This window comes from Pseudoalteromonas sp. SG41-2 (assembly GCF_014164535.1).
Taxonomy (GTDB): Bacteria; Pseudomonadota; Gammaproteobacteria; order Enterobacterales; family Alteromonadaceae; genus Pseudoalteromonas; species Pseudoalteromonas rhizosphaerae.
This window is the reverse complement of the sequence record NZ_JACJFK010000028.1, coordinates 1-57671: the sequence shown is the minus strand read 5'-3', so window position 1 is coordinate 57671 and position 57671 is coordinate 1. Positions and strand designations below refer to the sequence as shown.

At 41.0% G+C, this 57671-nt stretch carries 50 protein-coding genes and 1 pseudogene (1 of these 51 running past the window's edge); 30 read left to right on the top strand and 21 right to left on the bottom strand.

Annotated elements, in window-relative coordinates; genetic code table 11:
• Both H5186_RS18865 and H5186_RS23120 read left to right on the top strand, forming a co-directional pair.
• A protein-coding gene (locus H5186_RS18865; protein WP_182794782.1) for an HD domain-containing phosphohydrolase crosses the window boundary here: on the top strand, positions 1–590 show its 3' portion. Its footprint begins 475 nt before the window's first position; the window shows 590 of its 1065 coding nt (coding positions 476–1065); its start codon lies beyond the left edge, outside the window; its stop codon occupies positions 588–590.
• Between the two features lie 29 nt (positions 591–619).
• Positions 620–712 (top strand): annotated as a pseudogene (locus H5186_RS23120) (chloramphenicol acetyltransferase); the annotation flags it as partial.
• Between the two features lie 97 nt (positions 713–809).
• Here the strand turns inward: H5186_RS23120 and H5186_RS18860 are convergent.
• On the bottom strand, positions 810–1244 hold the full coding sequence (locus H5186_RS18860; RefSeq protein WP_145233300.1) for an AAA family ATPase: 435 nt from the start codon (positions 1242–1244) through the stop codon (positions 810–812).
• 287 nt (positions 1245–1531) lie between these two features.
• Here H5186_RS18860 and asnS point away from each other — a divergent pair, with 287 nt between their 5' ends.
• From asnS to H5186_RS18835, 5 genes are all read left to right on the top strand, one after another.
• Complete coding sequence (asnS, locus tag H5186_RS18855) at positions 1532–2929, top strand: asparagine--tRNA ligase (RefSeq protein WP_064666209.1); 1398 nt, start codon at positions 1532–1534, stop codon at positions 2927–2929.
• 159 nt (positions 2930–3088) lie between these two features.
• Complete coding sequence (locus H5186_RS18850; RefSeq protein ID WP_182794781.1) at positions 3089–4630, top strand: methyl-accepting chemotaxis protein; 1542 nt, start codon at positions 3089–3091, stop codon at positions 4628–4630.
• Between the two features lie 232 nt (positions 4631–4862).
• Positions 4863–5621 (top strand): BRO family protein, encoded by a 759-nt coding sequence (locus H5186_RS18845; RefSeq protein ID WP_182794780.1) that lies wholly within the window; start codon positions 4863–4865, stop codon positions 5619–5621.
• Positions 5622–5992: 371 nt separating this feature from the next.
• Positions 5993–6283: a hypothetical protein gene (locus H5186_RS18840; RefSeq protein ID WP_182794779.1), complete on the top strand. Its 291-nt coding sequence runs from the start codon at positions 5993–5995 to the stop codon at positions 6281–6283.
• A 313-nt stretch (positions 6284–6596) separates the two neighbouring features.
• The gene (locus tag H5186_RS18835) at positions 6597–6779 is read left to right on the top strand and encodes a hypothetical protein (RefSeq protein WP_259400375.1); all 183 of its coding nucleotides are present in this window, start codon (positions 6597–6599) and stop codon (positions 6777–6779) included.
• A 390-nt stretch (positions 6780–7169) separates the two neighbouring features.
• Here H5186_RS18835 and H5186_RS18830 read toward each other — a convergent pair whose 3' ends face one another.
• The 8 genes from H5186_RS18830 to H5186_RS18795 form a co-directional block, all read right to left on the bottom strand.
• The gene (locus H5186_RS18830) at positions 7170–8021 is read right to left on the bottom strand and encodes an HDOD domain-containing protein (RefSeq protein ID WP_182794778.1); all 852 of its coding nucleotides are present in this window, start codon (positions 8019–8021) and stop codon (positions 7170–7172) included.
• A gap of 256 nt (positions 8022–8277) precedes the next feature.
• On the bottom strand, positions 8278–9039 hold the full coding sequence (locus H5186_RS18825; RefSeq protein WP_145233291.1) for an SDR family oxidoreductase: 762 nt from the start codon (positions 9037–9039) through the stop codon (positions 8278–8280).
• Positions 9040–9042: 3 nt separating this feature from the next.
• Positions 9043–9933, bottom strand: coding sequence for a 3-hydroxyisobutyrate dehydrogenase (gene mmsB, locus H5186_RS18820; RefSeq protein ID WP_182735613.1), 891 nt, complete (start codon positions 9931–9933; stop codon positions 9043–9045).
• Positions 9934–9937: 4 nt separating this feature from the next.
• Positions 9938–11083, bottom strand: coding sequence for an enoyl-CoA hydratase/isomerase family protein (locus H5186_RS18815; protein ID WP_182740122.1), 1146 nt, complete (start codon positions 11081–11083; stop codon positions 9938–9940).
• Positions 11083–11862 (bottom strand): enoyl-CoA hydratase, encoded by a 780-nt coding sequence (locus H5186_RS18810; protein WP_182794777.1) that lies wholly within the window; start codon positions 11860–11862, stop codon positions 11083–11085. Before H5186_RS18810 ends, H5186_RS18815 begins: the two co-directional genes overlap by 1 nt.
• Before the next feature lie 10 nt (positions 11863–11872).
• Positions 11873–13030, bottom strand: coding sequence for an acyl-CoA dehydrogenase family protein (locus H5186_RS18805; RefSeq protein WP_182718997.1), 1158 nt, complete (start codon positions 13028–13030; stop codon positions 11873–11875).
• 124 nt (positions 13031–13154) lie between these two features.
• A complete protein-coding gene (locus H5186_RS18800) occupies positions 13155–14645 on the bottom strand; it encodes a CoA-acylating methylmalonate-semialdehyde dehydrogenase (protein ID WP_145233279.1) in 1491 nt (496 codons plus the stop codon).
• An 89-nt stretch (positions 14646–14734) separates the two neighbouring features.
• Entirely contained in the window at positions 14735–15916 is a 1182-nt protein-coding gene (locus H5186_RS18795; protein ID WP_182740123.1) for an acetyl-CoA C-acyltransferase, read from the bottom strand.
• Positions 15917–16245: 329 nt separating this feature from the next.
• Here H5186_RS18795 and H5186_RS18790 point away from each other — a divergent pair, with 329 nt between their 5' ends.
• From H5186_RS18790 to H5186_RS18750, 9 genes are all read left to right on the top strand, one after another.
• Entirely contained in the window at positions 16246–16680 is a 435-nt protein-coding gene (locus H5186_RS18790) for a MerR family DNA-binding transcriptional regulator (protein WP_145233276.1), read from the top strand.
• 63 nt (positions 16681–16743) lie between these two features.
• Positions 16744–17919 (top strand): isovaleryl-CoA dehydrogenase, encoded by a 1176-nt coding sequence (locus tag H5186_RS18785; RefSeq protein ID WP_145233275.1) that lies wholly within the window; start codon positions 16744–16746, stop codon positions 17917–17919.
• A gap of 11 nt (positions 17920–17930) precedes the next feature.
• Positions 17931–19538: a carboxyl transferase domain-containing protein gene (locus H5186_RS18780; RefSeq protein ID WP_149982463.1), complete on the top strand. Its 1608-nt coding sequence runs from the start codon at positions 17931–17933 to the stop codon at positions 19536–19538.
• Positions 19539–19548: 10 nt separating this feature from the next.
• The gene (locus tag H5186_RS18775; RefSeq protein ID WP_182794776.1) at positions 19549–20319 is read left to right on the top strand and encodes an enoyl-CoA hydratase/isomerase family protein; all 771 of its coding nucleotides are present in this window, start codon (positions 19549–19551) and stop codon (positions 20317–20319) included.
• Between the two features lie 8 nt (positions 20320–20327).
• Positions 20328–22304 (top strand): acetyl/propionyl/methylcrotonyl-CoA carboxylase subunit alpha, encoded by a 1977-nt coding sequence (locus tag H5186_RS18770; RefSeq protein WP_182794775.1) that lies wholly within the window; start codon positions 20328–20330, stop codon positions 22302–22304.
• Positions 22297–23208 (top strand): hydroxymethylglutaryl-CoA lyase, encoded by a 912-nt coding sequence (locus tag H5186_RS18765; protein WP_182783603.1) that lies wholly within the window; start codon positions 22297–22299, stop codon positions 23206–23208. Before H5186_RS18770 ends, H5186_RS18765 begins: the two co-directional genes overlap by 8 nt.
• A gap of 54 nt (positions 23209–23262) precedes the next feature.
• On the top strand, positions 23263–23961 hold the full coding sequence (locus H5186_RS18760) for a CoA transferase subunit A (RefSeq protein WP_145233270.1): 699 nt from the start codon (positions 23263–23265) through the stop codon (positions 23959–23961).
• A 12-nt stretch (positions 23962–23973) separates the two neighbouring features.
• Positions 23974–24630, top strand: coding sequence for a 3-oxoacid CoA-transferase subunit B (locus tag H5186_RS18755; protein ID WP_145233269.1), 657 nt, complete (start codon positions 23974–23976; stop codon positions 24628–24630).
• 359 nt (positions 24631–24989) lie between these two features.
• Positions 24990–25868: a LysR family transcriptional regulator gene (locus tag H5186_RS18750; RefSeq protein WP_145233266.1), complete on the top strand. Its 879-nt coding sequence runs from the start codon at positions 24990–24992 to the stop codon at positions 25866–25868.
• Between the two features lie 153 nt (positions 25869–26021).
• Here the strand turns inward: H5186_RS18750 and msrA are convergent, their stop codons facing one another.
• Positions 26022–27314, bottom strand: a complete 1293-nt coding sequence (gene msrA / locus H5186_RS18745; protein WP_182794774.1) for a peptide-methionine (S)-S-oxide reductase MsrA — start codon at positions 27312–27314, stop codon at positions 26022–26024.
• 167 nt (positions 27315–27481) lie between these two features.
• Between msrA and H5186_RS18740 the strand changes: the two genes are divergently transcribed.
• The 8 genes from H5186_RS18740 to H5186_RS18705 all read left to right on the top strand — a co-directional run bounded on the left by H5186_RS18740 (position 27482) and on the right by H5186_RS18705 (position 36013).
• A complete protein-coding gene (locus tag H5186_RS18740; protein ID WP_182719002.1) occupies positions 27482–28999 on the top strand; it encodes a leucyl aminopeptidase in 1518 nt (505 codons plus the stop codon).
• A gap of 297 nt (positions 29000–29296) precedes the next feature.
• Complete coding sequence (gene pxpB, locus H5186_RS18735) at positions 29297–29965, top strand: 5-oxoprolinase subunit PxpB (protein WP_182794773.1); 669 nt, start codon at positions 29297–29299, stop codon at positions 29963–29965.
• Complete coding sequence (locus H5186_RS18730; RefSeq protein WP_182794772.1) at positions 29962–30897, top strand: biotin-dependent carboxyltransferase family protein; 936 nt, start codon at positions 29962–29964, stop codon at positions 30895–30897. The genes pxpB and H5186_RS18730 overlap by 4 nt, the downstream gene beginning before the upstream one ends.
• Positions 30898–30962: 65 nt before the next feature.
• A complete protein-coding gene (locus H5186_RS18725) occupies positions 30963–31667 on the top strand; it encodes a DUF969 domain-containing protein (protein WP_145233413.1) in 705 nt (234 codons plus the stop codon).
• Positions 31667–32692, top strand: a complete 1026-nt coding sequence (locus H5186_RS18720; protein ID WP_182767437.1) for a DUF979 domain-containing protein — start codon at positions 31667–31669, stop codon at positions 32690–32692. The genes H5186_RS18725 and H5186_RS18720 overlap by 1 nt, the downstream gene beginning before the upstream one ends.
• Positions 32685–33353, top strand: coding sequence for a pyroglutamyl-peptidase I (gene pcp, locus H5186_RS18715; RefSeq protein ID WP_220496398.1), 669 nt, complete (start codon positions 32685–32687; stop codon positions 33351–33353). Before H5186_RS18720 ends, pcp begins: the two co-directional genes overlap by 8 nt.
• 154 nt (positions 33354–33507) lie before the next feature.
• Complete coding sequence (asnB, locus tag H5186_RS18710) at positions 33508–35181, top strand: asparagine synthase B (RefSeq protein ID WP_182719005.1); 1674 nt, start codon at positions 33508–33510, stop codon at positions 35179–35181.
• Positions 35165–36013 (top strand): PhzF family phenazine biosynthesis protein, encoded by an 849-nt coding sequence (locus H5186_RS18705; RefSeq protein WP_182719006.1) that lies wholly within the window; start codon positions 35165–35167, stop codon positions 36011–36013. Before asnB ends, H5186_RS18705 begins: the two co-directional genes overlap by 17 nt.
• On the opposite strand, the gene H5186_RS18700 is transcribed toward H5186_RS18705, so the two are convergent.
• From H5186_RS18700 to egtB, 3 genes are all read right to left on the bottom strand, one after another.
• Positions 35984–36772, bottom strand: a complete 789-nt coding sequence (locus H5186_RS18700) for a 2-keto-4-pentenoate hydratase (protein WP_220496226.1) — start codon at positions 36770–36772, stop codon at positions 35984–35986. The two genes, H5186_RS18705 and H5186_RS18700, sit on opposite strands and share 30 nt — an antisense overlap.
• 142 nt (positions 36773–36914) lie before the next feature.
• The gene (gene egtD / locus H5186_RS18695; RefSeq protein ID WP_182735625.1) at positions 36915–37886 is read right to left on the bottom strand and encodes an L-histidine N(alpha)-methyltransferase; all 972 of its coding nucleotides are present in this window, start codon (positions 37884–37886) and stop codon (positions 36915–36917) included.
• A 2-nt stretch (positions 37887–37888) separates the two neighbouring features.
• Entirely contained in the window at positions 37889–39118 is a 1230-nt protein-coding gene (gene egtB / locus H5186_RS18690; RefSeq protein WP_182767436.1) for an ergothioneine biosynthesis protein EgtB, read from the bottom strand.
• A 506-nt stretch (positions 39119–39624) separates the two neighbouring features.
• Between egtB and H5186_RS18685 the strand changes: the two genes are divergently transcribed.
• Positions 39625–41205: a BCCT family transporter gene (locus H5186_RS18685; RefSeq protein WP_145233245.1), complete on the top strand. Its 1581-nt coding sequence runs from the start codon at positions 39625–39627 to the stop codon at positions 41203–41205.
• Between the two features lie 83 nt (positions 41206–41288).
• Here H5186_RS18685 and H5186_RS18680 read toward each other — a convergent pair whose 3' ends face one another.
• From H5186_RS18680 to H5186_RS18665, 4 genes are all read right to left on the bottom strand, one after another.
• Positions 41289–41999 (bottom strand): 3'-5' exonuclease, encoded by a 711-nt coding sequence (locus H5186_RS18680; RefSeq protein WP_182794771.1) that lies wholly within the window; start codon positions 41997–41999, stop codon positions 41289–41291.
• Positions 42000–42002: 3 nt separating this feature from the next.
• Positions 42003–43898 carry a DUF294 nucleotidyltransferase-like domain-containing protein gene (locus H5186_RS18675; protein ID WP_182794770.1) on the bottom strand — a complete coding sequence of 632 codons (1896 nt, stop codon included), beginning with the start codon at positions 43896–43898 and terminating at the stop codon, positions 42003–42005.
• Between the two features lie 94 nt (positions 43899–43992).
• The gene (locus H5186_RS18670; protein ID WP_182719009.1) at positions 43993–47073 is read right to left on the bottom strand and encodes an efflux RND transporter permease subunit; all 3081 of its coding nucleotides are present in this window, start codon (positions 47071–47073) and stop codon (positions 43993–43995) included.
• Positions 47074–47075: 2 nt separating this feature from the next.
• Positions 47076–48092 carry an efflux RND transporter periplasmic adaptor subunit gene (locus H5186_RS18665; RefSeq protein ID WP_182794769.1) on the bottom strand — a complete coding sequence of 339 codons (1017 nt, stop codon included), beginning with the start codon at positions 48090–48092 and terminating at the stop codon, positions 47076–47078.
• A 410-nt stretch (positions 48093–48502) separates the two neighbouring features.
• Here H5186_RS18665 and H5186_RS18660 point away from each other — a divergent pair, with 410 nt between their 5' ends.
• Positions 48503–48844 carry a hypothetical protein gene (locus tag H5186_RS18660; RefSeq protein WP_149982479.1) on the top strand — a complete coding sequence of 114 codons (342 nt, stop codon included), beginning with the start codon at positions 48503–48505 and terminating at the stop codon, positions 48842–48844.
• 320 nt (positions 48845–49164) lie between these two features.
• Here the strand turns inward: H5186_RS18660 and aroQ are convergent, their stop codons facing one another.
• Both aroQ and H5186_RS18650 read right to left on the bottom strand, forming a co-directional pair.
• The gene (aroQ, locus tag H5186_RS18655) at positions 49165–49695 is read right to left on the bottom strand and encodes a gamma subclass chorismate mutase AroQ (protein WP_149982480.1); all 531 of its coding nucleotides are present in this window, start codon (positions 49693–49695) and stop codon (positions 49165–49167) included.
• A 136-nt stretch (positions 49696–49831) separates the two neighbouring features.
• On the bottom strand, positions 49832–50839 hold the full coding sequence (locus tag H5186_RS18650) for a rhodanese-related sulfurtransferase (protein WP_182761865.1): 1008 nt from the start codon (positions 50837–50839) through the stop codon (positions 49832–49834).
• A 215-nt stretch (positions 50840–51054) separates the two neighbouring features.
• Between H5186_RS18650 and H5186_RS18645 the strand changes: the two genes are divergently transcribed.
• The 4 genes from H5186_RS18645 (at position 51055) to H5186_RS18630 (ending at position 56069) form a co-directional block, all read left to right on the top strand.
• Entirely contained in the window at positions 51055–52383 is a 1329-nt protein-coding gene (locus H5186_RS18645; RefSeq protein WP_145233234.1) for a DEAD/DEAH box helicase, read from the top strand.
• A 2-nt stretch (positions 52384–52385) separates the two neighbouring features.
• The gene (locus H5186_RS18640) at positions 52386–53216 is read left to right on the top strand and encodes a S1 RNA-binding domain-containing protein (protein WP_182794768.1); all 831 of its coding nucleotides are present in this window, start codon (positions 52386–52388) and stop codon (positions 53214–53216) included.
• A 571-nt stretch (positions 53217–53787) separates the two neighbouring features.
• On the top strand, positions 53788–55380 hold the full coding sequence (locus H5186_RS18635) for a TIR domain-containing anti-phage reverse transcriptase (RefSeq protein ID WP_182794767.1): 1593 nt from the start codon (positions 53788–53790) through the stop codon (positions 55378–55380).
• Positions 55381–55559: 179 nt separating this feature from the next.
• Positions 55560–56069, top strand: coding sequence for a hypothetical protein (locus tag H5186_RS18630; RefSeq protein WP_182794766.1), 510 nt, complete (start codon positions 55560–55562; stop codon positions 56067–56069).
• Between the two features lie 480 nt (positions 56070–56549).
• Here the strand turns inward: H5186_RS18630 and H5186_RS23110 are convergent, their stop codons facing one another.
• Together H5186_RS23110 and H5186_RS18625 are read right to left on the bottom strand one after the other, a co-directional pair.
• Complete coding sequence (locus tag H5186_RS23110) at positions 56550–56861, bottom strand: transposase (RefSeq protein ID WP_310737092.1); 312 nt, start codon at positions 56859–56861, stop codon at positions 56550–56552.
• Between the two features lie 12 nt (positions 56862–56873).
• Positions 56874–57587: a transposase gene (locus tag H5186_RS18625; RefSeq protein WP_259400374.1), complete on the bottom strand. Its 714-nt coding sequence runs from the start codon at positions 57585–57587 to the stop codon at positions 56874–56876.
• Positions 57588–57671 lie beyond the last annotated feature (84 nt).

Below are 57671 nucleotides of genomic sequence, written 5' to 3'. Positions count from 1 at the left end.
CATCACTAGAAACAATTAATAGACTAACCAAAGCTGCTGAATACAAAGATGAAGAAACGGGTGCACACATTCAACGCATGAGCTTATATTCCGAAGCCGTTGCACGCAGTGTTGGATTAGATGAGGTAACAGTTGAAAATATTTTATTTTCAGCGTCAATGCACGATCTCGGAAAGATTTCTACACCTGACCATATTTTGCTAAAAGCAGGACAACTAGATGCTGCAGAATGGGAAATAATGAAACAGCATACCGTTGTAGGCGCCAGTATACTTTCGGGTTCTGATTCTGAAGTTATTAAGTTAGGCGAAGTTATTGCCCGCTCACACCATGAAAAATGGGACGGATCTGGTTATCCTGATGGCTTAAAAGGTAATGAAATTCCAATTGCAGCACGCGTAGTTGCTATTGCTGATGTATTTGATGCCCTGTCGTCAAAGCGTCCTTATAAAAAATCATTTTCTGAAGAAAAAACATTTGCCATTATTGCAGAAGGCAGTGGGAATCACTTTGACCCCAAAGTAGTAGATGCTTTTTTTGCAGTTAAAGAAGAGATTTTAGCGATTAAACAAAAGTATGCTGAAAAGTAACACGCCCATAATCAATTAGATGAAACGCCATTAACGGACCTAGTACCAATAATCCTTCACCAATGGAAGGCTTTCCTCAAGTAGGGTTTTTAAAGAATTTTATCACTTCTGCCAATATTGAATGGGATAGCAGCAATGATAAAATCACTACTCACTTAGATGTGAATACACAATGCGATATAAAGGCATTAGCTAAACTCTAGTTGATACTTAAAATACCTACCACTCAAACATGTAAGCCATTTTGCTGATCATTTTCAGTGGAATATTATGACTATTACGTTTGGCATATAAGTGTTGCATTGATTTGTCTTTTACTTCACCCACAATCACTTCTTTAACTTGGTAGCCTAGTGCAACAGCGGCTTGGCTATAAGCAATAAATTCCCATTTCTTGATGTTAGTATTATCAACAATAATAAGTGGGATTTCTTGCGCTAACGCATTTATAAAACGAGCTAAATTTAAATTGTGGTATTGCGACAGTTTGAACTTATCAAACTGATACTCCCCTTGCTCATTATAAAAATAATCATCGGTCGAACAGATTAAGTATTGGCTTTGATCGCCCGCTACCATTTCATCGGCTAGGTTTTGCGCATAATAAGACTTACCACACCCTGGTAAACCACGTAAAATAAAGACTTGTTTCATAATACCTATATGTTTAGCAAGTTAGTTTAAATATCGTAATTGCATATAATGCCACAAAACCCGTTTTTATCGCAGTGAAAATCGCCTTTAAATTTTGATCTAAGTTGTTTCTTATCACAAAAAATTAAAGTTCTAGGTTTTAAACGACAAAAAACCACAAAAATGCAAAAGAATAAGCAAAGAGTTACTTTTGAATGTTTTTTTATTTTACATTCAAAGGTAAGATACACCGTTCAAGTGCAATAGCGCACATATTAATGTAGGCAACTTATATCATTGGAGTGAAGATGAGCCACTTAGCGATTTCAGAGCTATTAAAAGGCAAGGTTGCGGTAGACAGCCAAGTAACAATTAAAGGCTGGATCCGTACACGCCGCGATTCAAAAGCAGGAATTTCATTTTTAGCCGTTCATGACGGTTCGTGTTTTGATCCTATTCAAGCGGTAGTACCTAATTCACTAAATAATTATGATGAAGTTACTAGCCTAACAGCCGGTTGCTCTGTGTCAGTTACTGGTGTTTTAGTACAATCAGCAGGCCAAGGTCAATCTTTCGAAATTCAAGCAAATAGCGTACAGGTACTTGGTTGGGTAGAAAACCCAGACTCATACCCAATGTCGGCAAAACGCCACAGCATTGAGTATTTACGTGAGCACGCTCACCTTCGCCCACGTACCAATATGATTGGTGCGGTAACACGTGTACGTAACTGTTTAGCGCAAGCTATTCACCGTTTCTACCATGAGCAGGGTTATTACTGGATCAGCACCCCTATCATCACCGCAAGTGACTGTGAAGGTGCAGGCGAAATGTTCCGCGTATCAACGCTTGATATGCAAAACTTGCCACGTACAGATAAAGGCGATGTTGATTACAGCGAAGACTTCTTCGGTAAAGAAGCATTCCTTACGGTATCAGGTCAGTTAAATGGTGAGACTTACGCCTCAGCGATGTCAAAAATTTATACTTTTGGCCCGACTTTCCGTGCAGAGAATTCAAATACTTCTCGCCACTTGGCAGAGTTTTGGATGGTCGAGCCAGAAGTTGCGTTTGCTGATTTAGAAGATATCGCCAAACTTGCTGAAAACATGCTTAAGTATGTGTTCAAGGCGGTGCTTGAAGAACGTCGTGATGATATGGAGTTTTTTGCTCAACGTGTTGAGAAAACTGCTATCACGCGCCTAGAAGAATTTGTTGAAAAAGATTTTGCACAAGTTGATTACACTGATGCAGTAGAAATTCTTAAAAGCTGTGGTAAGAAATTTGAATACGCCGTTGAATGGGGTGTTGACTTACAATCTGAGCACGAGCGTTACTTAGCAGAAGAGCACTTTAAAGCACCGGTAGTTATTAAAAACTACCCACGTGATATTAAAGCATTCTACATGCGCCAAAATGAAGACGGCAAAACCGTTGCTGCAATGGACGTTGTAGCACCAGGTATTGGCGAGATCATTGGTGGTTCACAACGTGAAGAACGTCTTGATGTACTTGATGCACGTTTAGAAGAAATGGGCTTAAACAAAGAAGACTACAGCTGGTATCGCGACCTACGTAAATACGGCACTGTACCACACTCAGGTTTTGGCCTAGGTTTTGAACGTTTAGTTGCCTATGTAACGGGTATGGGCAACGTACGTGACGTAATCGCCTTCCCACGTACCAAAGGCAGTGCAACTTACTAAAATGAGTTGATGCTCATTACTGCAATAGATTACTGCAAAAGCCAACCTTAGGGTTGGCTTTTTTAATGGTAAATTTGTGCCCATATAAGACCTTTTAATAATTGATTTAGTTTGTTTTATATTCAAAACTAAAAATTACAATAAAAAAAGGCCAATGGCATGAATTTAAACTCACTGTTTTATACATTATTCTATTTCGTTATTGCTGTACTGTACTTTTTTGCACAGCTGACTCTAGTTAGCGCGCTGCTGTTATCTGCATTTAGCGCACTGATGTTTTTTAGGGAGAAAGTTTTTGCTAAAAAAGCTCAAGTTAAGCCTGAACCTGATCAACATGTAGTTATTACTAAGGTTGCTGATAATATCACTAAGGCAACGTCTAAAAATGCTATTGGTGCAGCAGAAGTTGCATTTTATATTGATAGTTTAGCCAAAGAAATTGATGGCTGTTATAGCGAAAGTGAAGCCGTTAGCCAAGCAACCCAAGCGCTATTCCACAATAGTAGCGAGCTGACTAATGATATAACCACCGTTAGCCAAGCAATGATGCAAACAACAAAGGCATCTAGTTCTGCTGATCAGCGCCTGCAACTGGCCACAGAACAAATAGACTCGTTATCTGGCTCCATTGATAAAGTATCTAAGCAACTAGATCTACTTCTAAAAAGTGCCACAGATATTCAAAGTATTACCCAAGTTATTCAAACCATTGCCGAGCAAACCAACCTACTCGCATTAAACGCAGCGATTGAAGCGGCTCGTGCTGGCGAGCAAGGCAGAGGCTTTGCTGTGGTTGCCGATGAAGTACGAAACCTTGCCAATAAAACCAATCAAGCCACTAAACAAATTGCAGATATGCTCACCGAAATTAATGCCAATAGCATGCAAACAAATGACGACATGAAGCAAGTATCAACACGCAGTGATTCTGTGAAACAACAATTAGAAAACGTTACCCAATCATTTTTAGCAATTAACCACGATATTAGTGAGTCATCATCAACACTTGAAAACATGCAGCAAGCAGTCAGTGCGTTTCAAAATGCAACCACACAAATTAATACCTCGGTAGGTAGTATTAGCCACCTACTCGCTGAAGTATCCACAAAAAGTACTTCAATCTCTGATCAAGCATCTAATTTATCACTGGGATCTGAAACAATTTTTAGAGAGCTTAATAAAGTAGAACATAACGCATTCTTTAAACCTATTTTAGAAGCTGCACTTCAAGCAAGCTCAGCCATATCAACTAAATTTACTGAGCTACTGGCAACATCACAGCTGAGCGAAAAGCAGTTGTTTTCTCATGATTATAGAGAGATACCCAATAGTAACCCAACTAAGTACAGCACCGACTACGACAGCTTAACCGATAAAGTTTTACCACCAATTCAAGAACCCATTCTTGAAAATAAACAAATCCTATTTGCCGGAGCGGTCGACAAAAAAGGTTACTTCCCTACCCACAATAAGCGCTACAGCCAGCCACTAACTGGCAATTACCAACAAGATTTAGTAAACAACCGCACTAAACGTATTTTCAACGATGCCACCGGCAGCCGCTGTGGCAGCCACACTGAGAGCTTTTTATTACAAACCTACAAACGAGATACCGGTGAGATTTTACATGACCTATCAGTACCCATTTATGTAAATGGCAAACACTGGGGCGGCTTTAGAATTGGGTTTAAAAGTAGTTGAAAAGAAGCTGTAAGCCGTCAGCTATCAGCTATCAGCTATCAGCTATCAGCTATCAGCTATCAGACATTATTAACCGCCGTTTTGGTGCAAAATAACAACCCTTGAATTTTGCTATTTTAATTACTTGTTTACAAAAGTAATTATTGGTGGAATTATCAACATATGTAATACATGCCGTTTTGGTGTATAAACTGTTAGTCTATTCATTCGATTAGGAGTCAATATTTAGTTTATGGATAATAATTTAGTAAAAGTTTGTTATAACGGTGAAACTGGTTCTAGCGATATAAGAACATTTCATAAAGAAGAAATTCTTTATATCTCGTTGAAAGATGTACTTATTACATTAAACAAAGAAAACCGTAAAATTAATGAGAATCATATCGCAAAATCTATGCTGAATGTGATCAAAGGGCAGATTAATGCCCTCGACTCTGATGAGTATATAATGATGCCTGTTTTAGATGGCAAGTACGCTGAAGATGAAGAGGTTTTTGTAACTCAGCCTGGATTATATCGAGTTTTATCTAGCGATAGATCTAGCGCTGGGAAACATTTTCAAAGGTGGCTATTTCATGAAGTCGTTCCATCGTTAACAAAGTATGGCGAGTATCCGCCACCTTTAGTTTCACAGGATTCAGATGTAATGAGGCTTGCTAAGACTCTTCTGATGGAAATAGAGCAACGAGAGGAGCTAGAGCGTAAAACTCAAGCGAAGTTTAGTAAACATGAAAAAATGCTAAATCATTTAGGAAGTAAATTACAAAGTATAGAATCCAACAATCAGCAAATTGATTTCATGTCAGTAGCAGATTTTTGTAATTTAAATGAAATTGAGAAAACAGAGACGCAGCTTATTTTTGGTTGGTGCATTAAAATTTGTGCAGAAAAAGGTGAACCATCTAGAAAAGTAATCGTCAATTCTGAGGAAGCAGTACAATTCCCAATTCATGTTCTAATTGCAGCAGTTAATGCGTTAAAAACAACCTAATCCAGTGAAGCTGGAGGCCTCCTCCAGCCCCCACACCACGCATCATGTGCTACTTAATAACAAACAGTGCAATAGGCGATTCATCTCCCGTAATGAATATTGATCCAAATATCTCTCAATGAAGCTAAGTTGTCATTGTTTAGCGAAATGTTTATTTTTTAGCCTTTCCCACTCGGGTAAGCAGTTTAATCACCGTTGCTCCTTAGCAAAACGCCAATTAAAGCAACAGCAAATCCTTTTTAATATTTTACGAACAATCAAAGTAACTAATTGAATCAAAATAGGAACTCCGCTATGGTTAATGTATCAAGAAAAATAGATTAAAGACGAGTTACTCTACAGACTCGTTTGGCCTATAGGAGTTACTAGTTATGGATAACACTAAGTTATTAGCTTTTGGAGTACTCATTGTTGTATTGCACACTTTGGTGAATGTGCATATATCTAGAGAAATTCATCAATGGGTACCTTCATTGCAAAAACGTTTAGTATTGTTACTTTGTGTTTGGTTTATACCTTTTCTTGGGGTCGCTATTGCTTACAAAACGCTTAATTTGGATTGGTTCAAACAAGAGAGCAAAAATTCTTCACCAGGGCAAAGTACAATGGGTGGTGCTTTTCTCGAGGTAGATGCTATTTTCAATCCTGGGAAAAACATATGATTGAGGCACAACAAAAAGAAACTATCGAAAAAAGAGAAGACGGAGACATGTATAAAAAAGACAACCCATACTTAAATAAATTCAAATGATATATATAAAAAGTATATAAAAAGGACAGGCATGTTTTATATTTTGCCTAACGTAAAATCATCTTTGGAATTACTAATCCCCAGCATTTATGCATTATCAAATTCACCATTTGATGATTATTTAAAGTTTTACATTCTTGGATAGTAAGCGTCTAGCAAAATGCACCTGCCAGTCACTCGTCAAAATGATTAAGCTATTTCCGAATTTCAATGAGGAGATAGCCATGAGAAAAACACGCAGCCTTGAACAATGGCGCAGTATTATTGAAGAACAACAAGCCAGCGATTTAACTATCACTGACTATCGCCAGCTACATGCTTTATCAAAAACAAGCTTCTATGCCGCACGAAGTAAGTGCCTGATAAAAGGACAGGCACATATTTTGTCAAATAATTTAACGAACTAAAAGGACAGGCATGCTTTAATTATTGCCTAACATCAAAAATCGTCTTTGGAATTACTAATCCCCCAGCATTTATGCACTATCAAATTTACCATTTGATGATTATTAAAAGTTTTACATTCTTGGATAGGATATTAAGCTGCAGAGCAAGGCTTGGCTAAATACGGTTACTTTTTTGATGAAGTTGTTTTTTCAATTAATTGACGAACTTAGTGCTAACCTACCCCTTTGTACCATTTGACATCGTTGGTTGCCGCATGCAGCTTTAATCGTTGTTTACTGCCTGCAAAATTTGAATATTGATGCCTAAATCGCTTTAATGACATTGGCACAAAACGATGACTGAGGCGAAAGCCAAGAACCTTAAGTAACCATCAATAATGCTTAATATAGTCATGATACATTGTTTAAAAAATCAATAACGTCCTCTTGTAAGTCACAATACTCATCATCGTTCAAATGCAGTACATCTAAGACTTTTGATTCTATAATACCCCATTGTGGTATAGGCGAGCCTCGTCTGACCATAGTCACTAAGTTTTCAGACATTTTCAAAATAGCAAAGCAGATTTGCTCATCTGTATCTGTCACCTCAGCAAGAATAGCTGCATTGTGGTGGTTGAGGATTAACTGACATATCTCTTTTGGTAAATGCCAACTATTAGCAAAATAATAGCCAACAACTGCATGGTTTGTTTTATATAAACGCTCTTCAATCTCAATAATAGTTTCTTTGTCTGTTTGATTAGCGCAGTGCAAAGCGGTTAAATAATTATCATATTTTATTGCCATAGGAGGCACACCACAATCATGAAAAAGCCCAAGCGTATACAAGGGCTCTATGGCTATCTGTTTTTTAAGACGCTGACCTATCATCATGTTTACATTAGCAATCTCTGTTGAAGTATCCCAAAATCTTTCTAAGCTAATACAGCTGTTATCGGTTGCAAACATTTCTTTTAATTTCAAGCCCTGTGCAAGCACATTGACTCCGTCCCAACCAAGAAACATCACGGCTTGTTTTATATCAGACACAGTACGAGATAAGCCATAAGCAGGAGAATTTATTATTTTTAGTATTGCTGATGAAATTGCTAAATCTTTTACCACTACCTTAGCGGCATCAGCAATAGGCGCATCGCCAGTTGCTATTAAATTTTGTAACTCAGTTAATATTTCAGGTTTAGGAGGAATAATAAAATTTCTATTTATATCTTTCAGTATCTGTTCGTTTATCTCAATCATGTATGTTTGATCCCTGAAGGTGCTTATCATTATAAGAACAAATAGATAATTAATAGTAGAAGTTCATCGCAACTATGACAACTAAAATAGGAAGCGCTAAATGAATTACAGCCCAATTCGTTAAGCTATTACTGACAAATAAAAAACTGTATATACATACAGTGCCACTTAAAATGCTACTTTATTAACCAATTAAGTTATAAACAAAAACAGCAAGCCGAGGCTTGCCGTTTTATTACACTTAAAAAAGGTTTACTTACAAACGAATACCGCCGTCAATCTCAACCACGCGACCGGTGAAGAAGTCGTTTTCGATAATATACTGTGCTGTATGTGCAATTTCATCCGCTTCACCAAAGCGCCCTACGGGTGTTACTGCTAGCATGCGCTGCTTGGCTTCTGGTTTCATAGCGTCGGTCATATTAGTACGAATAACGCCCGGTGCAATGGCACCTACACGAATACCAAAACGGCCAAGCTCTTTTGCCCAACCTGTGGTCATCGCTACCACACCGGCTTTCGATGCAGCGTAGTTAGTTTGACCAATATTACCCGCACGAGCAACACTCGACATATTAACGATCACGCCGCCTTTACCCGATTCAATCATATGGCACGCAGCTTCACGCCCCGCTAAAAACACGCCGGTTAAGTTTACATCAATCACTGACTTAAATTGATCAAGCGCCATTTTTGCAACCACTTTGCCTTCTTTGGCTTTGATAAACATACCATCGCGTAAAATACCGGCATTATTTATCAATACACCAATATGACCAAAATCTGTATTGATGGTATTAAATGTATTTACCACCGCATCTTCATCAGTCACATTGGCAACATAGGCTTTTACAGTTACACCATGTTGGCTAAGCTCAGCAACTGCATCATCTAACAACGCTTGTTGCATATCAATTAACGCAATATTAGCACCAAGCGACGCAAGTTTATGCGCCATTGCAAATCCTAAGCCTTGTGCGCCACCGGTGATCACCACGGTATTATTTTTAATTTCCACCTGTTACTCCTTCGAGAATAATTTAAATATGGCGCTAAAGTCTTCGCTGCCCGCACCTTGGTGTTGCAACATGGTATAAAGGTTTTTAGCCATTGACCCCATCGGGGTTACTGAATTACTTTGCTGCGCGGCTTCCATCGCAAGACCTAGGTCTTTAGCCATTAAATCAACCATAAAGCCTGGTTTATAATCATTACTAGCAGGGGCTGTGTCCATCACACCTGGGCAAGGATTGTAAAGCTCAAGAGTCCAGTTACGACCAGAGCTGGCGGTCATAATGTCGCTCAGCACTTTTGCGTCAAGGCCATTATTTATACCCATTTGAATTGCTTCACTGGTTCCCGCCATTAAAATACTCAATAGCATGTTATTACAAATTTTTGCGACTTGTCCTGCGCCAATATCACCTGCATGAAAGATATTTTTACCCATATCAGCAAGCACCGGTTGGGCCTTAGCAAATTGCTCATCGCCACCACCGACGATAAAGGTCAGTGTACCTGCCGTTGCACCGGCAACACCACCGGATACCGGCGCGTCAACAAAGTCGATACCATGTTCACTAAGCTCAGCGCCTACGTCGCGTGCTGATGCTGCATCAATCGTTGAACAATCAATTACTAACGTTGACTTTGCTAAAATATGTACAAGTCCGGTATCACCTAAATAAAGTGACTTAACGTGCTTACTGGCCGGTAGCATGCTGATCAATACATCAACATCCGTTGCACAATGTTTAGCATCATCAGCGGCGATCGCGCCATTTTCAGCAAGTAGATTTACGACCGTTCGGTTTAAATCAAACACCTTAACCTGATGACCCGCTTTAACTAAGTTGGCAGCCATTGGGCCACCCATGTTACCTAAACCAATAAAACCAATAGAAAGTGACATAACATTATCCTTGTGTAAGTTGTTTTAGTGGATGTGAGTCGTGATCCCAACGTTGAACAAAAAAACTCTCGACTAATTCATCAGGGATCTGTTCAATCGTTTTAAACTGCCAATTAGGCGCGCCGTCTTTATCAATCAGTAACGCACGAATACCTTCTTGAAACTCGCCGACTTCACCACAGCGAACTGACATACCCAGTTCCATTTGAAAACATTCGCCTAAACTTTTACCTTTTGAACTAGCAAGTTGACGCTCAACTAAGGCGCAACTGAGCGGGCAACCATGCTTTAATGCTTTTTGCGCTCGGGTAAGCCACGTATCGTCAGTTTCTAGATTTAAGATATAATTTACTTTATCGCGTAGATCAGTAAGCTCACCCAATTTTTGAATGGTGGCTAAATGCGCCTTTACATTGCCTTTTGGCATACGCCCAGAAACATTATCAAGTTCGGTAAGTAAACTGGTCAGCTTCTCGTGATTCAATGAAGCCGTTTTACCCCACTTAATGCTGCACAATTGCTCAATCAGAGTGTCGTATTTATCCGCTTTGAGGTAGTGATCAGCTAATGCCACATACATTGCATCGTCACAATTAATAGACGCTGCAGTTAACCCCAAAAATAAGCCGACATGTTCAGGCATTTTATGTAGAAAATAACTGCCGCCTACATCTGGGTATAAACCAATTGTTAGCTCAGGCATAGCTATACGTGAGTTCTCAGTTACCACACGATGACTTGCACCGGCCATTAAGCCTAAACCGCCGCCCATCACAATACCATTACCCCAAACAAGGATCGGTTTATCATAACAATGAATGAGGTGGTCAAGGCGATATTCGTGAGCAAAGTAATCTTCTATTAGATTTGCCGGTTCACCACTGTTCATAGCATTATGCAGGCTGACTACATCACCACCGGCACAAAATGCTTTATCCCCTGCCCCTTTAAGTATCACCATCGCTACATTACTGTCAGCCGCCCATGCGTTAAGTTGCGGCGCTAATAATTTGATCATCTCAAAATTAAGTGCATTTAACGATTTAGGGGAGTTGAGCGTGGCAAAACCAATGAGTGAACCGTTTGCAGCGCTCGCAGTTTCAAACACCACGGGCGCATCTGGTGAATTTAATTGCGTTAACTCAATCATTAGCCATTCACCCAATTTGCTCTGCGTTTTTCTAGGAAGGCATTCACCCCTTCTTGTTGATCTTGTGTATCAAACAAACCAACAAATAACTCACGTTCAAGCGGTAATACATGCGCCATTGGCTGAGTGCGGCCCTTTTGGATCAGGGTTTTACAGGCACTAACAGCAACCGGACTTTGATCTGCCACTTGAGTAGCTAATTTAAGTGCCACAGCAAGACTTTCGCCTTGTGGTACCACTTCTTCAACTAAGCCGATTTGTAGGGCTTTATCTGCTTTTAGACGCTCACCACATAAGATCATACGTTTAGCCCAGCCTTCACCAACTAACCATGCTAGGTTTTGCGTGCCACCCGCACACGGTAGTAAACCTACTTTGGCTTCTGGTAGTGCCATTTGTGCTTGCTCTTCTGCAATGCGAATATCACATGCTAACGCCACTTCTAGACCACCACCCATGGCATAGCCATTGATCGCGGCAATGGATACACCTCTAAATGCAGTTAATGCTTCAAATGCGTCACCAAATACTTGCGACATAGTCGCTGCTACGCCTTTATCGCCACCAGCAAATACATTTAAATCAGCACCAGCACTGAAGAATTTTTCACCTTCACCGGTGATCACTAAGGAGTAAACATTTTTATTGTCATTGAGCTCATTTACCATATTTTTTAAGGCAATTAACGTGTCTTTAGTCCAGGTATTCGCTGGCGGATTAGACATGGTTAAAATCGCTACGTGACCTTCAATGGTTAATTCAATACTTGGGTTTGACATTTCGCGCTCCTTATAAAATATCGGCTGCTGATTCAGCTAAAATACGGCGTGCAATAATCACCCGCATGATCTCGTTAGTACCTTCAAGAATTTGATGAACGCGCACATCACGAACGTGGCGCTCCAGTGGGTATTCTTTGATATAACCATAACCACCATGAATTTGTAGTGCGTCATTACACACAGTAAAACCTACATCAGTGGCAAAACGCTTTGCCATGGCGCAATAAGTGGTTTTTTCGCTGTCATTATTATCAAGTTTAAAAGCCGCTAAACGCACCATTTGACGCGCCGCAACAAGCTCGGTATTCATATCGGCAATTTTAAATTGCAGCGCTTGAAAAGCAGCCAACGGTTTACCAAATTGTGTGCGTTCTTTTAAGTATTCACGGGCTGTTTCAAGTGCCGCTTGGGCAGTGCCAATTGAACAAGTTGCAATATTAATACGCCCGCCATCAAGGCCTTGCATTGCAAACTTAAAGCCTTCACCTTCTTGACCTAATAAATTATGAGCAGGTATGCGTACATCTTCAAAACTAATTAGTCGTGTTGGCTGCGCATTCCAGCCCATTTTTTCTTCTGCTTTACCGTATTCAACGCCTTTGGCATCAGCCGGTACTACAAACGCAGAAATACCCGCCGCACCTTCACCGCCAGTACGCGCCATAACTACTAACACTTCGGTCTCGCCTGCGCCTGAGATAAACATTTTTGAGCCATTGATCACGTAATCATCGCCATCACGAACCGCTTTTGTTTTCAATGAGGCTGCATCGGAGCCTGAACCAGGCTCTGTTAAACAATAAGAAGCTAGTAGTTCACCCATAACAAGTTGGTCACAATATTTAGCTTTTGTTTGCTCAGTACCAAAACTTGCAATCATCCAGGTCGCCATATTGTGAATGGTCAACATTGCGGTTGTAGCTGTACAACCCATCGCCAACTGTTCAAAAATAATACTTGAATCTAAGCGCGACAGGCCTAAACCGCCTGCTTCCTCTGGCGTATACAAACCACAGAAACCCAGTTCACCTGCAGCTTTAATGGTATCTTTTGGAAAAATATGTTCGCGGTCCCATTTTGCTGCATAAGGAGCCAGTGCTGATTCTGCGAATTGACGAGCTGTTTGAGCAAATGCTTGCTGATCTTCAGTTAAATTAAAGTCCATTGGAGACCTCTTGTTTATAATTGCGTTGTCAAATTAGATATTCGTGAAGAGCAACGAAGGCAATATTGTGTGTGAAATCGCCTTCGTGCCCCTCTTTTTTATTATGTGGAGTAAGTTAAATTAGTTATTTAAGATTAATGCTCATGTTTGGACCAGAGGCAATCTCGTCTTCAAACCAACGTGAAGTAATTGTTTTGGTCTCAGTATAAAAACGAATACCTTGCTTACCGTACGTATGCGTATCGCCATAGAATGAACCTTTCCAACCGGTGAACGAAAAGAATGGCAGTGGCACAGGAATTGGTACGTTAATACCCACTTGACCAACTTCAATCTCATGTTGGAACTTACGCGCAACCGCACCACTTGAAGTGAATAACGACGTGCCATTACCAAATGGAGAATCATTTATAAGCGCGATTGCTTCATCAAGCGAATCAACAAACATACACGCCAGTACTGGGCCAAAAATTTCTTCTTTGTATAAATCCATCTCAGTGGTGACGTCAGTAAATAAGGTAGGTCCTACCCAGTTACCTTTTTCATAGCCTGCAACAGTAAAATCAGAGCCATCAATTAAACACGTTGCACCTTGCTCTTTACCTTGTGCAATCAGTGACAAAATACGCGCTTTGGCTGCGGTCGATGTTTGCGGACCATAGGCTGCATCTTTGTCATCCCACACACCCGGGCGCACATTGGCAAAACCGGCTTTGATGTCTTCAACCCAGTCTTTCGCTTGGCCAACAAACACCGCCACTGAAATACCCATACAACGCTGACCCGCAGCACCAACAGAGGCACCAACAAGGTTATTAACTACATGTGAGCGACTTGCATCAGGCATGATCACCATGTGGTTTTTAGCACCGACACAGGCTTGTACACGTTTCAAATTAGCCGTGCCTTTAGAGTAAATGTATTCACCTACGCCACACGAGCCAACAAACGAAATTGCACGTACTGCGGGATCTTCTAATAAGCGGTCAACTTGTACTTTAGTGCCATGAACAACTTGTAGTACACCTGCAGGTGCGCCGGCTTCAATGAACAGTTCAGCGAGTCGCATTGGCGTCAGCGGATCTTGCTCAGAGGGTTTTAAAATAAAGGTGTTACCACAGACAATCGCCAGTGGGAACATCCATAGTGGGATCATCGCTGGGAAGTTAAACGGCGTAATACCCGCGCACACACCCAGTGGTTGCATGTATGAGTAAGTATCGATTTTACGGGCCACGTTTTCCATGGTTTCGCCCATCATTAAAGATGGCGCATTAGCTGCTTGCTCAACCACTTCAATACCACGCCAAACATCGCCTTTGGCATCTTCAAAGGTTTTGCCTAATTCATGGCAAATAATGGTGGCTAGTTCATCGTGGTGCTCTTTTAAAAGTGCTGCATACTTCATCATAATGCGCGCACGTTCAGTAATTGGCACGTCTTTCCAGCTTTTAAAGGTGTCTTTGGCAGATGCGATAGCCGCATCCATTTCAGCGTCGGTAGCACACGGTACTTGTGCTAACACTTCTTGGTTTGCTGGATTAATAACGTCAATCAGTTGATCTGATGTTGATTGAACAAATTCGCCGTTGATCAGTAATGGTACTTGGTGCATAACGCACTCCTCCCCAGAGGGTAATAAATTAAGCCGCAGTAGTTATTGTTAAAAGAGCCTACGGCTGTAAGAGTTTAAATTTAACTAATTTATAGTGCTTCAACCGCCAGTGCGACCGCCTCGCCACCGCCAATACATAAAGACGCTACGCCTTTTTTCAGGCCACGATTTTTAAGAGCATGGATAAGTGTCACTAAAATACGTGCGCCGCTAGCACCAATTGGGTGGCCAAGTGCACAAGCACCACCATTAACATTCACTTTGCTGGCATCAAGTTTTAATTCATTAATCGCCAACATTGTTACCATGGCGAATGCTTCGTTAATTTCCCATAAGTCAACGTCGTCAGTTGTCCAGCCTGCTTTTGCAAGCAAACTATTCATTGCGCCAACAGGAGCAAGAGTAAACTCACTTGGTTTTTGAGAATGGGTACTGTGCGCAACAATACGACACAGTGGCGTAAGCCCTTGTGCTTTGGCGTGCGATTCACTCATTAAAATAAGGGCTGCGCCACCGTCTGAAATTGACGATGAATTAGCCGCAGTGATGGTGCCGTCTTTTTTAAACGCAGCACGCAAACCGGGAATTTTTTCTGGGCGTGCATTACCTGGTTGCTCGTCAATGCTGATGGTTACATCGCCCTTGCGAGAGCTAATAGTGTGCGGCGCAATTTCATTTACAAAATCGCCATTTGCAATCGCTGCATTGGCTTTGGTCAGTGAATTAAGTGCAAATTCATCCATTTGCTTGCGGCCAATACCGTATTCATCAGCCGTATCTTGAGCAAAACAGCCCATCGCTTTATTATCGTATGCGTCTTCTAGGCCATCACTCATCATGTGATCTTTAATTTCGCCATGGCCCATACGCATACCGCCACGCGCTTTAGGAATAAAATATGGCGAGTTAGTCATGCTTTCCATGCCACCTGCAACCGCGCTGTTAATTGAACCGGCTTTAATTAAATCATGTGCAAGCATGGCGGCCTTTAAACCTGAACCACATACTTTGTTGATGGTCGTAGCGCCAGTACTGCGCGCAAGACCTGCTTTTAACATTGCTTGACGTGCTGGCGCTTGACCTAAACCTGCCGGTAATACACAGCCCATGATCACTTCATCAATAGCTGTATCGCTTAATCCGGTGTCAGCAAGCGCACTGGCAATGGCTGTTGCACCTAACTCAGTGGCGGCTGCATCACTAAGGGCTCCCATAAAACCACCCATTGGGGTGCGTTTTGCTGCTACAATAACAACGGCTTCGGTAGTCATAAAAAAGGCTCCATTTTATAATTGGCTATATTCATATGCAGAGATTAGCCAAACACTGTAATTTATAATCTGCTTATGAGCATACATAATATTTACGTTTACGCCAACGTAAATCTAAAATCAAGGTTTTTGCGCCCAACGAAAGTGTAAACATATCTTTATTTTGCTGTAGCCTAATACAAACAGCGCCCCTGCAAGCTGCATTAATACAGGTTACACCTGCTATTTATGGCTTTAGGTTATTAGTCTAAAGTATAAGTTCTACAATCCACTTTACCTTTACGTAAACTTCACTTATATTGGAGTTATTCGAATGAGGTAAAAACACTATGAATCAAGATAATCAAACAAACTTTGCAAGTTCAGCCGCCGAACCGGCAAGCAATGAACAAACCTTTAGTATCAGTGAACTGGCTAAAGAGTTTGATATAACCACCCGCTCAATTCGCTTTTATGAAGATCAGGGCTTAATTTCACCTGAGCGTAATGGCCAAACCCGTATTTATTCAAAACGCGATAAAGTGCGTTTAAAACTTATTTTACGTGGCAAGCGGTTAGGTTTTACCTTAGCTGAAACAGGCCGTTTGTTTGAACTTTATGATGCCGATAAATCCAGCGCTAAACAGTTAGTGACTATGCTTGACTTAATTTCAGATAAAAAAGCTGATCTAAGCCAACAAATGGATGACATTAAAGTTGTCTTGATGGAATTAGTAACCGCAGAGCGTCGTTGTCGCGACACCTTAAATCAATTAGATGAATAACTAGCTTTAAACAATAACGATTAAATGACTATTCATTAACAGTCTCTCACACAGGAATGAATCATGAGCACTATTTCACTATATAAAGAAATGAACTTTGGCCTTGGCGAAACCGCAGATATGATCCGCGATCATGTAAACAGTTTTGCTAGCCAAGAAATTGCCCCTTTAGCTGAAAAAACCGATCTTGATAATGCGTTTCCTAATCAGCTTTGGCCACAACTTGGCGAAATGGGCTTACTAGGTATGACCGTACCCGAAGAGCTCGGTGGTGCCGGTCTTGGTTACCTTGAACACGTAATCGCAATGGAAGAAATTAGCCGAGCGAGTGCCTCTATCGGCCTAAGTTACGGTGCTCATTCTAACCTGTGTGTTAATCAAATTAATCGCAATGGCACGCAAGCACAAAAAGAAAAATACTTACCTAAATTAATTAGTGGTGAGCACATTGGTGCCCTTGCCATGAGTGAGCCAAACGCAGGCTCTGACGTAGTATCAATGAAACTTAAAGCCGAGAAAAAAGGCGATAAGTACATTTTAAACGGTAATAAAATGTGGATCACCAATGGTCCAGATGCGCATACTTTAGTGATCTATGCTAAAACTGATTTAACCGCTGGCGCTAAAGGCATCACCGCATTTATTGTTGAGAGTAATTTCCCTGGTTTTTCTACCGCCCAAAAACTCGACAAACTCGGGATGCGCGGCTCAAATACCTGTGAATTAGTGTTCGAAAACTGTGAAGTACCAGAAGAGAATATTCTTGGCAATTTAAACGAAGGCGTTAAGGTACTAATGAGTGGCCTTGATTATGAACGTGTTGTGCTAGCGGCAGGCCCGCTGGGGATCATGCAAGCCTGTATGGATATTGTAGTACCGTATATTCATGAACGTAAGCAGTTTGATACACCGATTGGTCAATTTCAGCTGATACAAGGCAAAGTAGCCGACATGTATACACAAATGAATGCAGCCCGCTCTTATGTATACACTGTTGCGCGTTCATGTGATCGCGGTGAAACGACCCGTAAAGATGCCGCAGGCGCAATTTTATATGCGGCAGAGCTGGCAACTAAAATGGCACTTGATGCTATTCAAATTCTCGGTGGTAACGGTTATATCAACGAATACGCCACTGGCCGCCTATTGCGTGACGCTAAGCTTTATGAAATTGGTGCCGGTACCTCGGAAATTCGTCGCATGCTAATTGGTCGCGAATTATTTACTGAAAGCCGTTAAGGATAAGCGCTATGACTATTTTAAAATCAAGCGTCAACCCTCACGACCCGCAGTTTTTGCAAAATCATAAAAATATGGCGGCACTGGTTGATGATTTACGCGATAAAGTAAGCGAGATCAGCCAAGGTGGTGGCGTAGCGTTAATAGAACGCCATGAAAGCCGTGGTAAAATGTTCGTGCGTGAACGCATTAGTACCTTACTTGACGAAGGTTCACCATTTTTAGAGATTTCACAATTTGCAGCCTTTGGTGTTTATGAGCAAGCGATTCCTTGTGCCGGTGTAGTTGCTGGTATTGGCCGTGTTAAAGGCGTTGAATGTATGATCATCGCCAATGATGCGACAGTTAAGGGCGGCACCTATTTTCCGCTAACCGTTAAAAAACATTTACGCGCACAAGATATTGCCGAGCGATGTCACCTACCGTGTATATATTTGGTTGATTCAGGTGGTGCCAACCTACCTGAGCAAGATGATGTGTTTCCTGACAAACTGCACTTTGGTCGTATTTTTTATAATCAAGCGCGTATGTCGGGCAAAGGCATTCCACAAATTGCAGTCGTTATGGGTTTATGTACCGCAGGTGGCGCGTACGTGCCTGCAATGGCCGACGAAAGCATCATTGTAAAAGAGCAAGGCACAATATTTTTAGCCGGCCCACCGCTGGTAAAAGCGGCTACAGGTGAAGAGGTAACCGCAGAAGAACTTGGCGGCGCTGATGTCCACTGTAAAACATCAGGGGTTGCCGATCATTACGCTGAAAATGACGCTCATGCGTTATCAATTGCTCGCCAATGTATTGAACGAATTAATTATCAACGCCCTACTTCGCCAATATTAGAGCAAGTAAAAGCACCGCGTTATGATATTAACGAATTATACGGCATTGTTGGCACCGATCTTAAAAAGCCATTTGATGTTCGCGAAGTGATTGCACGTACCGTGGATGACTCTTCGTTTGATGAGTTTAAACGTTACTTTGGCGATACCTTAGTGACTGGGTTTGCGAAAATCTATGGTCATCCGGTTGGGATTGTTGCTAACAATGGCATTTTGTTTAGTGAGTCAGCTCAAAAAGGCGCGCACTTTATACAGCTGTGCGCACAACGAAATATTCCACTGGTGTTTTTACAAAATATTACCGGCTTTATGGTAGGTAAAAAATACGAAGCCGAAGGCATTGCTAAACACGGTGCTAAAATGGTGATGGCTGTTTCGTGTGCTGATGTTCCAAAATTTACCGTATTAATTGGCGGCTCTTATGGCGCAGGTAACTATGGCATGTGTGGTCGTGCGTTTGAACCGACTATGATGTGGATGTGGCCTAATGCGCGTATTTCTGTGATGGGCGGCGAACAAGCAGCAGGCGTTATGGCGCAAGTTAAACAAGATGGTTTAGCCCGTAAAGGCCAAAGCATGACTGATGAGCAAATCAGCGAGTTTAAACAGCCGATTATCGAGCAATACGAGCAACAAGGTCATCCATACTATGCCAGCGCCCGTTTGTGGGATGACGGTATCATCGATCCAGCAGATACCCGTAGTGTGCTAGGTTTAGCCCTCAGTGCCGCAGCCAATGCACCAAAACGTGATTCGCAATTCGGCGTATTTAGAATGTAAGGACGTGAGTATGTCAGTAACACTACAAATAACTAAATCAAATGTGGCTGTACTCGTTTTAAGTCGCCCTGAAAAGCGCAATGCCTTTAACGAGCAAGTGATCCAAGAACTTATTCAATGTATAGAGCATGCTAATAGCTTAGATGTACGCGCCCTTGTTTTAAAAACTGAGGGAGAGCATTTCTCTGCAGGGGCTGATCTTAATTGGATGAAGTCCATGGCAAACAATGACTTCAGTGAGAATCTTGCGGATTCAAAACAACTTGCCAAATTAATGCATGTATTAGCCAGCAGCCCACTGCCAACGGTATGTGCTGTGCAAGGCGCGGCATTTGGCGGCGCACTGGGCTTAATTGCCTGTTGTGACATAGCCATATGCCAAGACAATGCACAGTTTTGTTTAAGCGAAGTAAAACTTGGCCTCATTCCAGCTGTAATCAGCCCGTATGTGATCAGAGCCATTGGCGAGCGCGCTGCACGTCGTTATTTTTTAACCGCTGAGATTTTTGATGCCCACACAGCCAAGCAATTAGGCTTAATTCATCAAGTAACCGGTAAACTTGAATGCGCGCTTGATCAACTACTCGAAACACTGATCAACAACGGCCCTGTCGCGGTTCGCGCAGCAAAACAATTGATCAACGATGTAGCTGGCCATGATATTAGTGAACAAATCATAAATTTAACCGCAGAGCGTATCGCCAAAATTCGCGTATCTGAAGAAGGTCAAGAAGGGTTATCTGCCTTTTTTGAAAAACGCCCACCAAATTGGCAAAAATAGGGATCACCATGAGCACACAATCATTACAAAAAATTCTTATTGCTAATCGCGGCGAAATTGCCTGTCGGGTTATGCGTACCGCAAAGCAAATGGGCTTAACCACTGTGGCGGTTTACTCTGATGCAGATAAAAATTCACAACATGTAAAACTCGCCGATGAAGCCTACCATATTGGCGCAGCGCCGAGTAAAGACTCCTATTTGGTAGCTGATAAAATTATCCAAGTAGCACTGGATGCCGGTGCTGATTGCATTCACCCTGGTTACGGCTTTTTATCTGAGAACAGTGAATTTGCAAAGGCCTGTGAAGCCAATAATATTGCGTTTATAGGCCCACCAGCGAGCAGTATCGAAGCAATGGGCTCAAAAACCCGCGCCAAAGAAATAATGGCAGCCGCGAATGTACCATTAGTACCTGGTTATTATGGTGACAAACAAGATCCTGCGTTTTTACAAGCTGAAGCTGAAAAAATTGGTTACCCAGTGCTTATCAAAGCAGCCTTTGGTGGCGGTGGTAAAGGCATGCGCGTGGTTGAACATGCAAAAGACTTTATCAGTGCTCTACAAGGTGCACAGCGTGAGGCAATCGCCGGTTTTGGTAACGACTTAGTACTACTTGAGCGCTATGTTAATAAACCACGCCATGTTGAAGTGCAAGTGTTTGCTGATAATCACGGTAACTGTGTGTACTTAGGTGATCGTGATTGTTCATTACAACGCCGCCATCAAAAGGTGATTGAAGAAGCCCCCGCGCCTGGTTTATCTGACGAACTACGCAAAGAAATGGGCGAAGCCGCAGTACGCTGTGCACTTGCGATCAATTACCGAGGTGCAGGCACGGTGGAGTTTTTACTGTGTGGCGATGAATTCTTCTTTATGGAAATGAACACCCGGCTGCAAGTTGAGCACCCTGTTACTGAAATGGTGACTGGTGTCGATTTAGTTAATTGGCAAATTAACGTCGCCGCAGGTAACCCATTACCCATGCAACAAAGTGATATCCAATTACAGGGCCACAGCTTTGAAGCGCGTATTTACGCCGAAGATCCAAGCAATGACTTTATTCCTTGCTCTGGTACCATCAATGGCTTGTATATACCAGTTCAATCTGAGTATGTACGCATTGATACTGGGATCATGCAAGGGGATGAGATCAGTCCATTTTACGATCCTATGATCGCTAAATTGATCGTTCATGATGACTCGCGCGAGCAAGCTTTAGCACGATTAAGCACAGCCCTTGAACAATTTCATTTAGCGGGCTTTAGTTGTAATGTGAGCTTTTTACACACCCTTGCTAACCATGCAACCTTTAAGCAAGGCGCTCCTGATACTCACTTTATTGAAGAGCAAGGCGATGCGTTGCTTAAAGTTGATCAACAACACGCTGTTAGTAGCCGCATTATAGCTGCATTTAGCTATTTAACTGGGCTTAATCGTCAAGGAACTCAGAACGCATGGGACAGTCTAGCTGGTTTTAAACTCAATGCAGAAGCAACAATCAAGGTGCCATTCGTTGATAATGCGATCACTGCAACAGCTCATCAAGCGGGGTACACAGTCCGCATCGATGAGGTTGACTATACAACCTCTGGCAGTATCGACAATAACCTGTGTAGTGTATTTATCAATGGCAATAAACATATCGCCCATGTGGTTACTGCAGACAATACCATCACAGTAATGTACAAAGCATTGCAAACTACCTTTGATATTTTTGATAAACACTATATCAGTGATCACGAAAGCGATGCCCTACCGCTTGCAGCACCACTTAACGGTACCGTTGTAAAACACCTTATTGACGTTGGCAGCACCATCACAAAAGGTGATGCTGTGGTGATCATTGAAGCCATGAAAATGGAATATACGCTCACCGCCCCCCATGATGGTGTATTGCAAAGCTATTGTTTTGCAGAAGGTGCTCTGGTGAGTCATGGTGCCCTATTAGCAATTGTCAGCGATGAGAGCGCAGCAGATGAATAGTACACTACCAAGTCATGTTCGCATTGTTGAAGTGGGTGCCCGTGATGGCTTACAAAACGAGCGTGCAGTAACTACTCAAGATAAGGTAACCTTAATTAACGCTCTTGCTGATGCAGGTATTAAAGACATTGAAGCAGGCGCATTTGTATCACCGAAATGGGTGCCACAAATGGCCGATTCCAGCAATGTGATCAGTGCGCTTGATTTACCTACGACTAATTTAACGGCACTTACGCCTAACTTAAAAGGTGCAGAAGCAGCCCAGGCTGTAGGTATTAAAGAATTTGCTATTTTTACTGCTGCCAGTGAAGCCTTTTGTCAGAAAAATATTAACTGCTCAATTGACCAAAGCATAGCCCGCTTTACTGATGTAATGGCCTTTGCTAAATCACATAATATTCGTGTTCGTGGTTATGTTAGTTGTGTGCTTGGCTGCCCATACGAAGGCGATATCGATCCGCAGCGCGTACTACAAGTATGTCAAAAGTTATTAGACCTTGGTTGTTACGAAGTAAGCCTAGGTGACACTATTGGCGTAGGTACCGCAAAAAAGGTCGATGAGCTGTTGGACGTGCTACTAGCTGAAATTGATAAGTCATTGTTAGCTGTTCATTTTCACGACACTTATGGTCAAGCGCTCACAAATATTTACACTGCCTTAAAGCGAGGTATAGCAACGGTTGACAGTGCGGTTGCAGGCCTTGGTGGCTGCCCTTATGCAAAGGGTGCGTCAGGAAATGTTGCCACTGAAGATGTAGTTTACTTACTACAAGGACTTGGCATAGAGCATGGAATTGATTTAGAAAGACTGGCTAAAGCTGGTTGGGCAATTTGCACGGCATTAAATAAACAACCTGTGAGCAAGGTATCCTTGGCACTTAAAAATCAAACTACTGATCAATAGTCTATATTTAGCCTTAAATTAGTAGTCATATAATTACAAATAAGGAGTGGGCCCATGGCCGGTTTCGATAAAGTGGTTTCAAGTTATGAAGCTGCAATGGAAGGCTTAAAAGATGGCGATACCATTATCGCTGGTGGTTTTGGTTTATGCGGTATCCCTGAGGGATTGATCAGCGAAATCAAACGTAAACAAACCAAAGAACTTACTGTGGTATCGAATAACTGCGGTGTAGATGATTTTGGTTTAGGTATTTTATTGCACGACAAGCAAATTAAAAAAATTATTGCCTCCTACGTGGGTGAAAATGCCCTATTCGAACAGCAATTGTTGAGCGGCGAAATTGATGTAGAGCTTACTCCGCAAGGTACGCTGGCTGAAAAAATGCGTGCCGGTGGTGCTGGAATTCCTGCTTTTTATACAGCAACAGGTTACGGTACGCCTGTGGCAGAAGGTAAAGATGTAAAAGAATTTAACGGACGCCCTTATATCTTAGAAGAATCAATCACTGGTGAGTTTGCCATTGTAAAAGCATGGAAAGCGGACCGTTATGGTAATTTAGTGTTTCGACACACGGCGATGAACTTCAACCCAATGGCCGCAACAGCAGGTAAAATTACCGTTGCTGAAGTTGAAGAAATTGTTGAACCAGGCGAACTTGAGCCAAGCCAAATTCACACCCCTGGTATTTTTGTTAATCGCGTGATCAAAGGTAACTTTGAAAAACGCATTGAACGTGTAACCACTCGCGATTAAGGAGCAATAATTATGGCATTATCACGTGAACAAGTCGCAATGCGCGTTGCACAAGAACTACAAGACGGTTATTACGTTAACCTCGGTATCGGTATTCCTACGTTAGTGGCAAACTACGTACCTGATAACATTGAGGTGATGTTACAGTCTGAAAATGGCTTACTAGGCATGGGGCAATACCCTACTAAAGCAGAGCTTGATGCAGATATGATCAACGCAGGTAAAGAAACCGTGACAGCAGCTAAAGGCGCAGCCATATTTAATAGTGCAGATAGTTTTGCAATGATCCGTGGAGGTCATGTAGACTTAACTGTTCTAGGTGCATTTGAAGTTGACCAAAACGGTAGTATCGCATCGTGGATGATCCCTAAAAAGTTGATCAAAGGCATGGGCGGCGCGATGGACCTTGTCGCTGGTGCAAAAAATATTATCGTTACTATGACCCATGCAAGTAAACATGGTGACTCGAAACTGCTAGAAAGTTGCTCTTTACCTTTAACTGGTGTTAACTGTGTGAAGAAAATAGTAACAGATTTAGCCGTGTTAGAAGTCAAAGACGGCGCATTTCATCTTTTAGAACGCGCACCGGGCGTGTCAGTTGATGAAATTATTAGTAAAACAGCAGGTAAATTACTTGTTGATGGTGAAATCCCTGAGATGGTTTTTTAATTTAACGCTCAGGTCCACCCTGTACCGACCTCATTCCCAGTGCCAATGGCGCTGAGTTACCCAAAATCCCTCGCAAGAGGGATTTTTTTTGGCTGCACCAATTTGTCACACAAATAGCGTATAATGCCCCATGATTGTGAAAATCACTGAAATTGCTTAAACATATAATTTAATAAGCAACGGAAATAACTTAATATATTAGCTATTTAAATACTTATAGCAGATTAAACAATCCAATAAAGTCTATTTATTAGGCATTCTGGCAAATATTACCTATTCCCATACTTTAAGCAGAGGTTTTTTGCAAATTGGGATAATAATTGCTTAACTAACGTTATTGAGAATTACTAGCAACGACTATGCAAACACCTATCAGAGGATTGCGTTCATTTTGTTTTGCGGCAAGAACGCTAAGCTTTAAAGAAGCCGCCAATCAGCTTTATTTGACTCCATCTGCTGTTAGTCATCAAATAAAGCAACTAGAAGAACAGTTAGGGATTGAGTTGTTTGAGCGCCAAACACGCTCGATCAGACTTACAGCTGCGGGGAAAAACTTTTATGACTCGGTATCACCACTTATAAAAGCACTCGAAAAAACCATTAACGAATTTAGTCAGCTGCAAGAAAATATAACCATCAGCATTACTTTGCCAGAGTTTTTTGCCAGTGAGTTATTAATGCCGAAACTGAGCGAGTGGACTGTTGAGCACCCTAAAACCAATTTACAACTAAACACCATGAAAACGCGTAAAGAGTTAACTAAACAAAGTGATTTATCTATTGTGCTGTCGTCTTCGAAGCCAATTGAAGGCGTTGTCCACGAGCTGTTTTCATTACAATACACACCGGCTTGTAATAAAGAAAATTGGCAACAGTGGCACAAAAAGCCACTTGAAGCATTACAACAAGTGCCGTTAATTTTGCACAAAGCGCGTCCTTGGGCTTGGCATCAATGGGCTGAACATGCAGGCCTTGATGACTTTTCACCCAAGCAAATTATACAAGTAGATAGTATGTTTGGTGTTGCCCGTGCAGCGCAACAAGGTATGGGTATAGCGCTAATTCCTTTGCCTATTAGTCAAACATGGTTTGACGAAGGCTGGTTGTGCAACTTTACTGATGAACCATTAGTAACCAAAGATAAATACTATTTAGTACAGCACTACCCTGGCGAGGCAAATGCACAGCTTGAGCTATTTATAAAATGGCTGCTAGACACATTTAAACACTTAAAATAAAGCCAATAACAGTGATGATCCGACATTAATTGTACTCTTATAATTTGATATACAACTCATTAAATACGATAAACCCAGCTCAATGGGTTTATCGTAAAAATAGTTTATTTTGAAGCCTTACTCTGCAATTTCCTCAGCCATTATTCTAAACTGTTAGGTGTCTTTGCGAGCGACAAAATCTAAAACAGTTGCATTGATACAATAACGATCTTCACCTTTTGGGCCTTCACCTGGGAACAAATGCCCTAAATGAATACCCGTAGATTTAGATTTAATTTCAATACGTTGCATACCGTAACTATTGTCTTCATGCATGGTCACACTGTCTTTGATAGGGTGAGTAAATGACAGCCACCCGGTGCCCGATTTGAACCGATCCCGAGTATCAAACAGTGGTACACCACTGAGTTTGTCTATAAAAATACCATCCGGGGTATTTTTAAAAATATCGTACTGTTTACAAAACGGACTATCTGTACGGGCCTTAAATGCCACTGTATATGCTTCACTATCCCCTAATTTAAATGCGCCAAGTGCTTTATAAAACTCTTCGCTAGACACATAACCTTGGCGACCATAAACCTCTTTACCATCTTCTAAAAATAAGATTGTTGGGGTGGCCCAGGTCGCTGATTTAATCGTTAAACCATCAAGTTGATCGGCTTTACGATAAGTGACGGCAATGGTTCCTTGATAATCATTTAACACATCTTTTTTGAGTTTTTCACAATAAGGGCAGTAATCTCGTGAATCAATGATCACTATCTGCTTTCCTGCGAGTAAAGCCGTATTATCAACTTTATCATCACTGCGTTTTTCAAAAACAACGCCTGTTGAATGATCTGGGCAATAGCCATTAGGATTTTTAACTAAGTAGTCTTGGTGATACTCCTCAGCCGGAAAAAATACCGTTAATGGTTTTATAATGGTTTTTATAGAGCCATAACCAGCTTGGGTTAGCTTATCTTGATACTGCTGTTTTAATTCTTCAGCCAGTGCAGCTTGTTGCTCAGTAGTGGTTAATATAATTGAACGGTACTGCGTACCAATATCATTTCCTTGGCGATTTTTTTGCGTTGGATCATGACTTTCAAAATAACTTTTTAATAACGTTGCAGCGCTGATTATATTGCTATTGTAAGTAACCTCTACAACTTCAGCGTAATTATTTTCATCGAACTTGCGCGATGATTGGGTAATATTACGATAAGTTGCTTTAAAACCCTTACCATCTGCATAGCCTGACTTTGCATCAATTACACCAGGAAGCGCTTCATAACGTTTTTCTGCCCCCCAAAAGCAACCAGAACCAAGTACCATGGTTTCTAAATGCATTGTTGCTTGAATATCATTATCTTTTTCATTGTTAAGGGAAACACCATAACTTGCCGCACTGAACAAAATTGTTAAAGTGGTTAATTTAAGCCAATTCTTTGCTGCCAACATACTCTACCTCTTTCTATTTGTTGCTTCATTTTAGTAGACCTTGAAGCAGAACATATTATTTCAGGAATGTGGGTTATTTTATCGCTCATTATTGCGGCTTTACCGAATCCGACTTAACCTATGCGAATAAATGAGGTAAAACGTGTTTATTTAATAAAGGTACAAACATGAAAAACCTTATTGCTTTTTCTGCATTATCAATTGCCCTTGCACTTAGTACGCAAAGCCATGCTGCAGAGTTTAATTTTTCTTCCAAGCTTGATAGTAATGCACAAGCATTAGTGTTGTTTTACAGTGAGGATGGGAGCAATACCGCATTTAACTCAATCAATAAAAAGTTCAATGCTCAATTACAGCACGCTATTGAAAATGAAAGTTTTAGTGGCAAATACGCCAGTACTGTTGAATTAATTGCACCTTATAATAGTGACTATAAACGCGTGCTAATTGTTGGTACCGGTAAGCAAGATAAGCTTGATAGAGCGTTAATGACCAAACTAGGTGGTAATATTCATGCGCGATTAATGAGCAGTAAAACAACAACTGCTGCGGTTGCATTCGATGACGTTGAAGGCGTAAACAATAACAGTGTACTTAGTGCTCACTTTGCACACGGTGCAAATTTACGCGACCATCGTTTTGAAAAATATAAACAAACTCCGAACACTCACACTGTCAGTTATCATTTTGACGTTAGTAATTCCAAGCAAACAAAACGTAACTATTCTGAACTTGAAAGCATTCAAGCAGGAGTGTTTTTAGCACGTGATTTAACCTCAGAAGTGGCCAGCGAAATGACTCCTGTTGACTTTGCTAGTGCGGCAAAAGAGCTTGAGTCTCTAGGTGTAGAAATCACTATTTTAGAGCCTAAGCAATTAATAGAACTAGGTATGGGGGCACTTGAAGCTGTCGGGCGTGGCAGCGAACAAGGCGCTCGCTTAGTCGTTGCACATTACAAAGGCTCAAACGCGACCCCTATTGCTCTGGTTGGTAAAGGGATCACCTTTGACTCTGGTGGTTATAGTATCAAAACAGGCGCATCAATTGCGCGTATGAAATCTGATATGGCTGGCGCCGCCGCTGTACTTGGGACTATCAAAGCAATGGCGCTTGCAAAAGCTGACAAAAACATTGTTGCCGTTATGGGTATGGCTGCCAATATGGTGTCGCAATACGCTGTTGCCCCTGGTGATGTGGTTCGCACCGCAGAAGGTTTAAGCGTTGAGATTGTTAATACTGATGCAGAAGGACGCTTAGTATTAAGTGATGCAATGTGGTATGCACGTGAATATTTCAAGCCGGAGATCATGATAGACGTTGCCACCCTTACCGGCTCTAAAATCAAAGCCGTAGGTAACGATTATGCGGCGGTGTTTTCTGATGACGATACGCTTGTTACGCAACTCACTTTAGCTGGAATGCAAGTAAACGAAAACCTATGGCGCTTACCGCTGGGATATAAAGAAACCTTAAGTTCAGACATTGCCGATCTTAAAAACCTAGGCTCAAGTGGCCCCGGAGCAACAACGGCCGCCAGCTTTTTGCAACATTTTGCTGGTGAAACTCGTTGGGTACACATAGATATTGCAGGTAATGCACTAGCAACTAAAGGAAAAGATGAAATTTCACCAGGCGGCACAGGTTATGGTGTGCGCTTGCTCAGTGAGTGGCTGTTAAGTAATTAGCAGTAAGCTATTATAACTTAATGCATTCTACTAACATCATTAGTTGTTATAACAACTGTGGCATTATCAAACACCTACTCTAAGCAATAGTGAGTGATATGCCACAGTTTTTTATAGTCTGACTCACATATCTAGTTTACGTGTATTAGTCCAGAACATTCCATAACCAAACTAATGTGTTTGCGCTACACTGGGTAATGTTAATATTGCAAGGTTGTTAACTAGTCGCATCGCTATAAACATTTCATACGTTATATGCTAGTTTGAGGTATTCAAGAATAATAAATACATTTGGCTATGGATCAACAAACTATCTCTCCAACTATTAGTGTCCTCAGTAATAACAGCATATTGCTTGATGCCACTGCCCTAAACGATGACAGTCTGAGCATTCAAAAAAAAATCTGGGCACTAGTGCAACAATGCAACACCAGCGACGCCTTTATAGATGTAGTACCTGCAATGAACTCGCTGACAGTTTATTTAATAGACCCTACTTCGCTTGCTCACTGGCAAGCTCAGTTAGCACTTTGGTGGGCAAATATAAATCCGCACGACTATCAGGGTAAGCATCATAAAATTATTACCCAATACGGTGGTGACTATGGCCCAGATCTAGACTATGTAGCTGAGTATCACAATTTATCGCTACAACAAGTAATTGATATACATAGCCAAGGGCATTATCAAGTATTGTTTTTAGGCTTTCAGCCAGGCTTTGCATATTTGCACGGTCTGAATAGTCAATTACATACTCCGCGCAGAGCACAGCCGCGAACTCGAGTGCCCAAAGGTTCGGTTGCCATTGGCGCTAATCAAACCGCGATTTACCCAGCTGATTCGCCCGGTGGGTGGCATATTATCGGCCACAGTGATTTTGCATTATTTGACAGTGAAAATACTCCACCATGCGCAATACAACCGGGCGATACGCTGCAATTTGTTACTAAGGAGTCGGTATTATGATCACCGTAATAAAGCCCGGAATGCAAATGACGATTCAAGATCTTGGTCGTCGTGGCTATCGTCATTTAGGAATTGCCCAATCTGGTGCGCTTGACCCTTATGCAATGATCATTGCCAATCGTTTAGTAGGCAATGATGACAATCAAAGTGTTATTGAGATCACTTTAGGCTTAGCGCAATTACAGTTTCAATGTGCCACTGTTATTGTGCTGCATGGCGCTGATATGCAAGCAAAGCTTGATGGAGTAAGTATTTATCCCGGCTGGAGTTATCCAGTAGAGCAAGGACAAACACTGACATTTGCCACCGCTCGGCAAGGTTTTCGCAGCTACCTCGCAATTAAAGGCGGCATTGATTGTCATGCAGTGATGAATTCAACAGCCACCGATATTGCAGCAGGTTTTGGTGGCCTAACGGGCGCGCCTTTACAAGCCAATGATCAAGTCCCAATCACGCCATTTGATGGCAATTGGCCGCAACGTGGAGCGATTTCCCCCGCTAAGCGCAGTGTGATCCGCGTCCATTACGGCCCACATCAACAATTACTATCACAACAATTTAGTGATTTTTTTGCCCAGACGAAATGGCAAGTCAGTCCGCAAAGTAATCGTATGGGAGTGAGGCTCAGTACGGAACATAATCAATTAATGCATACACATTCATTGCCTTCTTTAGCTGTTAGCCCGGGCTCTATCCAACTAACACCCAGTGGTGAGCCTATCGTATTGCTAAATGATGGCCAAACAACCGGAGGATACCCGCTACTTGGTACTATAATAAGTGCGGATCAACACCAATTTGCACAACTTAAACCTGGTGACTTTGTAATATTTGAATTCGTCAACCTAGCAGCTGCAAATACTGCGCAGCGAAAACTTGACGCTCACCTACAACAATTGACTATTGCACTAAGAAACTTGAGCATCAGATAACCAATCACTAAATAAAAGCTCAGCTTAATAAATAATAATAAACACAGCACAGTGTAGGAACTATGATGTTTGATCTTAATTATTGGCCATTAATTGGCATTCCAGTGGTTGTGCTAGGATTTGCCTTGCGCTTTAACCCACTGATTGTAGTAACCGTTGCTGGCCTTGCAACTGGTTGGGCGGTAAATTTAGATATCCTCACCCTTTTGCAAACCTTTGGCGAGAAGTTTATGAACTCTCGTCAACTGGCCAGCTTTATTCTTATTTTACCCGTTATCGCACTGCTAGAGCGCTATGGTTTACAACAGCATGCGAAAAACTGGATTGCACAAATTCAAAGTGCCACCAGCGCACGTATATTAGCCCTGTATTTTATCGTTCGAGAATGCTCAGCAGCCCTTGGGTTATTAAGCCTTGGCGGTCAAGCACAAACTGTTCGTCCATTATTAGCCCCCATGGCATTAGGTGCCGCGACCAATAAACACGGTGAGCTGCCAAAACCCATAAAAGACATGATCAGCGCCCATGCAGCTGCCGTTGATAATATTGCGATGTTCTTTGGAGAAGACATTTTCATTGCTTTTGGTGCTGTACTATTGATGGATGCCTTCTTAAAGGAAAACGGCATTGCCGGTATTGAACCGCTGCATATTGGTTTATGGGCTATTCCGACCGCCATTGCCGCACTCATTATTCATTTATTTAGATTATCTCGTTTAGAAGCAAAAATAGCTCTGGCTGTTGCTCACTACAAACAGCAGGAAGTGTGATGAGTAAAGTACTAACAACCGATGTAACTAACTCAAACGCTACAATTATCACCATTGAGAACATTTATTTATTAATTGGTCTCGTTGTGATGTTTTTAGTTGTTCGAACGCTGCAAGACAAAAACCATCCAAAAAGGCTCACTACAGCATTATTTTGGTTGTTATTTGGTAGCAGTTTTTTATTTGGTGATGTATCGATTGCCTTGTTCGGCAAAGCCAACACTTATTTATGGGTTGGTGTGAGCGTAGTATTAATTGCCCTGTTAGCGGGCTTAAACCTAGTAAGCATGGGCAGTTATCAACCACTCACTGAACAGCAACAAACACAATCGGCCTCTCGCCTGGGCAATAAATTATTTGTTCCCGCATTAATGATACCCGTGATCACGGTATTACTGACTGTTTCTTTTGATGGTATCGCAATTGGTGATTATTACTTACTTGATCAACGTCATTTAACTCTCGCATCGCTCACTATAGCGTGTGTGTCTGCGCTACTTATTGGCTGGAAAATTACTGGGGGAAATCCGATTGAAGCTGTCACTGAATCCCGTCGGCTGCTAGATTCTATCGGTTGGGCAGCAATACTGCCACAAATGCTAGCAATGCTTGGTGGCGTGTTTATTGTGGCGCAAACAGGAGACTCAATTAAAGAGTTGGTTACTTTATTTATAGCGCCAGAGAATCGTTTTATGCTGGTGGTGCTGTATTGTGTTGGCATGGCGTTATTTACCATGGTGATGGGAAATGCGTTTGCTGCATTTCCGGTAATGACTGCGGGTATTGCTATGCCTTTTTTAATCGAAGGTCATGGCGCCAGCGCCGCACCACTGGTAGCAATTGGGATGTACAGTGGTTACTGTGGAACGTTAATGACGCCAATGGCAGCAAACTTTAATATCATTCCAGCGGCATTACTCGACCTAAAAGACAAATACCATGTTATAAAGGTGCAAATACCTACTGCGCTGGCCTTATTAACGGTCAATATTATTTTAATGTATATGGTGGTTTTTAATGACTAAACTGACATCAAGCATGCCCTGCGTATTGATAACTGGGTTTGCACCATTTGGCGGCGAATCGCTCAATCCGTCGTGGCAAGCGGTAAGCAAACTCGACGAACATTTAATCGCTAAGCACCGAGTAATAGCCCTTGAGCTACCGTGTGAGTTTAATACCTCATTAGAGGTGCTTTATAAAGCCATAGAGCAGCATCATCCGGTTCTAGTATTATGTATCGGCCAAGCCGGTGGCCGCAGTGAAATAAGCATAGAGCGTATCGCGATTAATATTGATGATGCCCGAATTAAAGACAACGCAGGAAAGCAACCCATTGATCACCCCGTCGTCAATAATGCCCCTGCTGCTTATTTTGAACAATTACCTATCAAACGCATGTTATTAGCACTGCAACAAAGTGAGATCCCAGCCGCCATTTCTAATACAGCGGGTACATATGTGTGTAATCACGTTATGTATGGTCTATTACATCATATCAATGAGCATGAACCACACATCAAAGGGGGCTTTGTACATATCCCTTATTTACCAAGCCAAGCTGTGCACCATAATGGCGCACCGAGTATGAGCGAAGAAACCGTACTAAGCGCGTTAAAAGTAATGATCAACGAAGCTATTGTTGCAAAACAAGATGTAAAAGTCGCGGCTGGCACCACCCACTGACCAATTTGGTGCATCAGCGGCCATGCTGGTGCATAAATTATTCTGAAAATATTGTAAAAGCTATGTGACTTAGTTAATTATTTCTGTTAAAACAAACGTGAATGGTTAGGTATTATGACCTAACTAACACACATGATAGGAATGAGGAGTTACTATGTGTTCAATTTTTGGTGTATTAGATATAAAGTCTGATCCCGCTCCATTGCGTACGCAAGCAATTGAAATGTCAAAATTATTACGTCACCGCGGACCTGATTGGTCTGGTGTATATTCATCAGATAAAGCGATTTTAGTGCATGAACGTTTAGCCATTGTTGGTGTCTCAAGCGGTGCACAGCCTTTATACAACCCTGAAAAAACTCATATTCTAGCGGTTAATGGCGAAATTTATAATCACAAAGAACTTGCCGCTAACCTTGAAACCGATTTCACTTTTCAAACTCAATCAGATTGTGAAGTTATCTTAGCGTTATACAAACAGAAAGGGCCTGAATTTTTAGATGATCTGAACGGTATTTTTGCTTTTTGTTTATATGACGAAGAACAAGACGCTTATTTAATTGGCCGTGATCATATTGGTATTATTCCACTTTATACAGGCCACGATGAGCACGGTAACTTTTATGTTGCCTCAGAGCTAAAAGCACTTTCACCAATCTGTAAGCATATTGAAGAATTTCCTCCTGGACATTTTTTATGGAGTAAAGATGGTCAATTGCGCCCATATTATGCCCGTGATTGGCAAAGCTTCGATGCAGTTAAAGATAACAGCGCAAAAGCCGAAGACGTCAAAGATGCACTTGAAGCCGCCGTTAAACGTCAATTAATGTGTGACGTACCTTATGGCGTGTTGTTGTCAGGTGGTTTAGATTCATCCGTTATTTCAGCTATTACCCAACGTTTTGCAGCAAAACGTATTGAAGATAATGATGAAAGCGATGCATGGTGGCCTAAGCTGCACTCTTTCTCGGTTGGCCTTGAGGGCTCCCCAGATCTAGCGGCTGCACAAAAAGTAGCTGATATGATAGGAACTGTTCATCACCCGATTATATTTACGATTCAAGAAGGGATTGATGCCCTACGTGAAGTTATTTATCACATTGAAACCTACGATGTAACTACGATCCGTGCTTCTACTCCGATGTACTTAATGGCTCGCCAAATCAAAGCGATGGGTATTAAAATGGTGCTCTCTGGTGAAGGCGCTGATGAGCTATTTGGTGGTTACTTGTACTTTCATAAAGCACCAAATGCACAAGAGTTTCATGAAGAATTAAACCGTAAAGTATCTAAACTGCACATGTTTGATTGCTTACGCGCAAATAAATCAATGGCGGCATGGGGTGTAGAAGCCCGCGTTCCCTTCCTTGATAAAGAGTTTGTTGATGTTGCTATGCGTATCAACCCTGAAGCTAAAATGTGTAAAGATGGCAAAATTGAAAAGCATATTTTACGTGAAGGCTTTGACGGCTACTTACCTGATGAAGTGTTATGGCGTCAAAAAGAGCAGTTTTCGGATGGTGTAGGCTACAGCTGGATTGATACATTAAAAGAGTTTGTAAACGAGCAAGTAACCGATCAAGAGCTTGAAAACGCAAAATTTAAATACCCTATTAACACACCTGATTCAAAAGAAGCGTATTACTACCGTACTATTTTTGAATCTCACTTCCCAGGTGATGCAGCCGCTAAATGTGTACCACACGGTAAGTCAGTCGCCTGTTCAACGCCTGAAGCGTTATTATGGGATGCATCATTTCAAAATAATGCCGATCCATCAGGTCGTGCCGCAGGTATTCATAACGACGCCTATGCACAAAAGAAATAATAAGCCTAGTCGCTTATTAAATCTGGCAATAACTCACAGACTGCACAAAGCCCCGCGCTTTGTGCAGTCTTTTGCTATTGAGCAAGTTTTTAACGATACAGCGAGACGCTGTAAAGGTTCGTCTGCGTTAATTGTTATTTATAAAACAGGGTTAACAACTCGACTAATGCAGCGCATTGCAAAAAACACCGCTCAGCCCGCCACCGTATTTTTAAATCAAGCCAATATCAAAAAAAATCGATGCCCTATTCGTTGGTTTAATCACAGCCATGAGATCAGCCGCTGTGGTCATGGGACACTCGCCGCTGCACTGTTTTTAAAAAAATGGCAAGGGTTTAGCCCAAACACTTTTTATACAAATACAGGGGAAGTATTTAAAATCAGAATACATCAACGCGCACTGCAACTACAATTAGCCACCATTGATAGCACCGAGGTACAAACAGAGGTTCTGCTGCAACAAGCCATTCCTACCTCAATAGTGCAAAGCTATAAAACAGCAAAAATTAACGGCTACAGTACTGTGATGATTAACAGTGATCAGCCTTTAAAAACACTCGCGATAAATACAGCACAATTACAATACTACCCAAATGCAGTGATTGTATTGCAACAACGCCAAACAGCTAATCAAACCACACAGTGGCATTTTCGATATTTTGCTCCTTATTATGGCGTTGATGAAGATAGCGCTACAGGTTCAGCCATCAGCATTATTGCCCCCATAATCAAACAATACACTGAACAAACACATGGCCAGCTTTTCCAAGATTCTGTTTTCGGAGCAACCATTAATTACCGTTTAAAAGATAACAGCGTCATTATCAGTTAAGCCACTAAATTTGACGGTGTATTTTCCAAGCCCTGCATAGTCAATTTCAGTATCAACATCAGTGTCTAACTCAATAACACCACAATATGAGCCTGTTATGAGAATTTGGCCAGCAGCGAGCGTGATCCCACACTTAGCCAGATAATTTACTGCCCAATAGATTGGTGTTTGTGCCAGACCACATGGATGCTTGCCAAGATAGCTATGACAGCGATTATTTTGTGTTATCGCGATAGTAATATGTGCCGCATCATAAGCTGCTTGCTTATTAATTTTAGGACCAAGTAACACCCCTTGGTTACTTAAACCATCCGCTAACTTTGCAAAGTGATTTGCTTGATACGCTGTAGAGAAACGGTTTTGGATCAGCTCAAGTGCCATATGCGTGTCACTCACCGCGTGGTCAATTTCAGCTTCGCTATAGCTGGCCTGCTTTGGCATATTTTGCGCAAACACAAAAGCAATTTCAGGCTCTATCCGTGCCTTGTTTTGTTCAGTATATAATGTGCAGATTTGTGCAAATGATTGCGGCGGCTTTAATATTGGAGCCAAAATAATCGCACCGTTATCAAGTGGTAATAGGCATTTCCAACCAAATACTTGGCCCTTGTTTAATGCAATCATCAATTGTTGAACAGCTAAACTATCTTCAGTGCTTGTTAATGCTAATTGTGGCGGTAAATCTGATTGTGGCGCTGCACTTGTGCGTTGTGCAAATAAATGTGCTGCAATCGTTTTTAATTTAGTAGAACTGTCCACACTAACCTCTTCGTAATAAGGTTTTATAATGGCTACACCAGCAGCCGTAGGTTTAATGTAGTATTTATACTATTAAAAAATCAATTTGCGCAGCATTTTTAGCTAAGTACAGTTAAATAATAAATTATGGACTGTGCATTGTTTAAATTGGCCTTAATAAACACAATGCAAAATACCCCTGCTCGTCTTGCCACGTTTGCTCTAAACGTAATCCAGCTTGGGCGCTAAGTTCAGTAAATGCCTGTAGTGCGTATTTATGGGAGTTTTCTGTATGGATACTCTCACCTTGAGAAAAGCTAAATGATTCGCCATTGACGGTGACTGTTTGATCACAGTTACTGATCAAATGCATTTCAATACGGCTTAGTTTTTCATTAAACCGTGATTGGTGATTAAACTGGCTAAGATCAAAATCAGCATTTAACTCAGCATTAATACGCTGGAGCAAGTTTTTATTAAATGCCGCGGTCACGCCTTGTTTATCGTCATAAGCATCAAGTAATACTTGACGGTCTTTGAGCAAATCAATGCCAATCAATACATAACCGTTAATACCACATAACCGATGGAAATTTTTCATGATCTCAATGGCTTTTAGCGGTGAAAAATTGCCTATTGTTGAGCCTGGAAAATACACGAGGTTCGTTTGGCTATCCAATTGTGTTTCACGGCTTAACTGCTTTACCATTTGGCTATGAGTAAAATCCCCCAACAACGGCGAAATAGCTAACTCAGGAAATAATGGAGATAAATGAGCCAATGAGTAATTAAGCATTTCATTAGAGATCTCAAATGGCACAAAACTTTTCACATTCACTAAGTGCGCTAACAAATAAGCAATTTTTTTACCCGAGCCACAGCCCGGCTCTATGATTGATAAGTTATCAGGAAGCAACTTGGCAATTGCTTGGCTGTGCTTGGTTAAAATGCTCAGCTCTGTGCGTGTCACATAGTACTCATCAAGCTCAGTGATCTGCTCAAACAAAGCGGCCCCGTTATCATCATAAAAATATTTACAGGGTAGATTCTTTTGCTGCTGTGACAGTCCCGCAATAACATCGTTTAAAAAGCGGTTATCAATGTCGATTGTCGTTAATGTTGTTATTTGGCTCATGCTCAATCCTTAGCGAGTCTAATACCACTGCGCATCCACGCTTGGTGTGGATAATAGAAATTGCGATAAGTTAGTCTTAAATGATTTTGTGGGGTAAGTTTACAGCCACCGCGCAGTACCATTTGGTTCGCCATAAATTTACCATTGTATTCCCCTGCCACGCCTGCTATTGGCTTAAAGCCTGGGTACGGTAAATAGGCACTGTTTGTCCACTGCCAACAGTTGTCGGTCAGCTGGGTGATAGTTTGTGCCGCATTACTGTTAGCAACGCTTTCCCATTCAAATTCGGTTGGGAGGCGTGCTTGTGAGTAATGTGCAAAAGCGTTTGCTTCGTAAAAGGTAACATGGCTTAGCGGCTCATTTAGCGCCAAAGGCTGTAATCCAGCTAATGTAAATTCAAACCACTCATTATTTACTTTATGCCAATAGAGTGGCGCAGTTTGCCGAGCATTATTTATCTGCGCCCAACCGTCACTGAGCCAATGCTCTGGATTTTGATAACCACCGTCTTGTATAAACGCTAAATACTCACCATTGGTAGTTAACCGGTTAGCAAATTTAAATGGCTGAATAAGCACTTGATGAGTTGGCCGTTCATTGTCGTAGCTGAACGTTTGCTCAGTTGCACCAATATGTGCAGTATGCTTTGAGAATGCCACAAAGCTAAGAGGACTGGCTTGCGTAACAGGATTTTCTATACGGATATTGTTAGTGTCACAATAAGCAGGAAACAACGGATTAACTGAAAAGTTATATTGAATGTCCATCAGCATTAGTTCTTGGTGCTGTTGTTCATGGTTAAGTCCTAATTCAATAACTTGCTTTATTGACTCGCTACACGGTGCACTCAGTAATTCAATCACCGCCCGGTCAACATATTCTCTATAGGTAATCACGTCATCTAAACTAGGCCGCGATAAACTCCCTCTGCACGCACGCTTAAATTGTTCACCTATACCGTTATAATATGAGTTAAATAAAATTTTAAATTTAGGATTAAATACTGTGTAGTGAGAGCTATGTGCAATTAGCAAAAAAGTTTCAAAGAACCACGTTGTGTGCGCAAGGTGCCATTTACTAGGGCTTACATCTGCCATAGCTTGTAATTGGCAGTCTTCTGCTGATAACGAGTTTATTAACGTCACGCTGTGGTGTCGAACGCGATGATAATGCTGAGCTAATTGATGCTCATCAGCCGTGTTTTTAGTGTTCTCTTTGCCATGGTTACTCATAGTAATGACTAAATTCCTTATCGCTACTGATCAATGATATAGCTCATCTAATGTTAAATCATATTCATATTACGCTTTCATTACTGCGACTATAAAACGTCAATCTCGTGCAACTGCCTTTTACAACTACAAAAAATAATAGCTCAATTAACCACAAAAAACAGCCGCGATTACTTTAACAATCAAACTAATTTTTGACCTTTTGCGAATTATGTACTTTTATATAAAAACATAAAAATGGTTACAATGGCCATATAAGCCGCTATTTAACAACAAAATCATTTACATTTGGTATTTAACTCATACACTAGTAGCTGTATGATCATCTTTTAAATTAGTTAGTCTTCAAATAAATTAAAGTATCAATTATTACCTAACCTGAACTTTGCTTTAAAAATTTACTAACGTAGTGATTTATTATCCGAAGCTTCAAGTTACTTAGACTAATTAAATTAGGTATGTTGCTGGTAACAAGCAGCTTGTTAGGACAACAAAAGAGGTATTGCATGAGCGAAAATCATGACAAATATAGTATCGACAATACGGATTACACCGTAGGTCAGGATAACGTGCAAAAATGGGGATTTGATATACACAACCCTGTTTTTGGCATCAGTGCGGGCCTGATTGTCATCTTTTTAATCGCCATTCTCGCTACCGATCCACAAACTGCAAAAGCAGCACTTGATGGTGTGAAACTCGATATAATTAATAATTTTGATGCCTTGTTTATGTGGGCTGCAAACTTCTTCGTTATTTTTTGTTTAGCACTGATTGTTTCTCCTTACGGAAAGATCCGTTTAGGAGGCAGTGATGCTAAGCCTTCATATACTCGTGTTTCATGGCTCGCTATGTTATTCGCCGCAGGCATGGGTATTGGCTTAATGTTTTGGGGGGTAGCTGAACCGGTTGCATATTTTACTGGTTGGTATGAAACACCACTGAATGTAACAGCCAACACCCCAGAAGCTGCAAAACTGGCAATGGGGGCAACTATGTTCCATTGGGGCCTGCACCCTTGGGCTATTTATGCTGTAGTTGGCTTATCACTATCATTCTTTACATATAACAAAGGTTTACCACTGTCTATCCGGTCAATTTTTTACCCTATATTGGGCGATAAAGCATGGGGCTGGCCTGGTCATATCATTGATATTTTAGCAGTACTGGCAACTTTATTTGGCTTGGCAACATCATTGGGGTTAGGCGCTCAGCAAGCGTCTGCGGGGATAAACCACGTGTTTGGTCTCGAAGGTGGCATTGGCTCACAAATACTCGTTATTGTTGGCGTTACCCTACTGGCTATTATTTCCGTTGTGCGCGGCATTGATGGCGGTGTAAAACTCCTTAGTAATATCAACATGCTAATTGCTTTTGCCCTTTTGGTATTTGTTTGCTTAGTTGGCTTTGCTGTTGCGATGGGTAATATTCCTACCACCTTTATGGGTTATGTAGAAAATATCATTCCATTAAGTAATCCACATGGCCGTGAAGACGAAACATGGATGCATGGCTGGACTGTATTTTACTGGGCTTGGTGGATTTCGTGGTCACCGTTTGTAGGCATGTTTATCGCTCGCGTATCACGCGGTCGTACTATTCGTGAATTTTTGATTGCGGTATTACTTATTCCAACATTGGTAACAGTATTATGGATGTCAATTTACGGCGGTATTGCAATTGATCAAGTAGTCAATGGTGTTGGCGCACTTGGCCTAAATGGTTTAACCGATGTCCCTATGGCTATGTTTCAAATGCTAGATGAATTACCTATGTCTAATATTTTGTCTGTAATTGCTGTGCTATTAGTTTTAGTGTTTTTTATCACTTCATCTGATTCAGGGTCATTAGTAATAGACTCTATCACTGCTGGCGGGAAAATTGATGCGCCAGTACCACAACGCATATTTTGGGCATCTATTGAAGGTGCTATTGCAGCCGCGCTATTGTGGATTGGTGGTACACAAGCAATCGAAGCACTGCAAGCAGGTGCGGTCTCTACCGGCTTACCATTTACAATCGTCTTGCTGTTTATGTGTTTAAGCCTTATTTTAGGTCTGAGAACTGAGCCGTTACCGGCTAAATAAACGCTATATAAAACCAAAAACGCCGCAAATTTGCGGCGTTTTTTTATTTAAGCTTATTAGCCAAAGTTCAGGTTAAGAAATTTTTAACTCCATAACTGCGAGATCGGTGTATCTTCTCGGTAATGGTGACTCAATTGTGCTTGTAACAGTTCAGCTGTTGCTAAAGCGTCTGTTAAAGCATTATGGTTTTTATACACAGGTAATGAATAGCGCTGGCGACAATCACCTAATCTAAGCGATCCTAACCTAGAATTAAATAACCAACCTAGCAAACCCTGCCTGGCTTTTAAGGCTTTTCGTTCAATTTCCATGGTATCAACCAAAGCAAAGTTGATCCCCTCGTTAAGCCTAAGTAACAGTGCAGTATTTAAGAAGTGCCGCTCAATCGCGCCATAGTGTACAACAACCACTTTACCACTGAGTGCTTGCAATAATGGCTCAATAATCTGGTTAAAATCCGGGGCATCGTCAATTTCTGAATGCGTTATGCCATGTATTACAATGGATCCCTCGTTGAAATTACGCCTAGGGCGCACCACCCAATGGCGACTATCTTTGCAATATATACGCTGTAAATTAAAAGGAATTAAACCAACGCTGACAATATCATCACTAGTGCTATCTAAACCGGTTGTTTCAAAGTCCATTGCAACAAATGGCACATCTTTAATTGCTGCGAATTTATCGCTAAAAGCAGCTCCATAAAAACGTTTGATAGTGTCATTTTGAGCGCCGCTTAATAAATTTTTATAGCGTGTTGCCCAGTCAATCATTGCTTGCTTTTTGAAAGCCATAAATTACTTCACCCCAGAGTTTGCTGAGTAACTAAATTTCAAATAGCTTTGTGCTTTTTCTAAAATTGCAAAAGCTTCTTTTAAGTTACGCTGCTCAAAAGGCGATAATAAATGAGGGTCTAAATCGTTGTCGGGTTCTTCCCCTTGTTCAATTTGCCACGCTTGGTGACGGAACCGCATCATGGCAATATATTCTAGCGCATCTCGCAAATCTTGTGCTTTGCCTTGCGGTAGAAGCTTCGCTTCAATAATATCTTCTAAGCGTTCGAACGAGTTTTGCTTACGTGATCCAACCGCCAATGCGTGAACCCGAATAACATCTGAAAGCGGCGCTGTGCCTCTGCGCTTTAAATTCATAGAACGTTTATGCTGACCGTTGTGCTCCATAACAAAGCCTTTAAAAAACCCCAATGGTGGGGTTCTGTTGCGGGCATTTGCAGCCATATTAGCTAAAAATACGCGATTAACTTTGCTTTGTTTGGCAATAAATATTTTAAGCTCATCGGCCCATTTGGTTTTACCCCACACCCCGTCTAAATCAAAAAATATGGAGCTATTTAGTAAGGCTTGCGGTTTAGGTTGCTCTATCCACTGAGCAAATTGCTCAAACCATTGTGCACGTGTTTTTCGCCATTTTTTAAATGACGCCATTATTTCGCCATCACAATAGGTATAACCGCATTGAGCTAAACCATCACAAACAAAATCGGCAATATTTTGAAAATACGTATCATGAAGTTCATCATCATAATCATCATCTAGAATGAGCGCGTTATCTTGATCAGTAACAATGAGTTGCTCATCCCGCGCCATTGAACCTAAAGCGATAAAACAGTACGCAACCGGCGGCGGCCCATACTTTTCTTCAGCTAATACCAGTAACCTTTGTTTAAAAGTGCGGCCAATCACAGCCATTGCCGTGCCAATCATATGCGAGTTTGCATCTTCATTTACCATCCGTACAAACACATTCGGCAGCTGGCGTGCATAGTGTGTTAAATCTTCAATCGATTGCTGCGCAAGTATTCCACGTACTAATAGCAAGCTGCTTTGTGATTCATAGCGTAAAATATCAGAAAGAGAAATAACCCCAATTGGACGGCGTTTTTGCACCACCGGTAAGTGATGTAAGTTATCACGTAGCATCGCAAGTACAGCTTCGAAAACATAGGCATTGGCATCTAATAAAACCAAGTTTGTAGACATTATTGTATGCGCGGGTGTGTCAAATGCCAGCCCATGAGCAATGACTTTGGTACGTAAATCTTTGTCTGTGATAATACCAACAACTTGACCATCATCTTCCTCTGGGTCGTCGTTAATAGGTTTAGTACTATCAGTCACTAAAACCGATGACACCGATTCATCAGTCATAAGCTGGGCAACTTGTTGCACCGTCGAATCAGTATTAACTGTTACCACATCACGGTGGATCAGCGATTTTACTTTTGCCGTGGTTAAATCATTACCATCGGCTTGTTCAACAATTGCCTGATGTAAACGAACATTACCATCCGTTTCAAAATAGTCAGCAAATGAATCAAATTCGTCGCAATAGCGGTTAAATAGTTCAACATTAATGCAATACACTAGCGTATCTTCAAGTGCTTTAGCTGGAAAGCGAACCTTGCGATTCATCAGTAAACCCATCTGCCCAAATATACCGGCAGTGGTTAAACGATTATCCAGTTCCCCATTACGTCGATACATTTCAACAGAGCCGCTTCTGATCACATAAAGATCGGCGATATCTTGACCAAATAATAAAATATCGGTGTGCGCTCTAAAGTAGGCGACTTCAACCTGTTGCGCGAGCTCATTGATTGCTTTACTCGGTAGGCTGTCAAAAGGCGGGTGTTGTGCTAAAAACTGCGCGATTTCTACTTGTTCGGCTTGCATAAAAAAAACCTGTTGGGGATAGCTTTCCCAAGTGTGAGCCTAATTAACTTATTTTTCAAAGATAAATAGTTAATTAGGCTATTTTAATTGTGATTTACTCTACCTTATCAAGCTCCTGCGCAAGTTGCTTACTTTCATCACCACGGGGGGTAGTAAAGCGCGCTAAGCCCAAGTAAATTACCGGTGTTAAATACAACGTAAATAGCACCGCTAAAGACAAGCCACCAAACACGACCCAGCCAATCGCATTACGTGCCTCAGCCCCCGCTCCGGTTGATAATATTAGCGGCAGTGCACCTAGTAAGGTTGATATCAAGGTCATAGTAATTGGTCTTAAACGTACTAATGCTGCTTGCTCTACAGCTTTACGAACTGTTAAACCTTGGTCGCGCAATTGGTCAGCAAATTCAACTAACAAAATCGCGTTTTTCGCGATTAAGCCAATTAACATCACCAAACCTATTTGCGAGTAAATATTTAACGAAGTACCAGTTAAATACAGCGCTAAAATTGCTGATGTAATACCAAACGGTACTGTTACCATCACCACCACAGCACTATTAACATTTTCAAACTGTGCGGCTAATACTAAAAATACGATTAAAAATGCCAGTATGTAAGTGATAAATACTTCATTAGAAGTTTCTTCAAAGGTTAAAGCTTCACCTTTAAATGCCAAGCTAATGCCACTTGGTAGCGTTTGCTCTGAAATATCACGTAATTGCGATACCAGCTGTGCAATACTCATGTCCGCCGGCAGTTCCATATCAAGCTCGATAGCACGACGCTGTGCGTGGCGTTCAAGCTCGGCGGCAACACCTTCTTCTGTAATGGTTGCAACGCTACTCAGTGGTACTAACTGACCGTTATTTGCACTGATATATAAATTAGCGAGATCACTGGGATCTTTAATGGTTTGATTTTGTGCTTGCAGAATAATCGGTACCGATTGGTCACCAATATTTAAATCTGCAATATCATCGCCATTTATCGCAGCACGCAAGGTGATTGATATATCACTCAGTGACACTCCTAATTCCTCTGCACGACGTCTATCAATATTAACGCGCAATTGCGGCTGTGATGGCTGATATGAAATACGCACGTTGTCAATCGACGGGATAGTCTGCTCAACCTGGGCAGCAAAATCTTGTGCGGCCTTATAAATCTGCAGGTAATCTTGCCCTAATAGTGCCAGCTCAATACCGCCACCTTGACCGCGTAAATTTAAACTATTTGACCCAGACGGATAACCTGCCGCCCCAGGAATATTACCCAGCGGACCTCGAATTTTATTAATGATCTCTTGCTGTGAAAAATGACGCTCATCCCAGTGTTTTAAAGGCACGGTAATAAACACAATATTTGGATCCCACTGCCCTACAACAGTATAAATAGATTCAATTTCGCCGCTTTGCACATACGGCAGCAAAATATCTTCCATTTGCATTGCTTGACGGTCCATAAAATTCAAACCAACACCGTCAGGGCCCCGAGCAAAGATACGTATTTTTCCGCGATCTTCTGAAGGCAGTAATTCATTATCTAAATTGAGATACAAAGCACCCGAACCCGCAGCGACTAATATACTAGCTATAAACGTAAGCCACGCATGATCAAGCACCCAATGAATGGTTTTAGTATAAATATTAGCAAGCCAATGACCTATTTTAGCAAATGGGTGTTTACCACCTTGTTTGAGTTTTAGCTTTGAGGTGAGCGCTGGCACTAATGAAAGCGCTACAAAGCTTGAAATGATCACCGCTCCCGCAAGTACCCCACCAAACTCTCTAAATAATCGCCCTGCTGTTGAGGGTAAAAATGCGATAGGAACAAATACCGCCGCTAACACCGCTGTCGTTGCGACAACAGCAAAAAACACTTCTCGCGTGCCAATTACCGCAGCAGCACGGCGGCCAAGGCCTAAACCGCGTTGACGTTGAATGTTTTCGCTGACCACAATCGCATCATCAACAATCAACCCCGTTGCTAACACTAATGCCAGCAAAGTAAGTATATTGATTGAAAAACCCAGTGCCCATATCAACGCTAATGAACCAACCAAGGCAACAGGAATTGCAAATGCAGGCACTAAAGTCGCGCGCCAAGAGCCGATAAATACCCATAATGTAATGATCACCAGCAGCACAGTTAACACCAGTGAGTAAATCACCTCATCAACTGAGCTCCTGATAAATTGGGCATCATCAGAAGTTAAAGTAAATTTCAGCTCCGGAAAACGCGTTTGCATTTTTGCTAATAAACTTAATACTTCGTCAGATATTTCAATGGTATTTGACTGTGCTTGACGTATAACTTCCATGCCAATCACTGGCTGGCCGTTTAAGCGCACCATAGAGCGAGGATCCGCAGGACCAAAATACACCGCCGCAATATCACCAATACGCGTACCATCACGAATAATAATATCGGCCACTTGCTCAGCGGTAATTGAGGTTGCATCTGCGCGCACTATAATTTGTTGATCCGTCGATTTCAAACTACCGGCAGGTACGTCAAATGGCGCTTGGCGCAGTACTTGGGCTACATCAGGAACGGTTAAATTAAAACTGGTTAATTTAAGTGGATCAAGACGCACCCGTAAAACACGTTTTCGGTCACCATTTAAACGTACATCGGCCACACCTGGAATGGTTAAAAACTGCGGTGCTAAATCAACCTCAACCAGTTCAGTCAACGCTTCAAGGGCTATGGTATCGCTTGATACGGTTAGCGATACCACCGCCTCAGCATCATTATCAGCCTTGATAATAGAAACGCGCTCAACTTCTTCTGGCAACTCCCGTTGTACACGTGCTACCGACTCACGGGTTTCATTCGCAGCATCATCAAGGTCAACACCAGCACGAAACTCAACAACAATCCGTGCATTGCCTTCTTCACTTTGTGCGCGAATAGTTTTTACACCACTTACGCGGGCTACCGCCCCTTCAAGTTTACTGGTTACTTCGGTATCAACAGTCTCTGGAGAGCCCCCAGGAAATGAAGCCGACACCGTGATCCTTGGCGTATCAACATCAGGCAGTTCACGAACTTCAACCCCAGCAATGGCTGCAATACCCGCAATAATGATCAGTAAATTAAGTACTACAATAAGCACTGGGCGGCGAATGGCCATTGAAGGGAGATCTTGCATCATAGGTTGTTGTTTCATACCTACTCCTGCGCTGCTGCAAGCGGCTTGATATAATTAAGCTCTTGCGCTTGGCGTAAACGTTGTACGCCTTCAACTACCAAAATATCGCCTTCGTTTAAAGGCCCAGATACGAGCAAACGACCCGCTAAACGTTGCTGGATTTTAACATCAACGCGAGTTGCCTTTTGCTCAACACTTTTCCATACATAGGGGCCGGTTGCCCCCCATAAAAGCGCAGCTTCAGGCACTGCAGCTAAACTCTGCCCTAATACCTCAATATGTACTCTAAAACTCATACCCGGTAAAAATTGTGCTTGTGCATTATCCAGTTTTGCTTTGACACGCAGCGTACGTGTTTGTGGATCAATGCGTGAGTCAAGATAAGCGACTTGCGCATTGATCGCATCGCTTCCTTGCCACGGCATCACAGTCACGTTACCGCTAGTTCTGAGCATTGAAATAGCTGACTCTGGTGCATTAAAATTAATGTATAACGAACGAGTATCATCAATACTGGCGATGGCTGTTTGTGTGGTAATTCGATCGCCAACTTCGACATCCGTTAACCCCATGGTGCCACTAAAAGGCGCTCGTACTTGGCGATCTTCTAATTCGGTTTCGGCTTTAGTCACCGCAACCTTAGCTAACTCATACACAGTTTTTGCATCATCTAGATCGCTTTTTGGCACCGCGCCTTTAGCATGACTTTGCTGTAAACGTGTTTGTATTCGTTCACTATCTGCAAGCTTTATTTTCGCTTCATTAAGCGCCGCTTTTTGTCTGCGCGAATCGAGCTCTAACAAAATAGTACCTGCGGTTACCTGATCACCGGGTTTAAAATGCACAGCCGTCACTTTATCCCCCACTGCAGGATAGAGGATAACAGAGCGAATCGCTTCAGCATTACCAACCGCTTGAACTTGCTCTTTTGCACGTTCCATCGCAACAGGTTCAACAATTACATTAGCAGCAAATGCCGATGGCATTACCGCTGAACAAGTAATAAAAACACTGACTAAAAGAACTCGTAATTTCAAAAAGATCACCTAATTAATTATTATTTCCATTATGGTACGCAGTGTAACAGTGTTTTGATCAATAAAAAGTCTAGTTCGATTAACTGTCAAAACAATACGTTGAAATACCTTTATAGGGGAAAGTAACTAGGGCAGTGTATTTAATGCTAAGAGGCTAACTAGCTATAAATACCCTATATATAAACAGCCTAATTGGTCAGAATAAGGTATTGTCTTAAATTTACTCATAATGGTAGTTTGAGCTTTTAGAACTAAAAATTGTTGAATTTACGGGTTAATAAACCCTGAAAGTGGTCAAAAATATCTAGTTTATTGCTAAGTACTTTTGAGTAAGTGGGCAAACAGGTATAGTGTGCAACAATAGTTTTTATTAGGGTCCACTCTGCTAGTTTATATTTAAAAGGACAATTATGTTTAAGCAAAAATTTACCGATATACATGGTATTACACACCAAGAAGCCGTATTTTTGGTCAACCTTATTAACATTAGTGAACAGCTTTCTAAACAACTACAATTCGATCACAGCGGAGAAGTTAGCGTTGAGTCTTACGAACATGGCAATGTTGAATTTTCAGCCGTTTATTGGACATCAGCAAAAGCTAAAGAGGACGGTTGTGAGCCGCTGATTTTTATGTATAAAAAAGATGTGTACACACTAGAGCAATGCACTATTGCTGTAGATAACGCCAAAGATATGACACCTGAACAGCTCACCAATGCCGCCGAAGCGCATTTAAAAACATTAATCTAAAGTTGGCATGTATACATGGTGATTTAATAAAAACATCACCGTGTTAACACGCTTATTTAGAACTTAAGATGACACCTATCATAATCATTTACCGAAAACAGGTATTCACCACATAAAAATTCACGACGCACGCCACGGGATACGCAATGGTAATAACCGGATCTGAATACTAAATCAATAAAGTTGCTGTTGCTCGAATCATAAAATACTAATAGCTTAATCACTGATGTAATAACTGTGCTTAAAGCTATGATTTTTAAAAATTTGTGCCTGTCCTATTGTTATAGATTAACGCTTACCTGCTAGTATAAAAATTTATATTATTGAAGCCTGATTTCAATCAAGGCGTTAAATAACATCTCTTTGTCTGCTCGTGTTAAATATCGAGAATTTAGTGTGCGTTCAAAAACTTTAAATTCTTGCTGTGAAAAAACGCCTCCATGACGTAAATACTGTGTAAGTTCAATATTGATGTCTTTCCCTAGCTTTATCAGCGCAGGACGGATAACAGTATCTAAATTTCTAGGCTCTTTATCTGTTGGCTTACTAAGCAAGTCAGCGCGGTATCTGTATTGTATAGCCTTAGCCGCAGATATTTGGGCACGAAAAAACGCGAGGACACTTTCTTTGTTTAAGCCTTGTTTTTCTGCTGACAAACTTGCATTGTTAATAACAATTAGCTCACGCTCTTTATCTTCAATGGCTTGGTTATTATTACTCTTATAAAGCGCAACATCTTCCATGTAACTCAAGCGCAAGTTTATTGTTGAAAAAAGCTCTTGTGCTGTACTTGCAGCAAAAGAATTAGTTGAAAGCAGCATAGCTGCAAAGATTGAGATGATTCGAAACATAATATCTTACCTTATGATGGGGACTGTTATCGTGCAATAAAAACCTAACGATTAAAATTCATTCAATCTTGGTTACCTTAAAAAAGCCCCAGACAACGCTGAGGCTTTATAAAACGGTAGTAATAGCTCTACTAAATTACTTTTTACGCTGTGCGTCTTTTTGCGCTTTTTTAGCTTCTTTACGCTTTTGTAAAACGGCTTGTGCTTCGTTGCCAATATGGCCTTCGCCACGAGCTTGCGCTAATTCAATTTGCTTTTGACGCTCAGCAAATCGTTCACGTTGTTCGTCGGTAACATCATCAATACAATGATGACACGAGACACCTTCCATGTACTCTGGTTTGAGTTTTTCGTCTTCAGTGATTGGCATACGACACGCATGACATTGATCGTATGAGCCTTTTTGCAAGTCGTGATCGACTGCTACGCGATTATCAAATACAAAGCACTCACCTTCCCACATGGTTTCTTCTTTTGGCACTTCTTCTAGGTATTTTAAAATGCCGCCTTCAAGATGGTACACATCTTCAAAACCTTGCTCTTTCATGTAAGCAGTTGATTTTTCACAGCGAATACCACCAGTACAAAACATAGCTACTTTTTTATGTTTGCTCGGATCGAGGTTTTCTTTTGCCCACTGCGGAAACTCGCGGAATGTTTTAGTATTTGGGTCTACTGCGTTTTGAAAAGTACCAATTTCGATTTCATAATCGTTACGGGTATCAACTAAAATAACCTCAGGATCTGAGATCAATGCATTCCAATCTTGTGGTTTTACATAACTGCCAACCACTTTCAGCGGATCAATCCCTTCAACACCCATTGTGACGATTTCTTTTTTTAGTTTTACCTTAGTACGGTAAAACGGGCATTCATCATCAAATGATTCTTTGCTAACAATGTTATCAAGGTTTGGTTGGCTGTCTAACCAGCTTAAAAGGTTGTCAATGCCTTCACGCTTGGCAGAAACTGTGCCGTTGATACCTTCTGCGGCAATTAATAAAGTACCACGTACTTCATTGGCTTCCATCACATCTAACAATGGTTGGCGTAGGGCTTCGAATTCAGGTAAAGAAACAAACTTATAAAGTGCACATACAACAAAGTGCTCGCTGGTTACATTGTCTTTATGGACAGCAGTCATGGTGATTCCTATTTTGCTTTAGCCGTTATTGGCGGTAACCGAATCGTAAATCCGGCGCATAATACATATTGAGGGCGCGTATTTTACGCTTTTTCTAATTAAATGCAAAAAAAGCAGTGATAATTGGCTTTTTACTATTAGCCGCACTCGGGACTGCGCTATAATAGCGAAATTATTTATACCCAAACAAATTGCTCATTTTGGAGAAACACACTTTGCATTTTACTGATCTTGGGATTGATACTCGCCTTGAAACACAATTAGCGCATCAAGGGATCACCCAGCCCACTGATATTCAGGCCCATGCAGTGCCCACCGCACTGGCAGGCCATGACATTTTCGCCCAGTCTAAAACTGGGTCGGGCAAAACCTTGGCATTTTTATTACCTGCTGTTCAACGGGTTATGAAACAAAAGGCGCTCAGTAAACGTGATCCTCGTGTGCTTATTGTGGCGCCTACTCGTGAACTGGCGACCCAAGTATTTACCCAACTGCGCCTGCTAATTGCAGGTACTAATATTAAAGCGGTGAAAATATTAGGCGGTGAAAACTTTAATGATCAAATTAAAGCACTGCGTAACGACCCGCAATTTGTTATTGCTACACCGGGTCGTTTAGCCGATCACTTAACTCAGCGTTCATTACAATTAAGTGGCCTTGAGTTACTTATTTTTGATGAAGCTGACCGTATTTTAGATTTAGGTTTTACTGCACAGTTAAAGATGATCAACGAGCAAGCTGATCATCGCCTGCGCCAAACATTATTGTTTTCAGCGACACTGGATCATGCACAAGTCGATGCGTTATCACGTAATTTACTGAAAAAGCCAAAACAAATAACCCTTAGTGCGGCTAACGAACAACATTCAGATATTAAACAAAGCTTATATTTAGCAGATCACCTTGATCATAAAGAAGCGCTGCTTGAGCATTTTTTAAAGCAAGACGAGGTCGGGCAATGCATTATATTTACAGCGACTCGTACTGATACCAGCCGTTTAAGCGAATCACTTAATGCTAAAGGTTTTAAAGCCCAAGCATTAGCAGGTGATTTAGCACAAAATAAACGTTTAGATATCATGGACGGCTTTAGCCGTGAAAACTTTAAAATTTTAATAACCACCGATGTTGCCTCTCGTGGTCTTGATTTACTGAGCGTAACTCATGTAATCAATTTTGATTTACCTAAACACGCTGAAGAGTATGTGCATCGTATTGGTCGTACTGGTCGAGCTGGCTTTAAAGGTACCGCTATTTCACTGGTCGGTCCTAAAGATTGGTTAAGCTATAAAGCAATTAAATCATTCTTAAATGATGAACTTGAGTTTCATACCGTTGCAGGGTTAAAAGGTAAGTTTAAAGGTTTACGCGAACCAAAACCTGATGCAACATGGGCTAAAGCACAAGAAAATGTAAAGCCTAAAGTAAAAGCTGTGACTAAACGTAAAGCAAAACCTAAAAAGCCACAAGCGCCAATCAAAGCCCCTCTTAATATTGATGGTGATGCACCAATGCGCCGTCGTAAAAAGCCAGAACAGGAATAATTATGAGTTACCTTGGAACCACCCAAACCCTATTCGTTAACGAAGTAAGTAACGAAGGCGCGTACCTCGACGGTCATGAGCTAGGCGAAGTTTTCTTACCAAGTCATGAAATTAAACATGAGCTTGAAGCTGGCGACAGCGTTAGCGTATTTATCTTTTTAGATAATGCTAATCTCGCCACTGCAACAACTAAAAAGCCGTTAGCTCAGGTAGGTGAATACGCCCTACTTCGTGTTAAAGAAATCAACAGCATTGGCGCTTTTTTAGATTGGGGGCTTGATAAAGATGTACTGGCACCGTTCAACGAACAAAAGCCAAGAATGCAAGAAGGCTATTCTTATTTAGTACGTTTGTATTTAGATAACGCCAGTGGCCGTATTTGTGCATCAAATAACTTTAATCGTTTTATCAATAAAACGGAGCCTGAGTACGCGCCGCTGCAAGAAGTACAGTTAATTGTCGCTGGCAAAACCGATATTGGCTATAAAGTATTAATAGAAGAAGCACATTACGGCGTTATATTTTACAACATGGTGTTTAAAAACATGTTTGTTGGCCAACGCTTAACTGGATTTATTCAAAAAGTACGTGAAGACGGAAAAATTGACGTTATTCTTGAAAAACCAGGTATGGCTAAAGTAAGTGACTTGGGTGAGAAAATAATGGATAGATTAAAATCCGAAGGCGGTGTTATTGCTTTAGGTGATAAATCGGATCCTGAGACAATTAAAAAAGTTTTCTCAACCAGTAAAGCTAATTATAAAAAAGCCATTGGCGGTTTATTTAAGCAAGGCCTAATTGATATTGAAGCTAAGGCTATTAGGCTTAAGTAAGCGGTCAGCGGTCAGCGGTCAGCGGTCAGCGGTCAGCGGTCAGCGGTCAATTTAAAATGATATAGAAAAGAGTAAAGTGAAAGCTTTGCTCTTTTTTGTTTTTATAAGCTTCAATGGCAACTATGAGCGATCACCTGTCATTTAAAAGTTAAATTTATTCTTGTTTTGATGAGTCAAATCCTAATTTTTTCCGATAACATTATTAACCGCCGTTTTAGTGCAAAATAACAAGCTCAATTCCTAGCGATTTTAATTACTTGTTTACAAAAGTAATTATTGGTGAAATTATCAGGATATGTAATAAACGCCGTTTTGGTGTGATATAAACCACCAAAATGATGTTCAGTAAATTATTAGTACTATCCAAAAATTTACTATCAAACTTTGTATGTATTGTGTACCCTATGCTTGGTTTCGACCCAAAATGTCTGAAGTTGTTACTGCTTCGGACTTGGAACTCCGGGTAACATACGCCCCGGCTATAACTGTATCTGATGTTGTCGATTATCTCGATGGCTAGAATGGCGCAAGGTGATTGGGTTGAAACCATTTATTAAAACTAGAGATTTCGATGAGTAACCCTTTTAACAAGTTACTATTTAGTATGACATCTTTTGAACCTGAAAAAGTTTCAAACAAAGGACCTTTTAATTGGAGAAACCCTAAGCTATCTCCACTTTTAGAGAGAGATATTGAGGTCGCTAAAGAGTATTTCATTGGGCTTCAAAGCGACAATGATGTTGCTAACATACTTGAAATCCCCGTAGGTCAACTCCTACATATTCTTTATTCTAAAAACCCAAATTACAATTCGTTTACGGTCACAAAAAAATCTGGAAAGAAAAGGGTTATTGATAGTCCAAAGAGCTCTATAAAAATACTACAACATAAAGTTAGGCCATTAATTGAGGCTCATTATCGTGTAAAGAAACCCGTGCATGGATTTGTTGGCGGTGGCAAAAGTATTGTTACCAATGCTGAACAACATAAGAAAAAGAATTATGTTTTAAACATTGATCTTCAAGATTTTTTTCATTCAGTTAATTTTGGTCGTGTACAAGGGATATTTAGAAATACTCCTTTTAATATGGGAGCTGCTGCTGCCACAGTATTGGCTCAATTATGCACTCACAATGGTCGTTTACCACAAGGCGCAAGTACCTCGCCTGTTTTGTCAAACTTAGCAGCTACAACACTAGATAAAAAGCTTGTTCAAATAGCTAAAAAGTTTCACTTAACGTACACAAGGTATGCTGATGATCTGACACTTTCCAGTAACAAGCCATTCCCCAGCATCTTAGTTGAACGCAAAACCCAAGACAACGGACAAGAAAAACATCGAGTTGGTAAGTTACTAGAGCAGGTTATTAGGGATGCAGGTTTTGAAATTAGCCATGATAAAACACGGCTACAGCACAAGTCACAGAGACAAGAGGTTACTGGGCTAGTCGTAAACGAGGGAGTTAATATAAACCGTAAATTTATTAGAAAAACACGTGCCATGATACACGAATGGGATAAAGATTTACGAGCTGCAGAAATTCGTTTTATTAAACACAGATACCATGTAACTGACTCTGAAATTAATATTAAAAATCTGGATGGGTCTATTTATAAACGAGCAATTTATGGAAACCTCAGTTTCATTAAAATGGTTAAAGGTGAAGAGCATTCGCCATATTTAAATCTATGCAAACAAGTATTAGAACTAGATAATAATCCTCCCGAATTTATAAAAAAGTTAAAAGGTGTATTCGATATGTATGATATTTTTATCTGTCACGCTAGTGAAAATAAAGCTGATGTAGCATTACCACTACATGCAGAATTAGCAAAACGAGGGGTAAATGCATTTGTTGATTGTTTTGAAATTAAATGGGGTGACTCTCTCGTATCTAAAATAAATACAGCCTTACAGAAGTCTAAGTATGTAATTGCTATTATATCTGAAGAGTCGGTGAAAAAGTCATGGCCTATGAAAGAGTTAAATGTGGTATTGTCATCTGAAATAGGTTCTGAGCAAACTAAATTGTTACCTCTAATGGTCGGCGATGGCGAATCTTTATTAGGACAACTGCCGTTATTGGCTGATAAGCTTTTTGTTAATTTTGATGACAACATTGAAGAAATAGCCGACAAAGTAGAAACGTTACTCCGTGGTTAATATTGCTAACAAAACGCATCAAGCCGACCTCCATTCGCCGTCATCAAATTTGTGCCACACTGCGGCAGTTGTGCTTAGCGTTACCAATTGTCCGCAATTGACACTTTAATACCCTTGACGTTGAGCCTGAAACTGATTCTAAACGTTCGAACTAATAAGGAGCTTATTTGAGCTAAGAAATGACAAAATTTAAGTATTATAGAAATTTATCTTTATCAGTTATTTGCATAGCATTAGGCTTAGCCATCGGATTTTTAAATCTAAATCAGGTTAATAATGGCTTTCCTTTTAAAAGTCACCTTGTGGAAAAAAGTGGTCTTGTTGATTGGGTTCAAGCATACGATTATGGAATACGCTTCGGGTTTGTTAATGATCCAATGAGTTTTAATTACCCATCAAAATCAAGTGGGCAAAGCGTTGTTGAAGAGTCTCTTTTGAAATCAAAAGATCAGCTTGTTACTATTTTATTTGAGGCTTCTAATACGCATTCGCCGATCTACTCTTCGAAGATATATTATGATTTTTTTGAGTTAAAAGTGAATGGACTGCTTGTACGTTCGTATGAAGAATCTGAACAAGCTTGGAAGTCAGACAACAAGTTGACACCGTTTATTGTTGCTCTATTTTTAATTGGAGGAACATATATTTGGCGCAAAACAAAAAAAGAGTACAAATATACTCGATATTGATGCACTGCTAACTCTCACATCATCAGGCCAAAGGGGTCACCCATTAGAAAGTTCCGGTCAAGCAGGCAGCTGTGTTTTCTTGATCTTTTTATTCAAAAAACCAAGTGTTGTTACTTTTTAAACTCACTTTAAATTTGGCTATACACCTAGTCATGACGTCGATTGGTGTGAATATGCACCAGTCACCCATATGAATTTAGGCGGTTTAATTAAGCATCTTTGATGATTAATTAAGGCCCTTGGCTTTCGCCTCAGTCATCGTTTAGTACCAATATCAGTCCAGTTTCTGGCTGTGTTTACACACTGCGCTGTAACAAGTCTGTGGTTTATGCTTACACATAACCAACCCTTTGTGGCTCAAACATTGGGCATATCCAGTATTTAAAATATGAGCGGTTAACGTGCAGGCTCAATCAAATCTAATGGTTTTACCAACCCCATTACTAGCTCAACACGTTAACCTAATTTGTTTTATAGACGCTAAGCAAAAGCCTTGTGTTCATCGAATGGTACATTGTCTTTAAGCACGTGATAACACGCTCTTGCAAGCTTATGCGCAACTGTTTTAATAGCGACTACCTTGTTTGTTTTAGCCAGCTTTCGTTGATAATATTTTTTAACTGTCGGGTTATAACGAATTGCAAAGTTAGCGGCCTCAGTAAACGCCCACGCTAAGTATCGATTGCCATTTTTTTGGTTTGTAGCGCCTTTCTTCTTTCCATTGCTGTATCTTGCACCTTTAACACAGCGACAATACGAGGAAAAATTACCTGGACTATCAAAACGTTTAATTGTGCCTGTCTCTTACATAATGGTCAGTGCTAGCGTATTCCCAATCCCATCGATACTGGTTAGGTTTATAAATTCAGGGGAGAGCGATGTTTGTTGTAATATAGCGCTCTCTATTGCATTAATTTGCTGTTGAGCACAGCGTATCAATGTGAGGTTAGAAATGACCGACAGTGCTGTATTTGTTGAGCTGAAATCCGAGTGTACTTGCTCAACATCAACGCCTTTTCTGATAGCAGCCATTTGCTTTATTTTGTTGCTACTGAGCTTATAACCAAGATGACGCATGTAACAACTTTGCACGGATAATAAGTTTTTAGTGGACTGTTGAACAATGTCCATTCGTTTACGCATTAAGTCGCGAACAGCCCTGAGCTCTCGAGGATAAATGTAGCCTTCTGGCAGGATGTTTAGACGTAGCATTTCAGCCAACCAGCGTGCATCACTATGGTCATCAGCATGTTTTAAGCCTGAATATTGTTGAATTGCAGCGGGGTTCGCTAAGTGGAGTTTAAATTCTGCATCCATTAATCCATCAACTAACCAATACCAATTAAAAGTTGACTCAACAACAAGCCCTGTTAAGTTGTCTTTATAAGGGGTTAGAAAAGATAAAATGACAGACATGTCATTATTTAAACGCTTAACGGTAAGCGTTTCACCTTGTTCATTAATGATAGCAATAACACTATTATTTGAATGCAAGTCAATTCCACCATATAGTTTCATACCAAGCTCCTCGGATTCAGTTTATGTTTTGGTCAACACAACTGTATCGAAAAACTCGAGGAGCTTTCTATATGATTATCAAAT

What these genes read in the sequence shown, in the direction of transcription:
- H5186_RS18800 (WP_145233279.1), bottom strand. Translation starts at nt 14,645, where the DNA reads ATGCACCAAGTACCATTACTGATCAACGGCGAATTTGTTCAATCAACA.
- H5186_RS18625 (WP_259400374.1), bottom strand. Translation starts at nt 57,587, where the DNA reads ATGAAACTATATGGTGGAATTGACTTGCATTCAAATAATAGTGTTATT.
- H5186_RS18760 (WP_145233270.1), top strand. Translation starts at nt 23,263, where the DNA reads ATGGCCGGTTTCGATAAAGTGGTTTCAAGTTATGAAGCTGCAATGGAA.
- H5186_RS18830 (WP_182794778.1), bottom strand. Translation starts at nt 8,021, where the DNA reads ATGATTGAGATAAACGAACAGATACTGAAAGATATAAATAGAAATTTT.
- pcp (WP_220496398.1), top strand. Translation starts at nt 32,685, where the DNA reads ATGACTAAACTGACATCAAGCATGCCCTGCGTATTGATAACTGGGTTT.
- H5186_RS18755 (WP_145233269.1), top strand. Translation starts at nt 23,974, where the DNA reads ATGGCATTATCACGTGAACAAGTCGCAATGCGCGTTGCACAAGAACTA.
- H5186_RS18780 (WP_149982463.1), top strand. Translation starts at nt 17,931, where the DNA reads ATGACTATTTTAAAATCAAGCGTCAACCCTCACGACCCGCAGTTTTTG.
- H5186_RS18630 (WP_182794766.1), top strand. Translation starts at nt 55,560, where the DNA reads ATGACAAAATTTAAGTATTATAGAAATTTATCTTTATCAGTTATTTGC.
- H5186_RS18675 (WP_182794770.1), bottom strand. Translation starts at nt 43,898, where the DNA reads ATGCAAGCCGAACAAGTAGAAATCGCGCAGTTTTTAGCACAACACCCG.
- H5186_RS18635 (WP_182794767.1), top strand. Translation starts at nt 53,788, where the DNA reads ATGAGTAACCCTTTTAACAAGTTACTATTTAGTATGACATCTTTTGAA.
- H5186_RS18810 (WP_182794777.1), bottom strand. Translation starts at nt 11,862, where the DNA reads ATGTCAAACCCAAGTATTGAATTAACCATTGAAGGTCACGTAGCGATT.
- H5186_RS18650 (WP_182761865.1), bottom strand. Translation starts at nt 50,839, where the DNA reads ATGACTGCTGTCCATAAAGACAATGTAACCAGCGAGCACTTTGTTGTA.
- asnB (WP_182719005.1), top strand. Translation starts at nt 33,508, where the DNA reads ATGTGTTCAATTTTTGGTGTATTAGATATAAAGTCTGATCCCGCTCCA.
- H5186_RS18750 (WP_145233266.1), top strand. Translation starts at nt 24,990, where the DNA reads ATGCAAACACCTATCAGAGGATTGCGTTCATTTTGTTTTGCGGCAAGA.
- H5186_RS18770 (WP_182794775.1), top strand. Translation starts at nt 20,328, where the DNA reads ATGAGCACACAATCATTACAAAAAATTCTTATTGCTAATCGCGGCGAA.
- H5186_RS18730 (WP_182794772.1), top strand. Translation starts at nt 29,962, where the DNA reads ATGATCACCGTAATAAAGCCCGGAATGCAAATGACGATTCAAGATCTT.
- H5186_RS18720 (WP_182767437.1), top strand. Translation starts at nt 31,667, where the DNA reads ATGAGTAAAGTACTAACAACCGATGTAACTAACTCAAACGCTACAATT.
- H5186_RS18670 (WP_182719009.1), bottom strand. Translation starts at nt 47,073, where the DNA reads ATGAAACAACAACCTATGATGCAAGATCTCCCTTCAATGGCCATTCGC.
- H5186_RS18850 (WP_182794781.1), top strand. Translation starts at nt 3,089, where the DNA reads ATGAATTTAAACTCACTGTTTTATACATTATTCTATTTCGTTATTGCT.
- pxpB (WP_182794773.1), top strand. Translation starts at nt 29,297, where the DNA reads ATGGATCAACAAACTATCTCTCCAACTATTAGTGTCCTCAGTAATAAC.
- H5186_RS18815 (WP_182740122.1), bottom strand. Translation starts at nt 11,083, where the DNA reads ATGATTGAGTTAACGCAATTAAATTCACCAGATGCGCCCGTGGTGTTT.
- H5186_RS18840 (WP_182794779.1), top strand. Translation starts at nt 5,993, where the DNA reads ATGGATAACACTAAGTTATTAGCTTTTGGAGTACTCATTGTTGTATTG.
- H5186_RS18785 (WP_145233275.1), top strand. Translation starts at nt 16,744, where the DNA reads ATGAGCACTATTTCACTATATAAAGAAATGAACTTTGGCCTTGGCGAA.
- H5186_RS18685 (WP_145233245.1), top strand. Translation starts at nt 39,625, where the DNA reads ATGAGCGAAAATCATGACAAATATAGTATCGACAATACGGATTACACC.
- H5186_RS18680 (WP_182794771.1), bottom strand. Translation starts at nt 41,999, where the DNA reads ATGGCTTTCAAAAAGCAAGCAATGATTGACTGGGCAACACGCTATAAA.
- H5186_RS18740 (WP_182719002.1), top strand. Translation starts at nt 27,482, where the DNA reads ATGAAAAACCTTATTGCTTTTTCTGCATTATCAATTGCCCTTGCACTT.
- asnS (WP_064666209.1), top strand. Translation starts at nt 1,532, where the DNA reads ATGAGCCACTTAGCGATTTCAGAGCTATTAAAAGGCAAGGTTGCGGTA.
- egtB (WP_182767436.1), bottom strand. Translation starts at nt 39,118, where the DNA reads ATGAGTAACCATGGCAAAGAGAACACTAAAAACACGGCTGATGAGCAT.
- H5186_RS18790 (WP_145233276.1), top strand. Translation starts at nt 16,246, where the DNA reads ATGAATCAAGATAATCAAACAAACTTTGCAAGTTCAGCCGCCGAACCG.
- H5186_RS18860 (WP_145233300.1), bottom strand. Translation starts at nt 1,244, where the DNA reads ATGAAACAAGTCTTTATTTTACGTGGTTTACCAGGGTGTGGTAAGTCT.
- H5186_RS18845 (WP_182794780.1), top strand. Translation starts at nt 4,863, where the DNA reads ATGGATAATAATTTAGTAAAAGTTTGTTATAACGGTGAAACTGGTTCT.
- egtD (WP_182735625.1), bottom strand. Translation starts at nt 37,886, where the DNA reads ATGAGCCAAATAACAACATTAACGACAATCGACATTGATAACCGCTTT.
- H5186_RS18660 (WP_149982479.1), top strand. Translation starts at nt 48,503, where the DNA reads ATGTTTAAGCAAAAATTTACCGATATACATGGTATTACACACCAAGAA.
- aroQ (WP_149982480.1), bottom strand. Translation starts at nt 49,695, where the DNA reads ATGTTTCGAATCATCTCAATCTTTGCAGCTATGCTGCTTTCAACTAAT.
- H5186_RS18640 (WP_182794768.1), top strand. Translation starts at nt 52,386, where the DNA reads ATGAGTTACCTTGGAACCACCCAAACCCTATTCGTTAACGAAGTAAGT.
- H5186_RS18795 (WP_182740123.1), bottom strand. Translation starts at nt 15,916, where the DNA reads ATGACTACCGAAGCCGTTGTTATTGTAGCAGCAAAACGCACCCCAATG.
- H5186_RS18775 (WP_182794776.1), top strand. Translation starts at nt 19,549, where the DNA reads ATGTCAGTAACACTACAAATAACTAAATCAAATGTGGCTGTACTCGTT.
- H5186_RS18805 (WP_182718997.1), bottom strand. Translation starts at nt 13,030, where the DNA reads ATGGACTTTAATTTAACTGAAGATCAGCAAGCATTTGCTCAAACAGCT.
- mmsB (WP_182735613.1), bottom strand. Translation starts at nt 9,933, where the DNA reads ATGTCACTTTCTATTGGTTTTATTGGTTTAGGTAACATGGGTGGCCCA.
- H5186_RS18765 (WP_182783603.1), top strand. Translation starts at nt 22,297, where the DNA reads ATGAATAGTACACTACCAAGTCATGTTCGCATTGTTGAAGTGGGTGCC.
- H5186_RS18835 (WP_259400375.1), top strand. Translation starts at nt 6,597, where the DNA reads ATGAGAAAAACACGCAGCCTTGAACAATGGCGCAGTATTATTGAAGAA.
- msrA (WP_182794774.1), bottom strand. Translation starts at nt 27,314, where the DNA reads ATGTTGGCAGCAAAGAATTGGCTTAAATTAACCACTTTAACAATTTTG.
- H5186_RS18725 (WP_145233413.1), top strand. Translation starts at nt 30,963, where the DNA reads ATGTTTGATCTTAATTATTGGCCATTAATTGGCATTCCAGTGGTTGTG.
- H5186_RS18705 (WP_182719006.1), top strand. Translation starts at nt 35,165, where the DNA reads ATGCACAAAAGAAATAATAAGCCTAGTCGCTTATTAAATCTGGCAATA.